A 57,671-nucleotide genomic window follows, 5' to 3' on the forward strand; every position below is an offset into this window, starting at 1 on the left:
CCGTGTTGATCGAAATGGACGAAAAATGGATATCGGGACGCAAATACCTGGATATGTCCGACTATTGGCAGTGGCGGAAAACGAAAGAGTTAGGCGTTCAAACGATGAATCAGGAAGTTTCGGCGATCAAGAAAGTGGGATAATTTCTTCGACGTGTCAAGGAGAACGTGAAATACCTCGGAAGCGAGGAGTTGCCGCGAAAGCGCCTTGACACACCTGTACTTTGACAACAATGATCATTAGTCCGGGAAGGCGACCGGCAGGGAGACTTGCCGGACTTACCTGCCATACGTCAGGTCATCAGGTCCATCTTTCTATCAAAGGGAAATTTACACAATAAAATGGACTTGACCCAACCGAATAAAATTTGACAAATGATAATTCTTCTTCGGTTATAAAGTTCGGTATCGGTTAACGAAAAGCAAACCACATAATATACTCGAAGATCGCTCTGACCTGAATCAATCGGCGAGTACGCTCTTTTCGTTCTTTTTCTTTCATTCGCCTTTCGATTTGCAGTTTTTTGGCTTTGGCTTGCTCGATTTTTTTCTCTAATTCTTGTAGTCTTTCTTCATCCGTTTTGCGTGCCATTTTGTCCTCATTTCTTTTCGTTGGGTTTTTATTTATTGTAATCAAATAAAGGGCAACTACCATTGACAAAATCGCAGATTGGCAATGGGTGCCGCTTTTTTCTTTTATGATGGAAGTAATCACAGAAGGCGGGCATTTTAGATTATAATTGGGAATAGATCAACCCATTTCTTTGCGGGATGAATCGCCCGGTTAAGCCGAACATGTCCGCCGTTTCGGGTTGAATCGTTTTTCGCATCTCATATTATTGTGAAAGTGAAAGGCTGGGGAAGCCATGCGGCATTTTGACACGAAAACCGTGCATTTTCCGAAACCATCCGGAATCGATACGTCGTCCAAGGTGACGCCGATCTATCAAACTTCTGCATTCACCAACAAAGATTTGGACGACATGGAGGCGTTTTACACCGGCGCCAAGCCCTATTTATATACGAGAAACGGCAATCCGAACACCGATGAATTAGGGATGGCCGTCGCCGCGCTGGAATCGGCGCCCGCAGGCATTGCGACTTCATCCGGGTTGTCCGCCATCCTCGTCGGCTTTCTTTCCGTGTTAAAAGCCGGAGATCATCTCGTCGCTTGCCAAGATCTGTACGGCGGAACCTATCAACTGATTACAGAGGAATTGCCGCAATATGGCATCGAAGCGACGATGGTCCCGTTTGAACATGAGGAAGAGATTCGCGCGGCGATCCGCCCGAATACGAAATTGCTCTATACCGAAACGATCACGAACCCGCTTCTCAGGGTGGAAAACATCGAGCGCGTCGTCGCCATCGCTAAGGCCAACGGTTTGGTCACCATGGTCGACAATACGTTTGCGACGCCTTATTTGCTCAGACCGTATGAAGCGGGCGTCGATCTCGTCGTACATAGCGCCACGAAATATATCGGCGGCCACAGCGACGTGACGGCCGGTGTCCTCGTCGGCAAGGAAGCGCTCATTCAAAAAGCGCGGGAAAAGGCGGTTCATCTCGGGACGAATCTCGGCCCGTTCGACGCGTGGCTGGCCTGCCGCGGTCTTAAAACCTTGAGCATACGCATGGAGCGGCAAGTCAACAATGCCCGGAGGTTGGCCGAAGACCTGAAAAAGCGGCCCGGCGTCAAACGCGTTTTTTATCCGCAAAACGTTTCGCCGAACGGCGACGGGGCGATGGTGACGATCGAGATGGACAAAGAAAGCGTCGATCTCAAGCGCTTCTTCCAATCCCTGGGCTGGGTCAAAATCGTGGCCACCTTGGCCGGAGTGGAAACGACGGTCAGCCATCCGTCTTCCACTTCGCACCGCGCCCTCCCGGCGGAATTGTGCAAGCGGTTGGGCATTCATGATCATCTCGTTCGCATTTCAGTCGGCATCGAAGATATCGACGATATTAAAGAAGCGTTCGCCCGGGCGCTTCATGCCGCCATGATCCATTAAACGGGACGGGTGTGGCTGTGCAGGAACGAAACAAACGATAGGGTCCGCGCATGAACCAAAGCCGCCCGCGAACATGAACCGTTTGTGTTTGGCGGGCAGAAATGGTTCAATAGTATAGGAATGATTGCGCCGCGCTTCGCCCCGTTTTTTAAACGGAGACAAGCCGGGGCGGGGACGGACAAGGCATAGATGACGTAAAGAGGGAACAGCATGTATGAAATCATCACGCATTCGGAAGCGGAAACCATCTCTTTCGGGGCCCGGCTCGCCGGCCTGTTAAAAGCGGGAGACGTTCTCGTTTTGGAGGGCGATTTGGGCGCCGGGAAAACGACGCTGACGAAAGGATTGGCCCAAGGGTTGGGCGTCACCCGGACGGTGAACAGTCCGACGTTCACCATCATTAAGGAATATCAAGGGCGCCTGCCCCTTTACCATATGGATGTGTATCGCATTGATGAAGACGAAGAGCTCGGTTTTGAGGAATATTTTCAAGGAGACGGCGTGACGGTGGTCGAATGGGGGAGCCGCATCGCCGCCCTTTTGCCCGAAGAGCGGCTGCGGATATCCATGGAAAGGCTCGGCGAGCGTGAACGCCGGATCCGCCTTGTTCCGGAAGGCGGGCGCTTCGTCGAATTGTGCAAGGAGTTGCGGAAATGAACGTTTTGGCCATCGATTCATCCAATTTGACGATGGGCGTCGCCGTGGCGAATGAGACGGCGGTGCTCGGCGAGTTCATCACCAATACGAAGAAAAACCATTCCGTCCGCCTCATGCCCGCCGTCGAGCGCTTGTTGAAAGACATTGAAATGGCGCCGGATGATTTGGACCGCGTTGCCGTCGCCCAAGGACCGGGTTCTTACACGGGCGTGCGCATCGGCGTCACCGTCGCCAAAACGCTGGCGTGGGCGCTTGGGATTGAGCTCGTCGGCGTGTCCAGCTTGGAAGTGCTCGCCCAAAACGGCCGCCATTTTCCCGGTTATGTCGTCCCCCTCTTCGATGCCCGCCGCGGCCAGGTGTATACCGGGCTATACCGGGCGCACCAAGACCGGGTTCTTTCCGTTGAGAACGATCGGATCGTCCCGATCGCCGATTGGGCTGATGCTCTCGCCAAATTGGATGCACCCGTGCTTTTTCTCGGGAGCGATGTCGACAAACATTGGGCGACCATTCAAGCCGCCATGGGCGAAAACGCCGTGAAATCGTCCGCAAACGATCATTATCCTAGACCTTCCGAGCTCGCGAAACTCGGCATCCGCCGTGACCCGGTTCCGGTTCACGAATTTACTCCCGAATATTTGCAGCTCGCAGAGGCTGAGGCCAAATGGCTGGCGCGGCAAGAGAGGAAATAGCCATGGAGGATCGCATTCATTTGCGCACGATGACGCTTGAAGACATCGATCAAGTTTTGCACGTCGAGCGCTCAAGTTTTTCCAATCCTTGGACGAGAGAAGCGTTTGAAAACGAATTGCGGCACAATCGCTTCGCCACCTATTTCGTGGCCGAAGACGGGGACCGCATCGTCGGTTATTGCGGGGTGTGGGTCATTCTGGATGAATCCCACATCACCAACATCGCCGTCCTGCCGGAATATCGGGGGCTTAAAATCGGCGAAACCCTGCTCAGAAAGGCGATGTTGTTCGCCAAACTCAAGCGGGCCAAACAGATGAGCTTGGAAGTGCGGGTGTCGAATCACATCGCGCAAAATCTGTACCGCAAACTCGGCTTTAAGGACGGCGGCATCAGAAAGGGTTATTACTCGGACAATCATGAAGATGCTCTGGTTATGTGGGTGGAAATATGACGGAGATTACGACGATCATCAAAACGGATTCGCCGCTGCGGCAAGACGCCGCTTCTGAAAGGAAGACGAGAATTCTCGGAATTGAGACGAGCTGCGATGAGACGGCGGCGGCGGTTGTCGAAGACGGAAGAAACATTTTATCCAATGTCGTCGCTTCGCAAATTCAAAGCCATAAGCGGTTCGGCGGGGTGGTCCCCGAAGTGGCGAGCCGCCATCACGTTGAACAAATCACGATCGTCTGCGAAGAGGCGATGAAACAAGCGGGCGTGACGTGGCGGGATTTGGACGCGATCGCGGTGACAGAGGCCCGGGCCTCGTCGGCGCCTTGCTCGTCGGCATCAGCGCGGCGAAAGCGTTGGCGTTGGCCAAAAATTTGCCCCTCGTCGGGGTCAATCACATCGCCGGGCACATTTACGCCAATCGCCTCGTTACCGAATTAAAGTTTCCGCTCATCGCTTTAATCGTCTCCGGCGGCCATACGGAGCTCGTCCACATGCCGGCTCACGGCGTCTATCGCGTGATCGGCGAAACGCGCGATGATGCGGCCGGAGAAGCTTTTGACAAGGTGGCACGCGTCCTCGGTTTGCTGTATCCGGGCGGCCCCGAGGTGGACCGCTTGGCCGCCCAAGCCGAAGCGCCGGTCGAATTCCCGCGCGCATGGCTCGAAGAAGATTCCTATGACTTCAGCTTCAGCGGGCTCAAGTCCGCCGTCATGAATTACGTGCACAACGCCGAACAGCGCGGCGAGATCGTCAACAAGGCCGACGTGGCCGCCGGTTTCCAAGAAAGCGTCATCGATGTCCTTACGGAAAAGGCGATGCGGGCGGTCGATGCGTTTGCGGCCAAGCAGCTCTTGGTAGCGGGCGGCGTCGCCGCGAACAAAGGGTTGCGGAAGCGCATGGAAGCCGCCGCCCGAGAAAGGGGCGTCGAGCTCGTCATCCCGCCGCTTTATCTCTGTACGGACAACGCGGCGATGATCGCCGCGGCCGGAACGATCGATTTTCTCATGGGCAAACGGGCGGATCTCTCCATGAACGCGCATCCCGGCCTGTCGTTATAAAAGGCGATGCCCGCTGCATGATGGGGTGCTCTGTGGTCCTTTGCGGCCGGGAAAAGACAGTCGTGGCAAGTTCGTTGAGAATGCCATGTAAAGGCTTATGAGGTTATCCCGGCAGCGCTCAAACGGGCCATTAAAAATTAGCTGATCGCGTGATTGTTGCTTTATAAAGCCTCCGATTCGGGAGGTTTTTTCTTTTGGTTTTTCGCGCAAATATCGTGATCGCTCTTTCCTGGGAAACGTTTCATAACGGCCCCTTCAAAGGTGTTCACCCCCGTTTGCCACGGTTTCCAGACGGTCTACGGATTGTGATTAACTTATCCACAGGATGGGGCGAATCGTGAATAACCACTGAAAACATGGATAGGAGAAACGTTCGGACTGTGCATAAAAATTGTGGATAAAAATAGGCGGATTTGTGGATGATGTGGACAACATCTGTGGAAAACAGGCGGCAAAGGGGATGGATTTGTGGATAAGTGTGTGGATAATGTGCTTATCTCCGTTAAGCCGGAGGGGGCTTTGATTCGGTTTTGGAATCACGCAGCGGCAGTGTCGCGGCAAGGCTGAAAAGCGGGAAGAAAAAGCCCCCGGTGCGCGCCGCGGCGCCGGGGGCAACGGTCAGGACTGCAAAAGCGTCCATTCATCGATCAAGGCGTCCAGTTGTTGTTTGCGTTCTTCCACTTCTTTCGTTATTTTTTGCGCTTCTTCATAATTGTTGAAGACCTCGGGAGCCAACAGCCGTTGTTCCAAACCGTGAATGTCTTTCTCCAACCGTTCGATTTCTTGTTCCAGTTCTTCGATGCGCCGCTTGCGGCGCCGTTCTTCTTGTTTTTTGCGCTTCGCCGCCTCATAGTCGTCCGGGTCGCCGCGGGAGGCGGTGCGCGCCTTTTTCTCCGCGCGGTCGTCCGCTTCCAGCCGTTCCAACTCTTCTTGCAGCGCCTTTTTCTCAACGTAATAATCGTAGTCGCCGAGGTAATCGGTCAGCCCGTCGTGGCTCAGCTCAATGATGCGCGTCGCGAGCCGGTTGATGAAATAACGGTCGTGGGAAACGAACAAGATCGTCCCGGGAAAATCCATCAATGCCGCTTCCAAGACTTCCTTGCTGTCCAGATCGAGGTGGTTGGTCGGTTCGTCCAAGATCAAAAAGTTGTCGCGGGCCAGCATCAATTTGGCGAGCGCCAGCCGCGCTTTTTCCCCGCCGCTCAAGGCGGCGACCGGCTTTAAGACGTCGTCGCCGGAAAATAAAAAGCTGCCCAGGACGGTGCGGACGTCCTTTTCATCCATGAGCGGATAGGCGTCCCACAGCTCGTTCAACACGGTTTTGTTCGGGTTCAGACCGCTCTGTTCCTGATCGAAATAACCGATGGTGACGTTCGCGCCCAATTGGATGTCGCCGGCGATTTTCGGCAGCAGACCGGCGATCGTCTTGAGCAGCGTCGTCTTTCCGATCCCGTTCGGTCCGACGAGTGCGACGCTCTCCCCGCGGTGCAAATCGAAGCTGACCGGGCCGCCGATCTTGCGGCCTTCGTATCCATACACGAGGCCCCTTGCGACCAAGACGTCGCGGCCGCTCGGCTTGGTGATGTCGAAATGGATGCGCGCGCGCCGTTCCTCGCCGGCGGGGCGTTCGAGTTTGTCCATTTTCTCCAAACGTTTGCGCCGGCTTTGCGCCCGCTTGGTCGTCGAAGCGCGCGCGATGTTGCGCTGGATAAAATCTTCCAATTTTTGGATTTCTTTTTGCTGTTTTTCATAAGCCTTCCAGGCCCGTTCCAAATCGGCCGCCTTTTGTTCCAAATAGGCGCTGTAATTGCCGTGATATTTTTTGGAAACGCCGCGCGAAATTTCATAGACTTTGTCGACGAGGCGATCGAGAAAATAACGGTCGTGCGAGACGACCAACAGCGCGCCCGGATAGTGCTTGAGATAGTTTTCCAACCACGTCAGCGTGGTGATGTCCAAATGGTTTGTCGGCTCGTCCAAGATTAAGAGATCGGGTTTGGCGAGCAGCAATTTCCCTAAAGCCAACCGCGTTTTTTGGCCGCCCGACAGCGCATCGACCGGCGTGTCCGGGTCGCGGTCGCCGAACCCTAAACCGTTTAAAACGCTTTGAATGTCGGCTTGATACGTGTAGCCGCCCGCGGCCGTGAACCGTTCCTGCAGCCGGTCATATTCCGCCAAAAGTTTTTCATAATCCTCGGGTTCGGCATTCGGGTCGGCCTCCGCCATGCGCCGCTCGATGTCGCGAAGCCGGCGTTCGATGTCCAGGAGATCGGCAAAAACGGATTCCAGCTCGCCGTAAATCGTATTGGTTGAACGAAACGTGCTGTTTTGCTCGAGATAACCGATGGAGACCTCCTTGGCGATCGCGATGTCGCCGCGATCCGGAACCAGCTCGCCGGCAAGGATTTTCAACAGCGTCGATTTCCCGGATCCGTTCCGCCCGACCAAAGCGACCCGTTCGCCGGAGTGTACTTCGATGTTTATATCCGCTAAAATAAGATCGGTTCCAAATGATTTCGAGATCTTGTGCGCTTCCAGCAAAATCATGGCGTTCACCTCAAATCCTCTAATCAGTTTAGCGTATCTTGCGGCATTGTGAAAAGAGCAAACGCGCGGACGGGCGGTCAAATTTTAAAAAAATTGTTCGTTTTGGCCGGAGCCGGATGCGGAGCCTGCCTTCGCTTTGTTGTATATTAGTTGTATATTAATAAATGGGAATGGACGAAAAATGGAAGCGCTCACGTCTTAATCGGTTTTGAAGGGGAGAATCATCGGATATCACGCGGAAAACCTTGCCGCAAGCTTCGGAGGGAAGATCATGCCGCAATCTCAACCGAAAATTCCGCTGGCAACGGCCAAGCGCTTGCCCTTGTATTATCGGATTTTGCAACACCTTGACGAATCGGGCAAACAACGGATTTCCTCGTCCGAATTAAGCGAGGTGGCCAAAATCGATTCCGCGACCATCCGCCGGGATTTATCGTATCTCGGCGCGCTCGGGAAAAAAGGTTATGGCTATCAGATTAAACCTTTGCTCGCTTTTTTGCGGGATAAGCTCGACCAAAACGAAGTGTCGAAAGCGATGCTCATCGGCGTCGGCAATTTGGGCACGGCGCTGTTGAAATACAATTTTGCCAAAAACAACAACACGCGCATCGTCGTCGCCTACGACAATAAAAAGGACAGGGTGGGGACGACCGTTGCGGGGGTGCCGATCCGGCACATCGACGACTTGCCCACCGATGATAACCGCGGCGTTTCCATTGCGATTTTGACGGTGCCGGCGGAAGTCGCGCAAGCCGTCACCGATAAGGTTGTCTCGAGCGGAATCAGTGGTATACTAAACTTTACACCCGTGCGTTTATCCGTGCCCAAGCATATCCGCTTGCACCATATCGACCTCGGCGTGGAACTGCAAACGTTGGTTTATTTCATGAAAAATTATCCGCTGCAACCGGAGCGGGGAGGTGAATGATATGGGGCTAGGCATCGGAAGCATCATTCTCATCGCGATTGTCGCGCTTCTCATCTTCGGCCCGAAGAAACTGCCGGAACTCGGCAAGGCTGTGGGCAGCTCGTTGCGGGAATTTAAAAACGCAACCAATGGGCTCGTCGATGACGGCGAGGAAAAGACTAAAAAACAGGATGGTCCGTAATGTCCGAGAAAAAAATGAGCGTAAGCGAACATCTCGAGGAACTCCGGCGGCGCCTTCTCATTATCGTCGTCGGTTTCGTCGCGACGTTTATCATCGGTTTTTTCCTGTCGAAACCGGTGATTCTCTTTTTACAGCGGTCGGAAACGGCGAGAGGCATTCATATGAACGCTTTTCGCATTACCGATCCGTTTCAGGTTTATTTGCAAACGGCCTTCGTCATCGGGCTCGTCTTGTTGGCGCCGCTGATTCTGTATCAAATCTGGGCGTTCATCAGCCCGGGTCTCTATGAGCATGAGCGGAGGGTGACGCTCGCTTACATCCCGCTGATCATCGCTTTGTTTTTGAGCGGCGTGGCTTTTTCCTATTTCGTTCTTTTTCCGTACGTCTTGCATTTCATGGCGAATTTGAGCGAGTCGCTCGGCATTCAAAACGTGATCGGCATCAATGAATATTTTCAGTTTTTGTTTCGGCTGACGTTGCCGTTCGGCTTTGTGTTCGAGCTGCCCGTTCTCATCATGTTTTTGACGCGGCTCGGCGTCTTGACGCCCGCGTTTTTGGCTAAGATAAGAAAATACGCGTATTTTGTCTTATTGATCATCGCCGGCATCATCACGCCGCCCGATGTCGTCTCGCAATTGATCGTGATGGTTCCCCTTGTCATCCTTTATGAATTGAGCCTCATGATCTCGCGGCGCGTCTATAAAAATAAGTTGAAACAAGAAGCGGAAAACGGCCACGACTTTTAATCGTGGTTTTTTTGTGCCGGATCTCAAAACGGGGCGTCCGAGGTGTCGCCTTCCTCAGACGGCGCGACCGCGCGCTTCCGAAAGGCCGCCGTGCGGGCCGAAAAGAGCGGGATTAAGCATGAACGAAGACGAAAAAGCTTTCATTTGGTATAGTTTAACGTACTTGCAGCGGTCCGGAGGGTGTCACCTTGAAGTAAACGGCATAGGTTAATGAATGATTAAGTTTGAAGGTGATGTTATGATCAAATTGAAATCGATGAATGAAATCAATAAGATGCGGAAAGCCGGCGAAATTCTCGCCCGCTGCCACAAAGAAATCGAAAAGATGATCCGTCCCGGCATCACGACGCATGAGATCGACCAATTTGTCGAGGAATTTCTCGCCGAACACGGGGCCACCCCTGAGCAAAAAGGGTATAAGGGCTATCGATATGCCACGTGCGCGTCGATCAACGACGAAATTTGCCACGGATTCCCGCGGAAGCAGCCGTTGCAAAACGGGGACATCGTCACGATCGACATGGTCGTCAATCTCAACGGCTGGCTCGCCGATTCGGCTTGGAGCTACCCGGTCGGAGACATTTCCGATGAGACGAAAAAACTGCTGGAAGTCACAAAAAAGGCGCTGTATCTCGGCATCCGCGAGGCCAGGGTCGGCAACCGCATCGGCGACATCGGCCACGCCATTCAAACGTACGCCGAAGGGGAAGGGTTCAGCGTCGTCCGCGATTTCGTCGGCCACGGCATCGGCCAATATATGCATGAAGACCCGCAGATCCCGCATTACGGCGTCAAGGGGAAAGGTTTGCGGCTTAAGGAAGGCATGGTCTTAACCATTGAGCCGATGATCAATGTCGGCGATTTTCGTTCCCGGCTTGATGACAACGGTTGGACGGCGCGGACCGTGGACGGCTCGCTTTCCGCCCAATACGAACACACGATAGCCATCACGAAAGAGGGGCCCCTCATTTTGACGACGCTTGAAGAACAGCCGCTTTGATCGGGATGTTTAACATTCCCGATCAAAGCGGCGGAAGCGTTAAACGGAGCACTTTAAAATTTTAATGGAACCGGCGCATTTGCCCGTTTTGAACGTTTGCCTGAACGTCCTCACAGCGCCTTTACTAGGCAGTGCAAAGGGTTCGTCCCGTCCGGCGCCGTCAGTGGTTGAACAGCCAAGTGATCAGCGAAAGATTTTGCCGCTCTTGTTCCTCGATCATTTTCTGAATCGCCGGCAAAAAGCGGATGACCACGAGCGCGTTCATCGCGGCGTGCGCCGTGATGGAGACGATGAGGCGCTTCGTTTTGCTGTACAAATAACACAACACAAGGCCGATCGAAGTGTAGATGATCAAATGGCCGTCGAAATGGGCGAAGGCGAACAAAAGCGAGCTGATCAAGGCGCCGATCCAAAAATTCGTCTTTTGCGCGATGGCGCCGAATATAATTTTGCGGAAGATGATCTCTTCCAAGATCGGTCCGACGAGAACGATGACGAACATGACGTAGGGCGTGGCGTTCGCCAGTTCCATGACTTGCTCCGTGTTTTCCGATTTTTCGGGCGCCCCGAACAGCGCCACGTCTATTATTGACGCGGCAATCTGGGTAAGATAGATGAGGGCGATGCCGTAAAACGACCATTTGACCGTTGAGGTGAAGCCCGTCCGCTTGACATGGCGATCACTGCCCCGTTCCGGAAGGAGCAGCATGAACGCCATGCTCAGCGTCAATAGAAAGCTGACGGTGATCCAAAAGCCCTGCCTTTGATCGGGAGGGAGAAAGGTCAAAAGCGGAATCGCGACGAATCCGGACAATTGACAAAGAATATAGCTGACAAGAATCCACCAATAACGTTTCGGCACGGCCGGGTCACCCTTTCGAAAAGTCCGAGAAAATGGTCATTGCCGCCCTCATTCTAACACATTTGTACGGCTGTATAAAAAATAACAAAAGACGCTTGCATTCCCCTGATGAATTGATTAATATTATTACTGGATTTAGCACTCGACAAACGAGAGTGCTAACAATGCCATGGGAACATTAAGGAGGGTTTTAAATGTTAGCGCCAATTGGTGATCGCATTGTCATTGAACCCGTTGAAAAAGAAGAAAAAACGGCCAGCGGCATCGTTTTGCCCGATACAGCCAAAGAAAAGCCGCAAGAAGGCCGGGTTGTCGCTGTCGGCACCGGTAAGCTTCTTGACAACGGCGAACGCGTCGCTTTGGAAGTCAAAGAAGGCGATCGCGTCATTTTCTCGAAGTATGCGGGTACCGAAGTCAAATATGACGGCAAAGAGTACCTCATCCTTCGTCAAGATGACATTTTGGCGATCGTTAAGTAAGCGACCAGAATCCACTACATACATGATATGAGGAGGGCATTGTCCAAATGGCTAAACAAATCAAATTTAGTGAAGATGCACGCCGCGCCATGCTTCGTGGCGTTGATGCTTTGGCCAATGCGGTAAAAGTCACGCTCGGTCCGAAAGGCCGCAACGTTGTCCTTGAGAAGAAGTTCGGATCTCCGTTGATCACGAACGACGGCGTGACCATTGCGAAAGAAATCGAACTTGAAGATAAATTTGAAAACATGGGCGCTCAGCTCGTCGCTGAAGTCGCGAGCAAAACGAACGACGTCGCCGGTGACGGCACGACGACCGCGACCGTTCTCGCCCAAGCCATGATCCAAGAAGGCTTGAAAAACGTCACCTCCGGCGCCAACCCGATGGGCATTCGCCGCGGTATCGAAAAAGCGGTCAAAGCGGCGGTTGAGGAACTGAAACGGATCTCCACGCCGATCAAAGGTAAAGAATCCATCGCCCAAGTCGCCGCGATTTCGGCCGCTGACGAAGAAGTCGGCCAATTGATCGCCGAAGCGATGGAACGCGTCGGCAACGACGGCGTCATCACGACCGAAGAATCCAAAGGCATCACGACGGAATTGGATGTCGTCGAAGGCATGCAATTCGACCGCGGCTATGTGTCCCACTACATGGTGACGGATTCCGATAAAATGGAAGCCGTGCTCGAAAATCCGTACATCTTGATCACCGACAAGAAAATCTCCAACATCCAAGACGTGCTGCCGCTCTTGGAACAAGTGGTGCAACAAGGCAAAGCGCTCTTGATCATCGCTGAAGACGTCGAAGGCGAAGCGCTGGCGACCTTGATCGTCAACAAACTGCGCGGCACCTTCAACGTTGTCGCCGTCAAAGCGCCTGGATTCGGCGATCGCCGCAAAGCGATGCTCGAAGATATTGCGATCCTCACGGGCGGCGAAGTCATCACCAACGATCTCGGCCTTGAATTGAAATCGGCGACCGTTGCCCAACTCGGTTCGGCGGACAAAGTCGTCGTGACGAAAGAAACGACGACGATTGTCGGCGGCAAAGGCCAAGCCGATAAAATCTCCGCGCGCATCAATCAAATCCGCGCTCAACTCGAAGAAACGACGTCCGAATTCGATAAAGAAAAACTGCAAGAACGCCTTGCGAAACTCGCCGGCGGCGTAGCCGTCATCAAAGTCGGCGCCGCGACGGAAACCGAACTGAAAGAACGGAAACTCCGCATCGAAGACGCGTTGAACGCGACGCGTGCGGCGGTTGAAGAAGGCATCGTTTCCGGCGGCGGTACGGCGCTTGTCAACGTCATCAAGGCCGTTGAAGCCGTCGAAGCGGAAGGAGACGAAGCGACCGGCGTCAAAATCGTCCTGCAAGCTCTCGAAGCGCCGATTCGCCAAATTGCTGAAAACGCCGGCCTCGAAGGTTCCGTCATCGTCGAACGCCTGAAACGTGAAGAAGTCGGCATCGGCTTCGACGCCGCTAAAGGCGAATGGGTCAACATGATCGAAGCTGGTATCGTCGACCCGACGAAAGTGACCCGCTCGGCTCTGCAAAACGCCGCTTCCGTCGCCAGCATGTTCCTGACCACGGAAGCCGTTGTCGCCGACAAACCGGAAGAAAACAAAAACAACAACGGCGGCGGCGACATGGGCATGGGCGGCATGATGTAATAAAGGTGTCAAAGCCTTATTACATCAAACAGACTAAAATTGGGGGACAAACGCTCGGCGCTTGTCCCCCTTTTTGTAAAAAGAAACGCGGGTGTCCTCAAAAGCTGGGCTTTTGGGACATCCGCGTTTTCGTCCATTTTTGCCGTTTTTCAGCGCTTAACGTTGCAGAGTCAAAAGGAGTAGAATGTTATCTTTCTCATGCTGTTTGTGCTTGATGATGGACAACAAATTCCCTTTTTCTAAATGGATGTTCCTTTCATTATTATCCGCCGTGAGATTATAGGTCGCGCTATTATGGTCCGCATGAATGGATGAGAATAAAGTAATTTCGACGCTTTCAGACTCGCTGAGTCCCTTCGCGACAATGCGGTAATCACCGGCCGGCAAATCTTTTCCGGCGATGTAATTCGCAGAATGCTTGATTGCATATTGATGATCGCTGATTTCATGCACCGGTCGAAAGGCGGCCGGAGAAAAGCGCAGCTTGCCGTGCCCTTCGATGGTTAACGTAGTGCCATCCATAACGGCGTAATTGATCCATTTGTCGCCACTGGACATGCGCATATCATCACCAAGGGAAACTTTTCCGGAAAGACACGTGATGTCGTAATACCCGGGTTTTAAATCATGACCGACCAGATAGTCGCCGGACTTCAAAGTGATCGCCTTCGCCGGGTTATCTCTAACATTACGGTTTTTCAGCGTCAGTTCCGTTTTGGAAAAGAACAATATGTAAACGGCGCAAAAAACTAAACCGAACATGACCAGCGCATATAAAAGGCGCTTATTCCTTGTCATTTTTCATGATCTTCCCATTATCCATGTAAATCATTTCATCCGTTAATATCGTCAAATCCTCTTTGTTGTGGCTGGCGATCACGATGACTGCCCCCCGTTGTTTCTCTTCAAGCAGCAAGTCTCTGACAAGGTTTACGCCTTTTTCATCAATCGCATTGGTCGGTTCATCCAATAAAAGGGTATCGGGTTTTTCAAACACGGCTTGGGCAATGCTTAATCGTTGCTTCATTCCGAGCGAAAATTTCCGAACCTTTAACTTGCTGTCCGGGTCCAGACCGACGCGCTCAATGGCGTGTCGAATGTCTTCATCCGTAGCCTTTTTTTGATTTTGGCTAAAATCTTTAGGTTCGTAAAAGCGTCGTATTGCGGCAATAAACTGGTATTCTCAATGATGACGCCGATGCTGGGCGGAAATGAGATATCCTTGTGAAGCACTTGCCCGTCGATGGCGACGGTGCCTTCCGTCTGATAAATCAGTCCCGATAGCGCCCTTAAGAGCATCGTTTTTCCCGAGCCGTTCCGCCCGAACAATCCGTAGGCTTTTCCGGACTGGAACGTATAATTGATATCTTTTAATACAAAGGTTTTCTTTATTTTTTTGCTGAGATGGGTCACGGTGATCGTTGTCATCCTATCCCTCCGAGCGCAGTTTAAAAAATATCTTTCGTTTTGATGCGTTGCATGGATAACCCGATGATGGCCGCTAAGAGGAGAGATAAAACGATAACGGCCATCGAATAGTGGATGATAAAATGCTGTTCATTGTGGATATCCGTTCGCAAACCATCATGAAATTCGGTATCAAAACATACAATAGCGGCTGCATGCGTTTAAATGTAAACAATACACCGGCAAACACTATGGAGAACACGACGTACATATTTACGAAAAGCAGAGCGTTCTGAGGGGTCACAAACAGTTCCAACATCATTTGCAGCAACAACAATACAAGCAACGTCAAATAATAAATAAACGATGCTTTGATCAGTTGTGAAACGTCTACCGGCCCACTGGTCTGAAGCCGCATGATGGTTGCGACAAGGTAGTAAACACCGGCTTGCAAGAAAAAGAACCCCACCAGTTTTACAGCAATTGCGATGTATTGATTCAAGATGAATTTTGTTTTGCTGAAATTACGAATCAGCATATATTTCCCAAAACCATGCAGATTTTCGGAGACGTTTCCCAAAAAGTAAAAACTCAGTGAGACAAAGACGACGTACCACATCAGAAGCACGATGTATATCGTCTCAGGTTCCACGCCCAACAAGAAAAAGAATGGAGCGGGCCAATGATGATAAACGGGTTGGAACATTTGAACGATGCTATAACTTTGGACAAGCACGGCGATCGTTAAAAGAAGAAACTTCCCTTTAATTTTCATGGCGGATGAAATCCTTTTCCAAAAAAATCACGTGTCCAATCAAGCAAAAGACGATGACGAGCCCCAATTGTCTCGCAAAGACAAGCATAATTTCCAGCGCATTCCATTCGGGAACGAGGATGCCTTCGTACATACGCATATCAGTAATGGGTAACCAAGGCACCATCTTTACGAAAAAATAGGTTAATGCGACCAAAATGAAGGTCGCCGACACCGCAATATTAAAAGAATGGATACGATCTTCCAGCGCTTTGCACAATAATCCGACCCAACCGTAAAAAAGAACCAATGCCATGCCGTTAAGCAACGTTGCTTTATAAAAATGATGATCCGCCATGGTTTCATGATCGACGGATAAATAGGTGAGACCAAGATTAACGGCCGATATGGTCAAAGCAAACCAACCGGCGGATTCTAAAATGCTTGCCGCCCGTATGAAAAATAAATGGGAACGGCTTTTGTGGGCGACAATGAATGGCGCCTCTTCCTTGATTAATCGCATGTTCATGAAGAGTAAATAAAAAAGCGCATAGTAGACAGCATAAGCCCTGATGGAATTGAATCCTTGGACGCTTCCGTTCATATCCACTAGAATATCATCCGATTTCGAACGAATATAAATACTATTTTGTACGTACCAGAAAAAAATGAGAAAAGCACAAAGTATGCCTACCAGTCCCATTGTTTTTTTATAGTTACAACTCATCCGTTTTCACCTTATAAATATATAGAGCAATGGGTATTATTGTAAGTATTGTGAAATTGGTTAAAAAAGCCGGGATCATAAAATCAATTCCATATTCGGTAAACGGTTGCATCAATATAAGGACGCTGCGCATCGGCAGGGCAAGTAGTATGAACCAGATGAAAAAGGCTAAAGGGTAAGTGTATTTCCTGTCAGGAAAAACGAATGAGATGCTCATCGCAAACATCCCAACCAAACCGGTGAAAAGGCAGACATTTAACATAAAGAGGATATCCACCAGTATAGGATGGGCTTGACTGAACAAAAACAAGGGATCATGCATCCCATCCATATCAAACAAACCGTTTGATTCCGTTCCGCCGGCATAAACGATAGAAACCGATAGCAGATTAAAAAGAAGAGAAAACAGCATAACGGCAAAAGGAACGAGAAAAGAAACCGCCAGTTTACTTCCGAAATACGCCCGTTTACCCATGGATGAAATCCATATCGTGTGACTCCCCGACTTCACATCCTGAATATAGCTTTCGGCGCACAGGATCAACAAATGAATCGGCAAAAACCAATATAACAGGATCTGCATCATATGGCCCTCGGATGTTCCAGCCAAAAAGAAGGCGATGGCCGGATGAAATTTGGCACGCCACTGCAACTTCAACGCGATGACATCTATGCAGGGCATAAGGATGATCAGCCAAACAATCGCCATGCTTTTTTTATCTTTAAATATACGTAACAAGTGACTTTTCACGATATCCTCCCGATTCCTTTCACAACATTAAGGTGTTGTCCTAATGGCGCCTTGGTTTATTTCGGTATGTTAGACCAATATGCGTTTCATGTGTTTATATTTTTATAATTCTATATAATTTATAATTCTATGTTTACTTTGTTTATCCTCTCAACCCGTCAAAAATAGTTCTTTAGTCCTACTACCAAAAGGCTGTTGGCGTTTTTTTCATGATGTCATCAACGTTCTTTCATTGAAGCGCCGGGGTTGCCCGGCCTTTCTCTTTTTTCACGGATGCGCCGGGCTGAAGCTGCCTAACGGTTTCCAACCTTTCCCTGATCTATTTTTTGTTTTTCCGCAGCGTCCATTTTTGAACGACCGGCCAAATCCGGTCACCGCTGCGGTTGAGACTCATCGCGACAACTCCGTTTTAATTTTGATATAATATTGAAGATTTATAAAGGCATAGATACAGGTGATGGAATTGCAGACCATAAAAACGACGAAACGCGCGCTCCGGCGTTTTCTGCTCGATGCTCAGCATTTGCTTCCCCCCTTGAAGGCGGGTGAACCGGCCTCTTTGCCGCAGCGGGTTTTAAAACTCATTCAGGATTTGGAATGCGTCCAAATCGACCCGGTTTCCGCCGTGCGCCCGAATCAACAGTTGGTATTGGCCGCCCGCCTCCCGGACTTCAAGCCGGACGTCCTCAATCAGTTGTTGAAAGAGAATCTGATCTTTGAATACTACGCCAATGCCGCCTCGATCATCCCAATGCAAGATTACCCGCTTTTTCAACCGGTCAGAGAGCGGTTGAAAAAGCATTTGCTGCCGGAGTTGAAAAAATTGGAGGATGTGGCCGGAGGCGTGCTCCGCAGATTGGAAGACGAAGGCCCGCTGCCGGCCAAAGCGTTCCGATCGGATCAGCGCGTCCACGGCTATTGGGATAATCAAAACGCTACAACGAAAGCGACGTCCCATGCTTTAAATTTGCTCATGGATATCGGAGAAATCCGGGTTGTTTACCGGGACGGGCAACACCGCCTGTTTGATTTGACCGTTCGCTCGGTCCCCCGGCCTTTGCTTGAGGAAGCGAAGCGGATCGATCCAGCTTCGGCGCGGGAAGCTCTGTTGGAGAAATACTTGCGCGCCTACCGCGTCTTTGAACCCGGCGATCCGCGCTTCGGCTGGCAGAAAATCAGCGCCAAAGAGCGCCGCGAAGCGATCGATCAGCGCGTGAAGGCGGGCAAAATACTGCCGGTTTGCATCGCCGGCCTCAAAACCGAGTATTATATTTTGGCCGAGGACAAGGAACGCCTTTTGGACATTGAGGCGGCCGTTCCTGCGGCCGATTTTGAAGAAGATGACCCGATCTTCTTTCTTCCGCCTTTGGACAATCTGTTATGGAGCCGGAAGCGACTGGCCGATCTCTTTGATTTTCACTATCGATGGAAGATCTATACGCCTCCGGCCAAACGGCAATACGGTTATTACGCCATGCCGATTCTGGCCGGTGACCGCTTGATCGGCCGGATCGATCCGCGCTTGGATAAAAAGAATCGCCGCCTGCACGTCCAATTGCTGCAAATCGAGCCCGGGGTGGAGCGCACCGACGTTTTGATGGCGAACATCCATCGGGCGCTCCGGGCGTTTGCGGAAAGGCATGGAGCGACGGCCGTTACGGTGACATCAGAAGGGCGTCTCATCGAAATCTAAACGCTGCTTTGATCCGCTTTTTCAAGCGCTCGTTCGACCCGGACGCTGAGAATTTGGGCGGCCGGAACGCCGGGCGTATTTTCTGAGCGGTTCAGCGGGTTTCCGGAGAGGGGACGGCGAAGGCGCAAATGCGGAGCGAAAAAGGAAAGAGGACTGCACACCCACGAGCCGCCGCTTCGGCGGCTCTCCTTTCATCATAGAGCCGGATTCTATTTTTTGTTATACTAGAAAAGAGCAACTGTTCTTGCAGAGGATAAAATTTGAATCTTTCAACCGAATGCAGGAGATTGGGGGATTGGCTATGGCGGTCGATTTCGAAGCGTTGCATCCGCCCGTTCAAAAGGTCGTCGACAATATTGAAAGGGTGATCATCGGCAAACGGCATACGATCATTCTCGCGCTGAGCGCGCTGTTCGCCGAAGGCCACGTTTTGCTCGAGGATGTCCCGGGCGTCGGGAAAACGATGCTCGTCCGCGCCATCGCGAAGTCGCTCGGCGCGGAGTTCAAGCGGATTCAATTTACTCCGGACTTATTGCCGTCCGATTTGACCGGAGTCTCCCTGTACAACCAAAGGGAGATGCGGTTTGAATTCCGACCTGGCCCATTGATGGCCAACATCGTATTGGCCGATGAAATCAACCGGACGTCTCCGAAGACGCAAGCCGCGTTGCTCGAGGGGATGGAAGAAGGCAGCGTGACGGTGGACGGGCAGACGCGAATGCTGCCGAAGCCGTTTTTCGTCATGGCCACTCAAAATCCCATCGAATACGAAGGAACGTTTCCGCTTCCTGAAGCCCAGCTCGACCGCTTTCTGTTAAAGCTACACATGGGGTATCCCAACCGCCTGGAAGAGTTGGAGGTGCTCAACCGCCTCGAATCCGGCCATCCGATCGACGAGATCGAGCCGGTCATGTCGGCCGAGGAAGTCCTTCTCCTTCAGGGAAAAGCGCGCGGCGTCTACGTCGAGGAAACCGTGAAGAAATATATGATCGAACTCGTCAACTATACACGCCATCACCATGACGTCTATCTCGGCGTCAGCCCCCGCGGTACGCTCGCCCTCTTAAAAACCGCGCAAGCGTATGCGATGATGCACGGACGCGAATACGTCGTGCCGGACGATGTCAAATATTTGGCGCCTTATGTGCTCAGCCACCGCATGATCCTGAAACCCGACGCCAAGTATGCCGGAGTCAAAGCCGAAGATGTGATCGCGGCGGCGCTGAACGGCGTGCGCGTGCCCGTGCTGAATGAGGGCGGCGTCCGATGATTCGCCGCCTTTTCGGATCGAGATCCACGCTCGGGCTCGCCTGGCTGTTCCTTCTTTTTGTTTCGGCCTTTGCTTATGCCATGTTCCAGGGCGGCTTCGTCAGTTGGTTTTTATTTTACAGCTATGTGCCGTTGTTTCTCTATTCGCTCGCCATCGCTTTTTATTCGCTTCGCGACTTTCACATCACGCGGCGGATTGAAAAGCATGAACTCAACGCCGGGGAGCCGCTCACTGTCACGATCGACATCGAGCGGCGTTTCCCGTTGCCCCTTTTTTACCTCGTCGTCGAAGACCACGCGCCGGAAAACATGCTGAAGCGCCACCGGACGCTGCGAAGGGAATCGACCAAGGCCTTGCTCGCCCTCGGATTCGGTCGCCGAGCGTCCGTGGCTTACACGATCGACGACATGCCCCGCGGGGAATATCGCTTAAATGCGGTGACGATCAAGACCGGCGATATTTTCGGGTTTGTTCAAAGAACGAAAACGTTTCAAATCGAGCAATCCGTCCTTGTCTATCCGAAAATCGATCCGATGATGTCGTGGCTGCCGCCCGATCACGCTTTCGGCGGGCGCCGGCGTTCCCACCAACTCCTTGAATATGATTTGACGGCGATCTCGAGCGTCCGTGAATACATTCCCGGCGATCGGTTAAGTTGGCTCGATTGGAAGGCGACGGCGCGGACGAATCAACTCGTCACGAAGCAGTTTGAAAACCCGGTCAATCAAGATATCATCATCGTTTTGGACCGCACCGCCGATCGCGAAGACGAAAGCGGAACGCGGTTCGAAATTGCGGTTGCGCTCTCCGCCTCGCTCGCCGACAAAGCGTTGCGCATCGGTTCGGCGGTCGGCTTCCTTTCGCTCGGCAGGGACGCGATCTGGATCGCCCTTCGCCATCAAGCGGAAGCGAGATGGGCGATCCTGCATCATTTGGCGAGTTGCGAGCCGGACGGCGGGGCCGACGGTTTTTACGGCTTTGATAAATATGCGAACCAGTTTTATTATCAGTCGACCGTCATTTTCGTGACGACGCGCGTCACCGAACGGATGGTGTTGATCATTTACGACCTCGCCAACCGGGGTTTGGCGATCGAACTTGTTCTCGTCGCGGACGTTTTGGATCAGAGCGTATTCGGACGTGTCAAACAACTGGAAGCGATGGGGGTTGTTGTGCACGTCGACCGCGGCGGCCGCTTGGAGACCCTCGATCGGGCGGGTGATTCGCTTGCTACAAGCTAAAACCGAACGGTTGTCTTTGCCTCTTTACATCCTGGCCTTCTTGCTTTTTTGGGAATGGCTCCGGCCGCTTCCCTTCATTTCGGATGTGCAGCATGTCCATTTTTTCATCGGCTTTGCGGCCTTTTCGTTCTTTTTATCTTATTTGCGCTTGCCGGCCTGGCTGACTTTTTCCGCCAAGCTGTTGGCGATGCTGGCCGCGCTTCACGCGTTGTTCGTTTTCCACGCCCCCCTCTTCCATCCGCTCTGGCTCGTTTATTTGATCGATGACGTCAAGGAAAACCTCGCCTTCGTCTTTTCTGGCGATTGGGTGAGCTTTACCGATTCGTTTCGCACCCTGTTGTTTTTCATCCTGCTTTGGATCACCAGCTTTCTCATGCACCATTGGTTGATTCGGATGCGCAAGCTATTCCTCTTCTTTTTCTTGACGGTCATCTATTTGGCGGTGCTCGACGCCTTTACCGCATATCGGGCCGAAGGAGCGATCGTGCGGACGGTCATCATCGGGCTCGTTCTGCTCGGGCTTTTGCGCGTATTGAACGTCCAAGAGCGGGAAAACGTGACGTTCGGCGCCAAGATTTTGCCCGCTTCCTGGATCGGAGCGCTCGCCGCCATGATCGCCTTTGCGACGACGGTCGGTTATGCGGCGCCCAAGGCGGGACCGCAGTGGCCCGATCCCGTTCCGTTCATCAAAAGTGCGACCTACGGCGGTGATGGCGGGACGAGCGCCAACCTCGGAGCGGGTGTGCAGTGGATCGGCTACGACGGTGACGACCGCCACCTCGGCGGCGCTTTTCGGATGGATCCCACCCCGGTTTTTGAAACGATGGGCGAACACAGCCATTATTGGCGGGTGGAAGCGAAAAGGGTGTATACCGGCAAAGGATGGACCGAAAGCGACAATGCGAAAAGCGTCCGAGTGGACGGCGCCCATCTCGCCGGCACGCCGATTTTGTCGCTTTATGAAAAAGGAACGCAAGTGGAACAATCGGTCGATCGCGTCCAAGTTTTGGGCGATGACTTTCCGCAAATCATTTACGGCGGAACGGTGACCAAGGTGGCGCGCGCGGACGATGTGAATCAATTCCGTTTGAACGAGGAGACGGGTAAACTCGAACCGTTGGCGAAAGGACATCCCGTCACGGTAAAGACGTACGCGGTGACGTATCAGTATCCCGTTTTTTCCATTCCGAAATTAAAAAGCGTGACCGGCGGCGATCCGAAAGACATCAAAGCGAAATATTTGCAGCTCCCGCCCCAACTCCCGAAACGCGTCCAACGGCTCGCCGAAGCCCTGACGGAAAATGCGAACAACCGTTACGATAAGGTGAATGCGATCGTCAATTTCCTCCATTCGGGCGATTTTGAGTACAATACCGTTGACGTGCCGAAACCGGGACGGAACGAAGACTATGTCGACCAATTCTTGTTCGAGACGAAACGGGGCTATTGCGACAATTTTTCGACGGCGATGGTCGTCTTGCTCCGGGCGGTCGGCATTCCGGCGCGCTGGGTCAAAGGGTTTACCCAAGGCGAATACGAGGAGACGGTGGCGGATAATGGGTATAAATTTATCGTGAGAAACTCGGATGCCCATTCCTGGCCGGAAGTTTATTTTCCGGGATCCGGATGGGTGCCGTTCGAGCCCACCAAAGGGTTTGACAATATCGCCCAGTTTACCTTTGCCGATTCTTCGGATCATCGAGCCTCGGCTCCCGCCGCGCCGAAGAAAACCGAAAAGAAAGCGCCGAAACAAGACAAAACGCAAAATGAGGTAAAGAAAAGCGGCGCCGGGTCACACCGTACGGCGCTCGACATTGGGTTCTTGCTGAAAATCGCGGGCGCTATCGCGCTGCTCGCCATCTTGGCGGCGGCTGTCCTGTTTCAAACGCGCCGGAAATGGTTGCCCGGTTATCTCTTGCGCCGCTTCCGCAAGCGTTCGGACGGCGCGGCCTTGGAGGATGCTTTTAAATGGCTGATGCGGCTGCTCGCCCTTCATGGCTTTCGGCGGAGGGACGGCCAGACGTTGCGCGAATTCGCCGCCGTGGTCGATCGCGCGCTGGGCGGCGGGGACTTGAGGGTTTTTGCGCTCATCTACGAGCGCAAGCGTTACTACCGGCCGTCGCCGGAGCTGTGGCAGCAGTCGAAACAATTTTGGGAAAATATCATCATTAACCTGCGCGGTTGAATTATGTCAAGCAGACTGATAAAATGGGGATCAATCAATCATTAAAATACGCTGCCGCGAATCGTTTTGAAAGGCATTTATAAAATTGAATCATCGGTTCCTTGCAACGCAACCTTCATTTAAGCCTGGGAATACGGCTCGGGCGTCTCTACAAGGTCACCGTAAATGGCCTTACAATGAAGGGCGGATGGTTTATGGTCCTTTTGTCGGCATTCCGCCTTTCATTGGCGGGGCCGGCAATTTTTTGTAAAAGGATTGGAGATGCCGGGGCGGCCACACGCGGCGGAACGGCAGGGTCCGGCCATCGCGGCGGTTGGGATTTCGATGCGATGGGGAACGGCCGGCTCGGGCAAAATAGAAGCGGACAACATCTGTAGGCTGAAAGGACGGAGGATATGGAGCAGGACAAAATCATCGTCATCGACTTCGGCGGCCAGTATAACCAGTTGATCGCCCGGCGCATCCGCGACATCGGGGTCTACAGCGAACTGAAATCGCATAAAATCACGGCGGAAGAAATCCGTCGGGAACAACCGAAGGGCATCGTTTTTTCCGGCGGCCCGAACAGCGTTTACGCGCCTGATGCGCCGAAATGCGATCCGGAGATTTTTGAACTCGGCATACCGATTCTCGGCATTTGTTATGGCATGCAGCTGATCGGCGCCCATTTCGGGGCGAAAGTCGACCGGGCGGCGCGCGCCGAATACGGCCGGGCGACGATCGATGTTGCACCGGACGCGGCGCTTTACCGAGGGCAGCCCGCTCGGCAAACCGTTTGGATGAGCCACGGCGATCTCGTCGTCGAACCGCCTGAAGGCTTTGTGACGACGGCGCAAAGCGCGTCTTGTCCGGTCGCGGCGATGGAAAATCGGGAAAAGCGCATCTTCGGCGTCCAATATCATCCGGAGGTTCGCCACAGCGAATACGGCAATGAATTGTTGAAGCGGTTCGTCTTCGATATTTGCCAAGCCCGCGCATCTTGGACGATGGAACATTTCATCGACGAGATGGTGAACGAGATCCGGGAAAAGGTCGGCGATCGCCGCGTGTTGTGCGCTCTGAGCGGCGGGGTCGATTCTTCGGTTGCCGCGGCTCTCGCCCATAAAGCGATCGGCGATCGGCTGACGTGCGTGTTCGTCGATCACGGCCTTTTGAGAAAAGGCGAAGCGGAAGGTGTCGTCCGCACGTTCCGCGATCATTTTCACATCCATTTGATCCATGTGGATGCCAAAGACCGGTTTTTGGAGAAATTAAAAGGCGTGACCGATCCCGAACAAAAGCGGAAGATCATCGGCAACGAGTTCGTGTACGTTTTCGAAGAAGAAGCCGGCAAGCTTTCGGACATATCGTTCTTGGTTCAGGGCACGCTTTACACCGACATCATTGAAAGCGGCACGGATACCGCGCATACGATCAAGTCGCACCACAATGTCGGCGGCCTGCCGGAAAACATGAACTTCGAACTCATTGAGCCGCTTAAAACACTTTTTAAAGATGAGGTCCGCCGGCTCGGCACCGAATTGGGGCTGCCCGACGACATCGTTTGGCGCCAGCCGTTCCCGGGTCCGGGTCTGGCCATCCGGGTGCTCGGTGAAGTGACGGAAGAGAAGCTGGAGATCGTCCGCGAATCCGACGCCATCCTGCGCGAAGAAATCAAAAAGGCGGGCCTTGACCGCGACATTTGGCAATACTTCACGGTGCTGCCGGGCATTCAAACCGTCGGGGTCATGGGCGATGCGCGGACGTACGACCATTGCATCGCGATCCGGGCGGTGACGTCGGTCGACGGCATGACGTCGGATTGGGCGAAAATTCCGTGGAACGTGCTCGGGACGATCTCGACGCGCATTGTCAACGAAGTCGACGGCGTCAACCGGGTCGTCTACGACATCACGTCCAAGCCGCCGGCCACGATCGAATGGGAGTAAACACGAACATTAATTTGTGTTTGATAAAAAAAGTTCGTTTATGACGTTGACCACAGCGATCAACGTTGGTATAATAAGCCTGAACAAAAACAGAATACGAATAAACGTATAATCCGCGGGAATATGGCCCGGGAGTCTCTACAAAACCACCGTAAATGGTTTTACTACGTTTATTGCTAGGCTCAAGCCGCGACCGTTGCTTCGGCAGTCGCGGCGGGGGTTCGTACACCTTTGTCGCTTTTTTGCGGCAGAGGCGGGCGGCTATTGCCTTCAATAAACTTAGAGGCTTCGGGGGATGCTCCGAAGCCTTTTGTTGTCGATCCGTCCGGTACAATGCGCGGATCAAGGGCCGAGACTGCGGGAGGAAAACCATTTTTTAGAAGGGGTTGGGGGTTGTGAACGCGATTGCTCGCTATTTTCGTTTTTCCGAACTGAACACATCCTTTACGCAAGAATCCATCGCGGGATTAACGACGTTTTTATCCATGGCTTATATTTTATTTGTCAACCCGGCGGTGCTCGGCCACGCGCATATGAATACCGGCGCGGTTTACACGGCGACCGCGATTTCGGCGGCCATCGGTTCGCTCATCATGGGCATCCTGGCGCGCTATCCCATCGCGATTGCGCCGGGAATGGGTTTGAACGCCTTTTTCACGTTCACCGTCGTGCTCAATTTCGGCATCCCGTGGCAAACGGCGCTCGCGGGCGTCTTGATTTCTGGTATCGTTTTTGTCATCATCACGGTTTTTAAAATCCGCGAAAAAATCATCAACGCCATTCCGGAAAACCTCAAGCACGCGACCGCGTGCGGCATCGGATTGTTCATTGCCTTTATCGGTTTGAAAGGCGCCGGCATCGTGGTGAACAGCGACGCCACGCTCGTCGCGCTCGGCGATGTCACGAACCCGAAAACGCTGCTCGCTTTGTTCGGTCTCGTCGTCACCATCATTTTGTTGGTGCGCAAGGTGAAGGCTGCGGTTTTTTACGGCATGATCATCACCGCCGTCGCCGGAATCGTGACGAAACAACTGCCGCTTCCCGATCACGTCGTCGCGAAAGTGCCGAGCTTGGCCCCGACGTTCGGCGTCGCGGTCGAACATGTGGCCGACATTCATACCGGTCAGTTGCTCATCGTCGTTTTGACGTTCCTGTTCGTCGGCTTTTTTGATACGGCCGGCACGCTGATGGCTGTCGCTAACCAGGCGGGTTTGTTAAAAGACAATAAATTGCCGCGCGCCGGCCGGGCGTTGTTCGCCGATTCTTCGTCGATCGTCATCGGCAGCATTCTCGGGACGTCGACGACGACCGCTTACGTCGAATCTTCATCGGGCGTCGCCGCGGGCGGCCGAACCGGGTTTGCTTCGGTCGTAACGGCCATCCTGTTTTTGCTCGCGCTGTTCTTCTCGCCGCTTTTGGTCGTCGTGACGGATCAAGTCACGGCCCCGGCGTTGATCATCGTCGGCGTCTTGATGGCGTCCTCGATCGGCAATATAGAATGGAAACGGTTGGAAATTGCCATTCCGGCTTTCTTAACCATCGTGGCGATGCCGCTGACCTATAGCATCTCGACCGGCATTGCACTCGGCTTCGTCGCCTATCCGCTCACGATGTTGGTCGCGGGACGCGCCAAAGAGCTGCATCCGATCATGTACGGCCTGTCCGTCGTCTTTATCCTCTTCCTGCCGTTTCTCTCTTGAGAAAAAAGGACCTCTCGGCATCGCCGAGGCAGGTCCTTTTCCACCATATGCGGGCTTCGGCATGGCTTGAACCGACGGCCGCAACGTCCCGGAGCGGAAAAACATAAATCCCCGTCTGACCGCGCATCCTGTAATTAAGCGCAAGTTTCTTCCTTAGCGTAGGAAGACAATCATTTAAGGGGGGATGGCCGTGACGGGGCCGATATGGGTTTCATTTGGATTTTGGGTGGTCGGTGTCATCGTCATCTTGAGCGGCGGTTATATGTCGGTTAAGTTGCAGAAAGCGGGCGAAGCATTTAAAGAACGCGCCGAGCGGACGGCGTTCCGCGATCCGTCCGCGGGCATCGCTTACCGGATGGGAAGCGGGCTGATTGATTTGGTCCCATGGTATTATCTCCGCGTTCTATTCTTGATCGTCGGCGCCGTCATCATCGCGATCGGATTTGTCCCTTTGGCGTTTATTGGCGTCTAAACGTGAACGCGCGCTCCATAAGCTTTGATGTTGAAACGCCTGAATAACGATTTCCCGTTCAGATGCTTACGGAAGCACGCCCGGTTTTTTGCGACCGGCGGCGGCTCCCGTCGGCGGTCCCGGAAAGCGATTCGCCCCGCATGCGCCATCGGATTTGGACGCATTGCAGGGAACACGCGATCGCAGATAGCTTTGAGCGGTTTTCCGTTCACTCCTCGTCCGCAATGACGATTTCGCTCACTTCGAAGTGCGGGATGCGGCGCAGAGTGAGGATGAGCATGCCCGTTTTGAACACGGCTTCCACCGGCTCGTTCTGAACGGGAGCGGGCAAATCGACATGGCGTTCGAACGGGCCTTCTTGAATTTCTTCATGGACCGCCCGGTAATCGGCGAAGGGACGGTGGAGATGGCCTTTGATTTCCAAGCTTGTATGGTTGATGGTGATGCGGACGTCATCCATGCTGCGAATGCCCGGGAGCGCGATCAAGCAGAGCACATGATCGTCGTTTTCATAAAGATTGACAAGCGGCCAATCTCTCGCAAAAAAACCTTGAAACTCGTTCCAAAAGTCTTTGCCAAGGAAACCGCTGACCGTCCTTTTCCAGTCGTTCAATTTTTTGTTTTTCTGTTCTTCCATGGGCGTCACCCTCCTATTGAAAATATATTGGCGGTGCGCGGAAAACGTGTACTCGTTGGTGATTTTGAATTAAAAACCGAACATTAATTTGATTTATAGAATGTAATATTCGAGTTTTATCTTGACAGTCCCGGCGCCCTTTGTTATGCTGGGCGTGTGACAAACGGATAGGACCAACCTTGAGCTTCCTCATATAATTTTGGGAATATGGCCCAAAAGTCTCTACCCGGCGACCGTAAATCGCCGGACTATGAGGGAGAGCGACGGCATTCTCTGCGGTGACGACAACCCCCTGAATGTTCGTTTTCTCTCATTGTGAGGAAGCGGATGTTTCAGGGGGTTTTTTGTTGGAAGCACAGCCGTCGGCCAACGTCGGCAAAGGGTGAGAAAGGGGAGGATGTGAGTGGAACCGGCAATCGGCATTGTTATGGGCAGCCTGTCGGACTGGGAGACGATGAAACACGCCTGCGACGTGTTGGACGAATTGGACATTCCTTATGAGAAAAAGGTGGTCTCTGCCCATCGCACCCCCGATCTCATGTTTCAATACGCCGAAACCGCCCGCAAGCGCGGGTTAAAAGCGATTATCGCCGGAGCAGGGGGAGCCGCGCATCTGCCGGGCATGATCGCGGCCAAGACGACGTTGCCCGTGATCGGCGTACCCGTCCAATCCAAAGCGTTGAACGGGCTGGATTCGCTGTTGTCGATCGTGCAAATGCCGGCCGGGGTTCCGGTCGCGACCGTCGCCATCGGTGCGGCGGGGGCAAAGAACGCCGGGCTTTTGGCGGCCGAACTGTTGTCGGCGTTCGATGAAAGCGTCGCCCGGCGGCTAGCCGACTTTCGCAAAAAAATGGAACAAGACGTGTTGGAAAGCGGGGAGCGCCTTTGAAACGCATACGCCCAGGGGAAACGATCGGCATCCTCGGCGGCGGCCAGCTCGGCCGGATGATGGCGATCGCCGCCAAACAAATGGGTTTCCGAACGGCGGTGTTGGATCCGACGGCAGGCTGCCCGGCCGCCCAAGTCTCGGACATCGAGATCACCGCTTCATACGATGACCTCGGAGCGGCTCAGGAACTGGCGGCAGCGAGCGCAGTCGTAACTTATGAATTTGAAAACGTCGATGGGGCGGTCGCCCGGTATTTGGAGGACCATGCGTATTTGCCGCAGGGGGCGGAGCTGCTGCAAATCACGCAAGACCGCGCGCTGGAGAAGGCCGCCGTCCGGAACGCCGGGGAAGCGGTCGTGCCGTACCGGGTCGTCGTCACGAAAGCGGATTTGGAAAGGGCGCTTGCGGAGATCGGCTTGCCGGCGATTTTAAAAACGGCGCGGGGTGGTTACGACGGCAAAGGCCAGTTCGTTTTAGAAGAGGACAAACATGTGCTGGATGCCTTCCGGATGCTCGACGGCCGGACGGTTTTCGTGCTGGAGAGGCGGATTTCGTTTGAGAAAGAGCTGTCGGTCATCGTGACGCGGGGGACGACCGGCGAAGCGCGCGCTTTTCCCGCCGCGGAAAACATTCATGTCCAAAATATTTTGCATCAGTCGATCGTTCCGGCCCGCATCGATCCATCAATCCGGGAACGGGCCACCCAGACGGCGCTGAAAGTGGCGGAAGCGCTCGGACTCATCGGGACGCTCGCCGTGGAAATGTTTTTGACCGCGGACGGACGCCTGCTCGTCAATGAACTCGCACCGCGCCCGCATAATTCCGGGCATTACACCATAGAGGCCTGCGAGACGTCGCAATTTGAACAGCACGTCCGCGCGATATGCGGCTGGCCGCTCGGCCCCGTCCATTTGCTGAAACCGGCGGTGATGGTGAACGTGCTCGGCCAACACGTCGATCGCGTCCTCGCCGCGATCCCGCGATTGAACAACGCGCATCTTCACCTTTACGGCAAAGCGGAGGCGAAACCGAACCGCAAGATGGGGCATGTGACGATTTTGGCGGACACCGTCGAAGCGGCCTTGGCCGAAGCGGAAGCCTTAAAAATTTGGAACGACTAAGAGTGGAGGAAATGCCATGATCGGACGTTACACAAGACCTGAGATGGGGGCGATTTGGACCGAGGAAAACAAATACCGCGCCTGGCTGGAAGTTGAAATTCTCGCCTGCGAGGCGTGGGCGGAACTCGGCGTCATCCCGAAGGAAGACGTGCAAAAAATTCGCGCCAACGCTTCTTTTACGGTCCAACGCATTCACGAAATTGAAGAGGAGACGCGGCACGATGTGATCGCCTTCACGAGAGCCGTTTCCGAATCGCTCGGTGAAGAGAAAAAATGGATCCATTACGGTTTGACGTCGACCGATGTCGTCGATACGGCGCAATCCTACCTTTTAAAACAGGCGAATGCCATCCTCTTAAAAGACATTGAAAGATTCATCGAAGTGTTGAGAAAGCGGGCCGTCGAACACAAATACACCGTCATGATGGGGCGGACCCACGGCGTGCACGCGGAACCGACGACGTTCGGCCTCAAGCTCGCCCTTTGGCATGAGGAGATGAAGAGAAATCTCGAGCGTTTTAAGCAAGCGGCCGCTGCGATCGAAGTCGGCAAATTGTCCGGCGCCGTCGGCACGTACGCCAACATCGATCCATTTGTCGAGCGCTACGTGTGCGAAAAGCTCGGTTTAAAACCGGCGCCGATCTCGACCCAGACGCTCCAACGCGATCGCCACGCTCATTACATCGCGACGCTCGCCTTGATCGCTACATCCATCGAAAAATTCGCCGTCGAAATCCGCGGCTTGCAAAAATCGGAAACGCGCGAGGTTGAGGAATTTTTCGCGAAAGGACAAAAGGGTTCGTCGGCGATGCCGCACAAGCGCAATCCGATCGGATCGGAAAACATGACGGGCATGGCCCGCGTCTTGCGCGGCTATATGCTCACCGCCTATGAAAACGTTCCGCTGTGGCACGAGCGCGACATTTCCCACTCGTCGGCGGAGCGCATCATCTTGCCGGATGCGACGATCGCGTTGAATTACATGCTCAACCGTTTCACGCGCCTCGTCGACACGCTCATCGTCTACCCAGAAAACATGAAGCGCAACATGGAAAAAACGTTCGGGCTTCCGTTTTCGCAACGGGTGCTGCTCGCTCTGATCGATAAAGGCTTGAGCCGGGAAGAAGCGTACGATCGCGTCCAACCCGTGGCCATGAAAGCTTGGGAGACGGAGACGCCGTTCCAGGAACTGTTGGAGCGCGATCCGAAGATCACCGAATATTTGCCGCCCGAGGAAATCGCGGCTTGCTTCGATCCCTCCTACCATTTGAAAAACGTCGATGCGATCTTTAAACGGCTCGGTCTCGACTGAACCGGGCCCCGGCGCCGTTTGCGGAAGGCGGAATCGCTGCCTTTGCAAAGAACGGCGGCCCTTTGTTGTCGGCTTGTCCCGATAGGCTAGCCAACGAGTTTCCGAGCTTTCGAGTTTTGCGATCCACAGGATGAGGAGAGAGGCGGATGAAAAAGGAACTGTTGTACGAAGGGAAAGCCAAGCGCGTTTATCGCACCGGCCGAGCCGGCGAACTGCTCGTGGAATACAAAGACGACGCGACCGCTTTTAACGCGCAGAAAAGGGCGGTGATCCGCGGAAAGGGACGCCTGAACAATGCGATCAGCGCGCTGCTCTTTCAAATGCTCTCCGACGCCGGGGTAGCCAACCATTTCATAAAAAAATTGTCGGACACCGAGCAGCTCGTCAAAGCCGTCGACATCATCCCGCTGGAAGTCGTCGTCCGCAACCTCGCTGCCGGCAGCATGGCGAAACGCCTCGGTTTGCCTGAAGGGCGGCCTTTGAAGGCGCCGCTCGTCGAATTTTACTACAAACGGGACGACCTCGGCGATCCGCTCATCACTCAAGACCACATTTATGAACTGGAACTCGCCGCCGTGGATGAGGTGGCGCTCATCCGCGAGACGGCGCTTCGCGTCAACGCCCTTCTGTCCGCCTATTTCGACCGCTGCGGCATCCGGCTCGTTGATTTTAAGCTGGAATTCGGGCGGGAAGCGACATCGGGCGAAGTGATTCTCGCCGACGAGGTGTCTCCGGATACGTGCCGGCTTTGGGATAAAAAGACCGGCGAAAAGCTGGACAAAGACGTGTTCCGCCGCGACCTCGGCGATCTGGAAACCGCGTATCAAAAGCTGCTCGAAAGGCTGGTGCCATGGTCGTGAAGAAGGTAAAGGTTTTTGTCACTTTAAAAGAAAGCGTGCTCGACCCTCAGGGCAAAGCGGTGGAAGCGGCGCTTCATCAACTCGGGTTCAGCGGGGTCAAAGACGTCCGCATCGGGAAATATATTGAATTTGTTGTTGCGGACGGTGCGGATGGGGAACGCGACATCCGGGCGATGTGCGAAAAGCTTCTGGCCAACACGGTCATCGAAGACTACCGCTATGAGGTCGAGGAGGTCGTTTCCTTGTGAAGACCGCGGTGATCGTTTTTCCCGGTTCCAATTGTGACGCGGATATGTATCACGCCATCCGCGATAATCTTGGCCAAGAAGCCGAATTCATCTGGCACGAGGAAAAGTCGCTCGACGGTTTTGACGCGGTCATGATCCCGGGGGGATTTTCCTACGGCGATTATTTGCGCACGGGGGCGATCGCCCGCTTTTCCCGGATCATGCCGGCGCTCGTCCAGGCGGCTGAGGCGGGCAAGCCGATTCTCGGCGTTTGCAACGGCTTTCAAATTCTTCTTGAAGCCGGCCTCCTGCCGGGCGCGATGCTCCGAAACCGCGGGCTGAAATTCATCTGCCGGCCGGTCGAACTCGAAGTCGTCAACAACCGAACCCTGTTTACCTCGCTTTATGAAACAGGCGAGACGATCACGATTCCGATCGCCCACGGGGAAGGCAATTACTATTGCGATGAAACGACGCTGTCGGCACTCAAAGCCGCTGGGCGCATCGTTTTCAAATACCGGGACAATCCGAATGGATCGGTGGGCGACATCGCCGGCATCGTGAACGAAAAAGGCAACGTCCTCGGCATGATGCCTCACCCGGAGCGAGCCGTCGACGCCCTGCTCGGTTCGGCCGACGGTTTGAGGCTCTTTCAATCGATTTTGAAGCATTGGAGGGAATCCCGTGCCGCGCTTGTCCGTTGAACCGACGCCGGAAGAGATTTTTCGAGATAAAAGATATCGCGAAATGGGGCTGTCCGATCAGGAATACGAGAGGATCACGGCCATCCTCGGCCGCAAGCCCAATTACACGGAAACCGGTTTGTTTAGCGTCATGTGGTCGGAACATTGCAGCTATAAAACGTCCAAACCCGTCCTCAAGCGCTTCCCGACGACCGGCCCCCACGTCCTGCAAGGTCCCGGAGAAGGCGCCGGCATCGTCGACATTGGGGATGGGCTCGCCGTCGTCTTTAAAATCGAAAGCCACAACCATCCGTCCGCCATCGAGCCGTATCAAGGAGCGGCGACCGGCGTCGGCGGGATTATCCGCGATGTCTTTTCGATGGGCGCGCGCCCGGTCGCCCTTTTAAATTCCTTGCGCTTCGGACCTTTGGCTTCCGAGCGCGTCCGTTATCTGTTGGAACAAGTCGTCGCCGGCATCGCGGGTTACGGGAATTGCGTCGGCATTCCCACGGTCGGAGGCGAGGTGGCCTTCGCCGACTGTTATGAAGGAAACCCGCTCGTCAACGCGATGTGCGTCGGACTGATTCGCCATGAAGACATTCAGGTCGGGCGGGCGAGCGGCATTGGGAATACGGTCATGTACGTTGGCGCGGCGACCGGCCGCGACGGCATCCACGGCGCCACCTTCGCTTCCGAAGAATTGACGGATGATTCCGAAGAAAAACGGCCCGCCGTTCAAGTCGGGGATCCGTTTATGGAAAAACTGCTCCTCGAAGCCTGCCTCGAACTCGTCCGCTGCGATGCGCTCGTCGGCATGCAGGATATGGGCGCGGCGGGCTTGACGTCCTCGGCGAGCGAAATGGCTTCCAAAGCCGGCGTCGGCATCGAGATGAACCTTGATCTCGTTCCCCAGCGGGAAGCGGGCATGACGCCCTATGAGATGATGTTGTCCGAATCGCAGGAACGCATGCTCCTCGTCGTGGAACGCGGGCGCGAAGCCGAAGTGCAAAACATCTTTAAAAAATGGGGATTGCACGCGGTCGCCGTCGGCACGGTCATTGAAGAAAAGGTGTTTCGCCTCTTTCACAAAGGGTGCATCGTCGCGGAAGTACCGGTTGATGCCCTCGCCTCCGATGCGCCCGTCTATCACATGCCTTCGAAGGAGCCGGAGGCGTATCGCAGCCACCAATCCCGGCCCTCGTGGCGACCGGACGATCTCGATCCCGCCCGAACGCTCTATCGTTTGCTCGGCGACCCGACGATCGCGAGCAAGGAATGGATATACGATCAATACGATTACATGGTGCAGACGAACACCGTCGTCGCGCCCGGATCGGATGCCGCCGTCATCCGCATCCGCGGGACGAAAAAGGCGCTCGCGCTGACGACCGACTGCAACGCCAACTATTTGCGGCTTGACCCGGAAGTCGGCGGGCAAATCGCCGTTGCCGAAGCGGCGCGCAACATCATCTGTTCGGGCGGTCGGCCGCTCGCTGTCACGGATTGCTTGAATTTTGGCAATCCCGAGAAACCCGAGGTGTTTTGGCAGCTCGAAAAAGCGGTCGACGGGATGAGCGCGGCCTGCCGTGCGCTCGAAACGCCGGTCGTCAGCGGCAATGTTTCCCTTTATAACGAAAGCGGCCGCCGGGCCATCGACCCCACGCCGGTCGTCGGCATGGTCGGCCTGATCGAGGCGCCGGATCATATCACGACCAGCCGGGTCAAAAAAGCGGGCGACGTCCTTTATGTCATCGGACGCGCCCGCGGGGAATTCGGAGGAAGCGCCTTGCAGCGCCTCCTGACCGGCGACGTTTTCGGCCGTCCGCCGCGATTGGATTTAGAGTTGGAGAAAAAGCGGCAGCAACAGCTTTTGGAGGAAATCCGGAACGGGCGGATTCAGAGCGCTCACGATCTCTCCGAAGGCGGTCTCGCCGTCGCCCTCTGTGAGAGCTTGTTCGGAACGGGACTCGGGGCGACCATACGGATTCAAGGGGATGCGATCGCCGAGTTATTCGATGAAACCCAGTCGCGTTTTCTCGTCTCCGTCAAACCCGAAGAGGCCGAACGGTTTGAGGCCCATGTCGCTGACGCCGTTCGTCTCGGTGAAGTGACCGCCGAACCGCGACTGATCGTTGCCGGCGAAACCGGCGCGTTCATTGATGAAGCCGTCGATCGTTTAGAAAAGGCGTGGAAAGGAGTCCTCCCATGCTATATGGATTCAAAGACCGCGAATTGAACGAAGAGTGCGGCGTCTTTGCGATTTGGGGACATGAAAACGCCGCCCACCTCGCCTATTACGGATTGCACAGCTTGCAGCACCGCGGTCAGGAAGGCGCCGGGATCGCCGTCACCGACGGCGAAACCCTTCGTTTTCACAAAAACACGGGACTCGTCAACGACGTGTTCACAAGGGCCGCGCTGGATGACCTTAAAGGCTATGCCGCGATCGGGCACGTGCGCTATTCCACGCAAGGCGAGAGCAATTACGCGAACGTCCAGCCGCTCGTCTTCCGCTCGCAGACCGATGCGCTGGCGATCGCGCATAACGGAAATCTCGTGAACGCGCATGCCTTGAGGACCCAATTGGAAAGCCAGGGCAGCATCTTTCAGACGACATCGGATACGGAAGTGCTGGCGCATCTGATCAAGCGCGGCCGCGGTTCCAATTTTATCGAGAAGGTAAAACGGGCCTTGCGCATGCTCAAGGGGGCCTATGCCTTTGTTCTTCTTACGGAAAACCGCTTGCTCGTCGCCCTTGATCCCCACGGCTTTCGGCCGCTCGCCCTCGGCCGACTCGGCGACGCTTATGTCGTCGCGTCGGAGACGTGCGCGTTCGATGTCATCGGGGCCACCTACGTTCGCGACGTTGCGCCGGGCGAGCTCATGGTGATCGACGGATCGGGGCTGTCGTCCGAGCGTTTCAGCCCCGTGAACGAGCGAGCGATCTGCAGCATGGAGTACATCTATTTTTCCCGTCCGGACAGCAATATCGACGGCATTAACGTTCACTCGGCAAGAAAGAGGCTCGGCATGGCGCTCGCCGACGAAGCGCCGGTCGAAGCCGACGTCGTCACCGGTGTGCCGGATTCGAGCATCTCGGCCGCCATCGGGTATGCGGAAGCCTCCGGCATCCCATATGAACTGGGCCTGATTAAAAACCGCTACGTCGGGCGTACGTTTATCCAGCCGTCCCAAGAGCTCCGGGAACGCGGGGTAAAGATGAAATTGTCGGCGGTGCGCGGCGTCGTGGCCGGAAAGCGCGTCGTCATGGTCGATGATTCCATTGTCCGCGGCACGACGAGCCGGCGCATCGTGCGTTTGCTGCGAGAGGCCGGGGCGCGGGAAGTCCACGTCCGCATCAGTTCGCCGCCGATCACGCATCCTTGTTTTTACGGCATCGATACGTCGTCATCGAGCGAGCTGATCGCTTCCAATCACACCGTCGAGGAAATCCGCCGGCTCATCGGCGCCGATTCCCTCGCCTACTTGAGCATCCCCGGCATGTTGAAAGCGATTGGCCGCGATCCCGGACAACATCCATGCGGGCAATGCCTCGCGTGTTTCACCGGGCGCTATCCGACGGAAATTGATGATACGGCGCTTCCCCACAAGAAGGAGCGGCTCCTATAAAGCCGGGTTAACCCTGTCCAGACGGCCGGCGCTGTCGGCATGGGCCTCTTCAGCGGCCGGCTCCATAGCAAAGGCGCCGCCGGCAGAACCGAGCGTTTCCGTTCAGACAAAAGTTTTCAGTCGGAAGAACACACATAAGGGGAGAGAACCGCATGAGTGAAGCCTATCAAAGAGCGGGCGTCAACATCGAGGCGGGGTACGAGGCCGTACAAAGGATCAAGGCGCATGCCGCCCGCACGCGGCGGCCGGAGGTGCTTGACGGCATTGGGGCGTTCGGCGCCGCGTTTGATTTGTCGCGCACGGGGATGAATGAGCCCGTTCTCGTCACCGGCACGGACGGGGTCGGAACGAAGTTGATGGTCGCCCAAGCCATGGACGACCATACGACCATCGGGATCGATGCCGTCGCGATGTGCGTCAACGACATCGTGACGCAAGGCGCCGAACCTTTGTTCTTTCTCGATTATATCGCGTGCGGGAAGCTGGAACCGAACACAATCGAACAAATCGTCAAAGGGATCGCCGACGGTTGCGAACGGGCCGGCTGCGCATTGATCGGCGGCGAGACCGCGGAAATGCCGGGCATGTACCCGCCCGATGAGTACGACATCGCCGGGTTCGCCGTCGGCGCGGTCGAAAAAACGAAACGCATCACGGGGAAAGCGATTGAGGCGGGCGACGCGCTGATCGGACTGGCTTCCGACGGCTTGCACAGCAACGGCTTTTCGCTCGTCCGCAAGATCGTGCGCGAGGCGGGCATTCGCTACGATGAGCCGTTTCCTCCGACCGGGCGCATGCTCGGCGCCGAGCTCCTGAGGCCGACGCGCCTTTACGTCCGGCCGTTGCTCGCCCTCATGCGGGACTGCGAAATCCGGGGCATGGCGCACATCACGGGCGGCGGGCTTTATGAAAACGTTCCGCGCATGTTGCCGAAAGGCCTCGGCGCTCTCGTCGATGCCCGCACCTGGCCGATTCCGGCGATCTTTTCTTTCCTTCGGGAAAAAGGGGGACTGACCGCCAATGATCTCTACGCCACTTTTAACATGGGCATCGGCATGGTCATCGCCGTGCGTGCGGAGGATGCCGATGCGGCCGTCCGCCACTTGATCGAACACGGCGAGAAGGCCTACCGGATCGGCGAAGTGATTACGGGCGGAGGCCTCCGGATTGAGGGAACGGGCTTATGAGAAGGATGGCCGTGTTCGCCTCGGGAACGGGCAGCAATTTCGAAGCGATCGTGCGCGCCGCGCACAGCGGGCAAATCCCGGCCGAAGTCGTTTTGCTCGTCTGCGACAGACCCGGCGCTCCGGTCGTCGCCAAGGCGCAAGCCGCGGGCATCCCGGTCTTTGTCGCCGCGCCGAAGACCTTTCCAGACAAGGCCGCCTATGAACGGGCGGTATTGGCCCGGCTTCACGAGAAGGACGTGACGTTCATCGCGCTTGCCGGCTATATGCGCCTCATCGGCCCCACGCTTTTAAACGCTTATCCGGAGCGCATCGTCAACATTCATCCGTCGCTTTTGCCCGCGTTTCCAGGGCGGAACGCGATCGCCCGCGCGCTTGAAGCGGGGGTGAAGGTGACCGGGGTGACGATCCATTATGTGGACAGTGGCATCGACAGCGGGCCGATTATCGCCCAGCGCGCGGTGGAAATTTTGGAGGGAGATACCGTCGAGACGCTGTCCGAACGCATCCATCGGGTGGAACACGTTTTGTATCCGGAGACGTTGGCCCGGTTGTTGAAGAAGGAAAACCCAATGGGGATCACTTATGCGAAGGAGCGGATGTTCTGATGGCCAAACGGGCTCTCATCAGTGTATCGGATAAAAGCGGATTAATCCCGTTCGCCCGAGCCCTTGTTGAGCTCGGCTTTGAAATCGTTTCGACCGGCGGCACGAAAACGGCCTTGGAAGCTGCCGGAGTGGCCGTCACTCCGGTGGCGGAAGTGACGGGTTTTCCGGAACTGCTCGACGGCCGGGTGAAAACCCTCCATCCGATGATTCACGGCGGCCTGCTCGCCGATTTGCGCAATCCCGGCCATGCCGAAGCCATCAAAGCGCAAGGCATTCAGCCGATCGATCTCGTCGTCGTCAATCTTTATCCATTTAAAGAAACCGTGGCCCATCCGAGCGTCGCATATGAAACGGCGATTGAAAACATTGACATCGGCGGGCCCGCGATGTTGCGATCGGCGGCAAAAAACCACGCCCGCGTCACCGTGGTGTGCGATCCGGCGGATTATGATGCCGTTCTTCGTGAATGGCGGGAAAATGGCGAGCCGTCTTATGAGCTGAGACAAAAGCTGGCGGCCAAGGCGTTTCGCCACACCGCCGCTTATGACGCTGTGATTGCGGACTATTTGACGAAACAAACCGGGGAACGCTTCCCGGAGACATTGACGCTCACCTTTGAAAGAAAACAAGCGCTTCGTTACGGCGAAAATCCGCACCAAGAGGCCGCTTTCTATAAAGAATTGTTTGCGGACGACCGGTCGATCGCCGCCGCCGTGCAACTGCACGGCAAAGCGCTATCCTATAACAATATCCGCGACGCCGATGCCGCCCTCCAGATCGTCCGCGAATTTGACCGCCCGGCCGTTGCCGCGGTCAAGCACATGAATCCGTGCGGCATCGGAATCGGAGAAACGATTGAAGAAGCTTACGCCAAAGCCTATGAAGCGGATCCCGTTTCGATCTTCGGCGGAATCATCGCCGCGAACCGTCCGATCGACGCGGCGACCGCTGCGGAAATGGCCAAGCTTTTCCTGGAAATCATCATCGCCCCGGCATTCACGCCCGAAGCTTTGGCGATCTTGACCAAGAAGAAAAACATCCGCCTCCTGACCGTGAACATGGCGGAAGCGGACAAAGATGATCGCGTGCTCACGTCCGTCAGCGGCGGTCTATTGATCCAGGATGCCGATCGATTGGGGCTGGACGACGCCCGCCTGAGTTATCCGACGAAGCGGCGGCCGACCGCCGAAGAGATGCGGAGCCTGGCCTTGGCATGGAAAGCGGTCAAACATGTGAAGTCGAACGCCATTGTGCTCGTTAAAGGCGACCGGACCGTCGGCGTGGGGGCGGGACAGATGAACCGCGTCGGAGCGGCGCGGATCGCCATCCAGCAAGCCGGCGCCGAGGCCAAAGGGGCCGTCATGGCTTCCGATGCGTTTTTCCCGATGCCCGATACGGTCGAAGAAGCGGCGAAGGCCGGCGTGACGGCGATCATCCAGCCCGGCGGATCGATTCGCGATCAAGACGCGATCGACAAGGCCGAGGAATACGGCATCGCCATGGTCTTCACCGGCATCCGCCATTTTAAACACTAAGAATGTTTTGCTGAGGATAAAGGAAGCGGAAGCCAAAGAGAAGAAAACAGTCGATGCTTTACCACGCGTGGCCGAAACGGCGACGCATGAAAAACGCGCTTGGGGGGATGGGCGTGAAAGTGTTGGTGATCGGGAGAGGCGGACGCGAGCACGCCATCGCTTGGAAACTTGCCCAAAGCGATAAAGTCGAAGAAATTTTCGCGGCTCCGGGCAATGACGGGATGGCGAATGTGGCCCGCCGCGTCCCCATCCATGAGAATGAATGGGATCGTTTGATCGAATTCGCGAAAAAAGAGGCGATCGCTTTGACCGTCGTCGGCCCCGAGCAGCCGTTGGTTGACGGGATCGCCGACCGCTTCCGGACGGAGGGCTTGGCGATTTTCGGTCCGTCAAAAGCCGCGGCGATGATCGAAGGAAGCAAATCCTTCGCGAAACGGCTGATGAAAGAATACGGCATTCCGACGGCGGATTACGCCTCGTTTCGAGATTATGAGGCGGCGGTCGACTATGTGAAAAGGCGGGGGGCGCCGATCGTCATCAAGGCGGACGGGCTGGCCGCGGGCAAAGGCGTCACCGTGGCGATGTCGGTGGACGAAGCGCTCGGCGCCCTCTCCGACATGATGGAAAACCAAGTGTTCGGCCACGCGGGCGCGGCGGTGGTCATTGAGGATTATCTCGAAGGGGAGGAGTTTTCTTTGATGGCCTTCGTCTCCGGGGAACGCGTGTATCCGATGGTCATCGCCCAAGACCATAAGCGCGTTTATGAAGGGGATCAAGGCCCGAATACCGGCGGGATGGGCGCTTATTCTCCCGTTCCGCAGCTTCCCGGCGACGCCGTCGCCGTGTCCGTCGAACGCATCTTGAAACCGGTCGCGCGCGCGTTGGTGAAAGAAGGCCGGCCGTACAGCGGGGTCTTGTATGCGGGGTTGATGTGGACGAACGAAGGCCCGAAAGTGATTGAATTCAATTGCCGTTTCGGCGATCCGGAGACGCAAGTGGTCTTGCCCCGTCTGGAATCGGATTTGTTTGACGCGCTGCTGGCGATCGCGCGGGGCGAAGAGCCGGAGCTGACATGGAGCGATCGGGCGGTGTGCGGCATCGTTCTCGCCTCCGAAGGCTATCCCGGAGACTATCAGAAAGGCGCGGTCATTAGAGGCTTAGATGCGTTGGAAAAAGAAACGCTCGTGTTCCATGCGGGGACAAAAAGGGCAGACGGACGCTGGATCGCCGACGGCGGCCGCGTCCTGCTCGTTGCGTGCAGGGATGCCGAGTTATGCAAAGCGACGGCAAAAGCGCGGTCCGAAGCCGAGAAACTGAAGCAGCCCGGCCTCTTTTTCCGCCGCGACATCGGCTGGCGCGCTTTAAAAACCAATGGGGGCTTTTCCGCAACGGTTCGGAACGGATGACGGCCAATAAGGTACAAGTTTTATAGAGAATCTCTAACATCGAGAAGTGAATGGTGGCGAGGGGGCTTTAGGCTCTCTCTTTTTTTTACTCAGAAAAAGCAAGGAAGGCCGTCGCGCACAGCCCCATCTCACACCCCCATCGCATCGTAAACCGTTGCGGCGCAAACGGATTCGGCCGCGGCGGCTCCATTTTTTAAGTGCATGTCACGGCGTTCGGCCGCATGCGGACATCCCGCTTCGGTTTTTTCACATCCAATTGATAAAGACATTCGTGCTTTACAGCATGAAAGTGTATAATGGGAAATGACGGAATGTTTGCAAACGGGGAAGTTCAGCGGACGCGAGTCATTAACAATTGGGGGGACTAAGATGGGTTTTTATTTTCCATGGGATCGCGAAGCGCTTCGGCGGCAGGCGGCGATCGTCGCCGGCAAAGCGGCGCCGACGTTGGTGCTGTCGGGCGCCGAATATCTCAACGCATCGCTCAAGGCGTGGGAGCGGGCGAACATTTGGATCGATCGCGACCGTATCGTCTATGTCGGCGAACGAATGCCGTTGGAATCGGCGGACACCGAAATCATCGATTGTTCCGGATATGTGCTCGTTCCCGGTTACATCGAGCCGCATGCCCACCCGTTCCAACTATATAATCCTTGGACGTTTGCCGCTTACGCCGCCGAAAGAGGGACGACGACGCTCATCGCCGACAATCTTGTCTTTTTCACGGAGCTGTCGGATGACGATGCGTTTTCGATCGTTGAACGGCTGGCGGACGGACCGACGACTTGGTTTTGGTGGTGCCGTTATGATGCCCAGACGTTGCTGCGCGATCAGCCGTTCAACAGTGAACGCATCCGCAAATGGCTCGAGCATCCGCTCGTCATCCAAGGCGGAGAACTGACGGGCTGGCCGAGCGTGCTGCAAGGAGACGACGATATCCTCGAGTGGATGATCGCGACGAAAAAGGCCGGCAAAACGATCGAAGGCCATTTGCCCGGCGCTTCGGAAAAAACGTTGACGCAGCTCGAACTCTTGGGCGTGGACTGCGACCACGAAGCGATGACCGGTGAAGAAGCTTGGCGCCGGCTCCGTCTCGGTCTGTCCACGTCGCTCCGCTACTCGTCGATCCGCCCCGATCTGCCGGACATCTTGAGAGATTTGCTCGCCCGCGGGGTGAAACATTTCGATCGCTTGTACATGACCACGGACGGCTCAACGCCGGCCTTTTACGAACAAGGCATCATGGATCGCACGGTGGAAATCGCCCTGGAACAAGGCGTGCCCGAAATCGAGGCTTATCTTATGGCGACGGCCAACCCCGCGCGCCATTACGGGATCCACCGCATGGTCGGAGAAATCGCGCCCGGCCGGTTGGCCCATATCAACATCCTTGAGGCGAAGGATAAGCCGACGCCGGTTTCGATATTGGCCAAAGGCCGTTGGGTGAAGCGGGACGCGCGCCGTGCTATCCGGAAACCGGCCTATCCGTGTGCGAGGCGCTCGGCGGGTTTTCCATCGATTGGGATTTGGATCCGGCCGAGCTCGAACCCGATACTCCTGTCGGCATCGACATGGTGAACGCGGTCATCACACAGCCGTTCACCGCGGAAGCGCCGGTTGGAGAAGAACCGCCTGAAGGCGTCCATTATCTCACGCTGTACGGCAGGGACGGCCGGTGGAAATTGAGCACATGGCTCAAAGGCTTCGGCGACCGGATCGCCGGATTTGCCAGCAGCTACTCCTCAACCGGGGATATTCTATTGATCGGGAAAAACAAGACCGACATGGTGACGGCGTTCCAACGAATGAAGGCGATCGGCGGCGGGATGGTGCTCGTGGAAGACGGCCGGGTGCTCGCGGAAATCCCTCTGGCGATCCGCGGGTGGGTGTCCGATAAACCGCTCCCTGAATTGATGGAGGAAGAGCGGGCGCTGACCGCGCTTTTGCGCGCGCGCGGATACCGCTTCGCCGATCCCGTCTATACGTTGCTGTTTTTGTCCGCCACCCATTTGCCTTATATCCGATTGACGCAGCGGGGATTGGTCGACGTCATGAAGCGGGAAGTCCTCGTTCCGGCGATCGAGCGATAAAAGCGGCCGATCCGATGATTGATTTTTGGATGTTTTGCAGTTTGTCATGACCTGAACACGCCGGATGGCGAATTTGAGACGAACCGGAGGGAGTTTAATGAATCAGCGTCGGCGCCGCATGGTCGGGGGGCTAATGATCGCCGTATTGCTGCTTTCCGCGTGTCGGGGCGAAACGCTTGACGGCCAAAAAAAGCGGATTACGAAGCCTTCTGAAAGGCCGAATGTGGCGGAGAAGACGGAAATCTATCCGCTGACGGGCCTGCCGGCGGACGAAGCAGGTCTTCATCGCCGCGCCGTCGGCGTCATGGTGAACAACCACAGCCAGGCACGGCCGCAGTCCGGCCTGTATAAAGCCGATATCGTTTATGAAGCGTTAACGGAGGGGCGCATCACCCGTTTTCTCGCGATTTTCCAAAGCCAAACGCCCGATGTCATCGGCCCGGTGCGCAGCGCCCGTCCCTACTTTATAGAATTGAACAACGGCTACGGCGCCATCTATGTCGCCCACGGTTGGAGTCCGGACGCCAAGAAAATGCTGGAGTCCGGCGGTACCGACTACATTCAAGGGCTGTATCATGACGGCACGTGGTTCAAACGGGTCGCGTTTCGAAAGGCGCCGCACAATTCCTACATCCCCTACAAAAATATTATAAAAGGCGCGGAAGAAAGCGGTTTTCCCCTGACGCAGACGTTCGCTGCGCTCCCGTTTTATAAGAGCGATGAAGAGAAAAACATCCCGGGTGAACCGGCGCAAAAAATGACGATCACCTATTCAAATGACTATGTCGTCGGCTACAATTACAATTCGGAAGACGGTTTGTACTACCGCGAAGTGAATGGGGAGCCGATGCGGGACCGGGAGACGAACACCCCCGTCACGGCGGCCAATGTGTTTGTCGTCAGCGCCGATCACCGTTTCATCGATGCGTACCGCCGCACCATCGATTTAAAGTCGGGCGGGCCTGCTTACTTGTTTCAAAAGGGAAAATGGCGCGCCGTCACTTGGAAAAACGTCGATGGACGCCTTCTGCCTTATGACGGTGACCGCCCGTTGAAATGGGTGCCCGGCCGGACCTGGATCCATATCGTCGAATCCGACCCAGGGCTGGCTCACGTCGTCAAGATTGACGGACAGAAAGGCTGAAAAGCGTGCGGCTTGCGGCGCCCCGCGCCGAGACGGATGGACAATGAACCACTTTTGCGAGAAACTCTTGTTTGGAGATCCGTGCTAAAACCGTTTGGCCTGCCCGGCCCGCCGCCGGGGCGTGGGCCGGGCCGCCTTTTATCTTGCCGGATGAAAGAAAATCCAAACATCCGATCGGCCGATGCGCGGCGGACGCGCCGACGCGGCCATTCCATACGATAAGTCTTTGATCTATCCGGGAACCACAAGGCCCAGCGTTTGCACCCGACTCATGATAAATTTCATCCAGACATCTGCGGAAGGAGGCATGGTCTTTCATGCAAATCGACAAACTGCGCGGACCGGCTTTAGATCAACTCTTTGAAGCGATCTTATCCCTTAAAGACATTGAAGAATGCTATCGGTTTTTCGATGATTTATGCACGATGGGCGAAATTCAATCGCTCGCCCAGCGCTATGACGTCGCGCGCATGCTCATCGACGGGTATACCTATCAAAAAATCGAAAAAGAAACCGGCGCGAGCGCCGCGACCATCTCGCGCGTCAAGCGCTGCATCAAGTTCGGCAATGACGGCTATCAAATGACGCTCTCGCGGATACGAAACAAAGAAGAGCATTCGCAACAATCAGGAATTCCGGAAAATGGGCCCGAGCAAGCGGGCTCCGACGGCGAAGAAGTGAAGGCCGCCGGCGAAGCGGCCGTGGAATCAAAAGGCGGACAAGACGTCTGACCGATTCGTATGCCGGTCGATCATGAGAACGGCTTGGCAGATAAGGGCTGTGCGTCGAGGCCGGGCGCAAAACCCCCGGCCGTTTGTTTAAAGAGACGCGCTTTTATATTTCCCGCCCCGCGTTTTCCCTCCCGTTCGGCCGCGGCTTTCGAACCGGGCGGCGGCCGCTCGCTTTTCGCCCCCATACCTTACTAACGTTTCGCGCGGCGCCGGCTCGCGCTTTTTTTTTGCCCGCGTCCCCTTGCGCCGTCATCTTTGCCTTCCCGGGGAGGCATCGAGAGGGCCGCTCCTTCAATGTATAACGGCATGCATTCGAGGAAAATGAAACAGAATGCAAACAGGACCAGGTTTTCCATAGGTCTTCCTTTTATTTAAAAAACGCATCCGCTTAAACCTTTCAACCTGCAAATGATCCTCGGGAAGCCGGATAAAAGAATGCCGGCCGCTTCCGGGATTTCCCGCTTCGGCATGGCGGAAAAGCACCCGGTTTTATGTTAAAATCCTTCTAGAGTGTCTTGGGAGGATGAACGATGAACCTGTATGAAGCATGGGAGCATGTGTTTAAACTGGATCCCAATAAAGATATAGATGATCAGGCCTTGGAAGCCCTGTGCGAATCGGGGACCGACGCGATCATCGTCGGCGGCACCGACGGGGTCACGCTCGACAACACGTTGGACCTATTGAGCCGCGTTCGCCGTTACAGCGTGGATTGCGCGCTCGAAATTTCGACGCTTGAAGCGGTGACCCCGGGATTCGACCATTATTTCATTCCCACCGTTCTGAACGCGGCGTCGGCCGATTGGATCGTCGGCCGCCACCATGAAGCGGTAAAAACGTTCCGCGATACGATCCATTGGAACGAGGTGACGGCCGAAGGGTATTGCGTCCTGAATCCCGATGCGAAAGTGGCGGAGCTGACGGGGGCGCGCACCGGCCTTGACGCGGACGACATCGTCGCCTATGCGATTCTCGCCGAGCGTTTGTTCCATTTGCCGATTTTCTATTTGGAATACAGCGGCGCTTACGGCGATGCGGCGGTCGTGGAACAGGTGAAAAAATTCTTGGCCCAAACCCGGCTTTTTTACGGCGGCGGCATCGACGGCCCGGACAAGGCCGCGGAAATGGCGCGCCATGCGGATACCGTGGTCGTCGGCAATCTGATTTATACCGATCTGAAGGCGGCGCTTGAGACGGTGGAGGCTGTCAAAAACGTCAAAGCCCGTGGGGCGAACCCTCTGCCGGACGGCGACAATGCTTGACATACCGCCAAATGAGCGAACGGCAAACGCCTGGAAAAAGAGGCGCCAAAGGCGTCTTGCTTACATAGGGAGGAAACGAACGTGCAAGATTTGGCGGACAATTTGTTAAACGGTTTGAACCCTGAACAACGGGAAGCGGTCAAACATACGGAGGGGCCGCTTTTGATCATGGCTGGCGCCGGGAGCGGCAAGACGCGGGTGCTCACTCACCGAATCGCTTATCTTTTGATTGAGAAAGAAGTCGCCCCGTGGAATATCCTCGCGATCACGTTTACCAATAAGGCGGCGAAGGAAATGCAGGACCGCCTCCGCCAGCTGACGGGGCCGCTCGCGGATGACCTTTGGGTGTCCACTTTCCATTCGATGTGCGTGCGCATCCTGCGCCGCGACGCCGACCGCATCGGCATCAACCGGAATTTTACGATCCTCGATTCGACCGACCAACAGTCGGTGATGAAGCAAATCCTGAACGATTTGAACATCGATTCAAAAAAATTCAATCCGCGCGCCATCCTCGGCACGATCAGCGCGGCGAAAAACGAGCTGAAAACCGCTGAAGACTTTGCGAAAACGGCGAAAGGGCCTTATGAAGAAATCGTCCGCGACGCCTACTTCGAATACGAAAAGCGGCTGTTGAAAAACCATTCGCTGGATTTTGACGATTTGATCATGACGACGATTCATCTGTTCCGGCGTGTGCCTGAAACGCTGGAGTACTATCGCCGCAAATTCCAATACATTCATGTTGACGAATATCAGGATACGAACCATGCCCAGTATACGTTGGTCAATCTCCTCGCCGGACGGTTCCGAAACCTCTGCGTCGTCGGCGACTCGGACCAATCGATTTACCGTTGGCGCGGCGCCGATATCCGCAACATCCTCGATTTCGAAAAAGATTACCCGGATGCCAAAGTGATTTTGCTCGAACAAAACTATCGCTCGACGAAAAAAATCTTGGAAGCGGCCAACGCGGTCATCGATCATAACGTGAACCGCAAGCCGAAAAGATTGTGGACGGAAAACGAGGACGGCCGGCCGATCGAATACTACCGCGCCGACAACGAACGGGATGAAGGCCGCTACATCGCGGGCAAAATCAAAGAACTGAGCAAAGAAGGCTTCAAATATCAAGACATCGCCGTCCTCTATCGGACGAACGCCCAATCGCGCGTCATTGAAGAAATGCTCATGGAAGCCAACATCCCCTATCGGATGGTCGGCGCCATCAAATTCTATGAACGCAAGGAAATCAAAGATTTGCTGGCGTACTTGCGCTTGATCGCCAATCCCGACGACGACATCAGCTTCGCCCGCATCGTCAACGTGCCGAAACGCGGCATCGGCGCTGCATCGCTTGATAAGTTGGCCGAGTACGCATTGGAAAACGACCTTTCGCTCATGGGCGCGATTCAGGAGATCGAGATGACCGGCGTCTCCAAGCGGGCGGCCGCCGCGCTGTCGGCGTTCGCCGAGCAAATTTTCAACTGGTCGCGCATGCAGGAATATTTGTCCGTCACAGAGCTCGTCGAAGAAGTGCTCGACAAAAGCGGTTACCGCCAAGCTTTAAAAGATGAGCGGACGCTGGAAGCGCAGAGCCGGCTGGAAAACCTCGACGAATTTTTGTCGGTCACGAAGGCGTTTGAAGCGGAGAACGATGACAAATCGCTCGTCGCCTTCCTGACGGAGCTCGCCTTGGACAGTGATTATGCAGCCGAAGAAGAAGCGGGTGGGGCGCCGAATGACGGCGTGACGCTTATGACGCTTCACGCCGCAAAAGGATTGGAGTTTCCCGTCGTCTTTTTGGCCGGCATGGAGGAAGGCGTCTTCCCCCACATCCGTTCTCTCAGCGAGGACGAAGAAATGGAAGAAGAACGCCGCCTCGCCTACGTCGGCATCACGAGGGCGGAAAAACGGCTGTATCTCACGAACGCCCGCTTGCGGACGTTGTTCGGCACCACCAACATGAATCCCGAATCGCGGTTTATCGAAGAAATTCCCGATCATTTGATCGAGAAGACCGAAGCGGACGGGTCCTCGGCATGGGGCGTCGGCTTTTTTGACCGGACGCCGGGCATGCCGAGGGCGGTTTCGCGCCCCGCAGCCTCCAAGAAAAACGTCAATCCGGAAACGGAATGGTCGGTCGGCGATCGCTTGCGCCACAAAAAATGGGGGGAAGGCACGGTGGTGTCGGTCAAAGGGGAAGGAAACGCCCTCGAGCTCGACATCGCTTTCCCGAAACCGACCGGCATCAAACGGGTGCTCGCCTCATTTGCGCCTATTGAAAAGGTAGATTAAGGAGGAAATCCGCTTGGATAAGAACATAACGGATCGCGTGCGGCGATTGCGAGAACTCCTTGATAAATACAACTATGAATACCATGTGCTCGACAATCCGAGCGTGCCGGACAGCGAATACGACCGGTTGATGCAAGAATTGATCGAACTGGAAACCCGTTATCCCGAACTCGTCACCCCCGATTCCCCGACCCAGCGCGTCGGGGGCGAGCCGCTGAAGGCGTTTAAGAAAGTGACGCACAAAACGCCGATGCTCAGCTTAAGCAATGCCTTTAATGAGGGGGACTTGCGCGATTTCGACCGCCGTGTCCGCCAAGCGGTCGGCGATGAGGTGTCGTATGTGTGCGAGTTAAAAATCGACGGGCTCGCCGTCTCGCTCACGTATGAGGAGGGACTCTTTGTATTGGGCGCGACGCGCGGGGACGGGACGACCGGTGAAGACATCACCCAAAATTTGAAGACGATCCGTTCGCTCCCGCTCCGATTGAAAGAACCCGTCGATTTGGAAGTGCGCGGGGAGGTGTACATGCCGAGGCGTTCCTTCGAGCGCCTCAATAAGAAACGTGAGGCCGAAGGCGAGACCCTTTTCGCCAACCCGCGCAACGCTGCGGCCGGCTCGCTCCGCCAGCTGGATCCGAAAATTGCTGCCGAACGCCAGCTCGACATTTTTCTCTATCAAATCGGCTCGGCCCCCGGCCGCGCGCTCAGAACGCACAGCGAAGGGCTGGAATGGCTGAAAGCGTTGGGGTTGAAAACCAATCCCGAGTGGCGGCGTTGTGCGACCATCGACGACGTCTTAGACTATATTGACTATTGGACGAAAAAGCGGCCCGAACTCGCCTATGACATCGACGGGATCGTCATCAAGGTCGATGACCTCGACCAGCAAAGACGGCTCGGGTTTACCGCCAAAAGCCCGCGCTGGGCGATCGCTTATAAGTTCCCGGCCGAAGAAGTCGTCACGACGTTGGAAGACATCGAACTCACCGTCGGCCGCACCGGCGTCATCACCCCGACCGCGGTGCTGAAGCCGGTTCAAGTCGCGGGGACGACGGTCAGCCGCGCCACCTTGCACAATGAAGATCTCATTCGCGAAAAGGACATCCGCATCGGAGACCACGTCATTGTCCATAAAGCCGGGGACATCATTCCCGAAGTCGTCGGAGTGCTTTTCGATCGCCGGACCGGAAACGAGGTGCCGTATCGGATGCCCGACCGCTGTCCGGAATGCGAAGGCGAACTCGTGCGTTTGGAAGGGGAAGTGGCCCTTCGGTGCATCAATCCAAAATGTCCGGCGCAGATCCGCGAAGGGCTGATCCATTTTGTCTCGCGCAATGCGATGAATATTGAAGGACTCGGGGAAAAGGTCATCACGCAATTGTTCGAGCGGGATTTGATTCACGATGTCGCCGATCTTTATGCCTTAAAATATGAGGATTTAATTAAAATGGAGCGAATGGGCGACAAATCCGCGAATAATTTATTGGCGGCGATCGCCGCATCGAAAGAAAATTCATTGGAGCGCCTCTTGTTCGGGCTCGGCATTCGTTACGTCGGCGAAAAGGCGGCCAAGACGCTCGCTCAAGCGTTCGGCCACATCGATCGCTTGATCGCCGCGACGAAAGAGGAATTGCTCGCCGTCGATGAAGTCGGGGAAAAAATGGCTGACTCCATTCGCACTTTCTTTGACAATCCGGACTGTCTGGCGCTTATCGATGAGTTGAAAGCCCACGGAGTGAATATGGCCTATAAAGGGCCGGCCCCGTCGGACGAAAGCGCCGCCGACTCGCCGTTTAACGGTAAAACCGTCGTCCTCACCGGCAAACTCGAAGCCATGTCGAGAGGCGAAGCGCAAAAAGAAATCGAGCGGCGCGGCGGCAAGGTCACCGGCAGCGTGAGCCGGAAGACCGATCTCGTCATCGCCGGTTCCGACGCGGGTTCGAAGCTTTCGAAAGCGCGCGAATTGGGCGTTGAAGTATGGGATGAAGCGCGTTTTTTGGAAGCCTTAAAATCGTGAGGAGTGGAACGTGTTGAAAGGAAAGATATTGGGAGTCGCAATCGCTTGCACCCTGTTGGCAATGACCGCCTGCTCGGCGCCCTGGTCTGCCCAAAAGGAAGGCCAAGTCCTTAAAGGTTCTTCCAAAGGCGGACAAAAAGTGACGGTCATTCCTCAAGAAAGCAGCCAAGATTACCGGACGATTCACGCCGACCAATCAAGCGATTTGCGCGGATACATTCAGTATGGCGTCGACAACCGCGTCGATATCGATGAAATGGAAGAAGGCTTAATGCGCCTGTCGAAAGACGCATTTAAGCCCGATGAATATTATTTTCAGCAGGGCAATTACATCAAACCGAACGTCATCGATGACATGCTCTCAAGAAAGGGCGACAAAGCCCATCCCGGTGGATTGAATCCGCCGCTCGGCAAAGGCAAGGACTTGGGGGAACAAGCCTCCGCTCACCCCAAGGTGCTCAGCTATGTGCTCGAGCAAGATTACTTGGTTAAGGCCGGCGATAATTCATACAAACTCGGCGGCGTTTCTTTGGCGGTATCCGTAAACTCCGTTTATACAGAAAGCCTTTATAATAAAAAAGACGGAAAGACGTACACGGCTGACGTCACGTTGGATAAGAGCAAGGCGATGGCCGAGGGCAAGACCTACGCGCAGAAGGTTTTGGAACGCGTTCGGAAGATTAAGGGGCTGGAGAATGTGCCGATTTTCATTGCCCTCTACATCGAAGCGCCGCCCGGTTCATACGTTCCCGGCCATTTTTACGCGAAAACGCTCGTCGGAAAAGGCCAGTCGGCCATCGGCAAATGGCAATCCGTCAATGAAGATTACGCCATGTTCCCGACGGCGGAAGCGGATGATAAATACAAAACGGACAGCGCCAAATTCGCCAAGTTTAAAGAGGATGTGGAAAAATATTTCCCGAATTCCATCGGCATCATCGGCAAAGGCTTCTATAAAGACGGCGAGCTCAGCGAGCTGACGGTGACGATCAACATTCGCTTTTACGACAAGACCGAAGTGATTTCGTTCGCCAATTACGTCTCCTCGCTTCTGCAAAGCCGGTTCCCATTTTCGCAACACCTGCCCGTTCAAATTTACATCAATTCCGTCGATCAGCCGGAGGCCATCATCGTCAAGCAGCCGGATATGGACAAACCGTTCGTGCACATCTATAAATTGTATCAATAGCGGGAGGTCCCAGCGGGACTTGTTCCCGCTTTTTTTATTTCAAAATGAAAAAGCGGCCGTCAGTCCATTAAACGAATGGAACATCGGCCCGAATAATACAATACCCATTTGCAAAACCATGGGGTGACCGTTCGGAGAAAATGGGAGAAAAAGCGCTTGTTTGGAGAAAAACGGGACCCAACGGCCGCCGCGGATCGCTAGGCGCGGGGCTGGATCCCACATCGCATGGTCGGCCTGCCATTATGTCGCGTCATCATCCTTCGGCTTTGCGACATACTCGTTCGGAAGGCCTTCACCGTGGACGTTGTGGTTTTTTAACGCGCTCAGACGCCCGTTTCGCGATTCACCGCCGTGCACCTTTATCCGGCTTTGCCCGTTGTTGTCGTTGCCGTCTCGAAAGTCTTTTCTCTTGCCATCGTCGGCCATTTTGCTTCCCCTTTCATCCGGATTGAACATACAAGTATATCCTTTGGAGGCGGATGCGGTTTTATGCCGACACACCAAATGGTAGAAATTTCCGCAAAATTGAATGCCCTTGAAAAGTACGATATAATAAATTTGTATGAAACAGAGATTGGGTACCGTCCCGTAAAATTTTTCCGGTGTGTTGAAACCGCTTTAAAAGGGAGGTTTTCAAAGTGATACCATATCGGCACGAACCGACGTATGACTTTTCTAAGGAAGAAAATAAAGCGGCCATTCAAGCGGCGCTTGATAAAGTGCAAGCCGAACTCGGCAAGCATTACGATCTCATCATCGGCGGGGAACGCATCACGACCGAAGAAAAAATCGTATCGATCAATCCGGCGAAGAAGGATGAGGTCATCGGCACCGTCTCGAAGGCCAACAAAGAGCTTGCGGAAAAAGCGATGCAAACCGCGCTCGAAGCGTTTGAATCTTGGAGAAAATGGGATCCGCGGGACCGCGCGGACATCCTCTTTAAAGCGGCCGCCATCGTTCGCCGCCGCAAACACGAATTTTCCGCCTGGATGGTGCTCGAGGCCGGCAAGCCCTGGGCGGAAGCCGACGGCGATACATCCGAAGCCATCGACTTCATGGAATATTACGCCCGGCAAATGCTGCGCTTGAGCCGCCCGCAGGAAATGCTCGCGGAAGCCGGCGAACACAATGAAATGTTTTATCAGCCGATGGGCGTCGGCGTCATCATTCCGCCGTGGAACTTCCCGCTTGCGATCATGTGCGGCATGACCGTCTCCGCCGTCGTCACCGGCAATACGGTGCTTTTGAAACCGGCGAGCAACACGCCCGTCGTCGCCGCTAAATTTGTTGAAGTGCTGGAAGAAGCGGGTCTGCCGGCCGGCGTCGTCAACTACATTCCGGGCAGCGGCGCGGAAGTCGGCGACTATCTCGTCGATCACCCGAAAACCCGTTTCGTCAGCTTTACCGGTTCCCGCGAAGTCGGCACGCGCATTTATGAACGCGCCGCGAAAGTTCAAAAAGGCCAAATTTGGCTCAAGCGCGTCGTTGCGGAAATGGGCGGCAAGGACACCATCGTCGTCGATCAAGATGCGGATCTCGATCTCGCGGCACAATCGATCGTTTATTCCGCGTTCGGCTATGCGGGCCAAAAATGTTCCGCCTGCTCGCGCGTCGTCGCCCATCAAGACGTCTACGACGACGTGCTGAAGAAGACGGTGGAACTCGCCAAGACGCTGACCGTCGGCGAACCGAAGGACGGCAACTATATGGGGCCGGTGATCGATAAAGCCGCGTTCGATAAAATCGCGGAATACATCGAAATCGGCAAACAAGAAGGCGAGCTCGTCCTCGGCGGCAAAGTCGATGATTCCAAAGGCTTCTTCATCGAACCGACGATTTTCGCCGGCCTGAAACCGACGGATCGCCTGATGCAGGAAGAGATTTTCGGCCCGGTCGTCGCCTTCTGCAAAGCCAAGGATTTCGACGAAGCGCTCGCCATTGCGAACAATACGGAATACGCCTTGACCGGTTCGCTGATTTCGAACAACCGCGAACATATCGCCCGCGCCCGCCGCGACTTCCAAGTCGGCAACCTGTACATCAACCGCGGGTGCACCGGCTCGATCGTCGGTTACCAACCGTTCGGCGGCTTCAAGATGTCCGGCACGGATGCGAAAGCCGGCGGCCCCGATTATCTCTTGAACTTCATGGAAGCGAAAACGTACACGGAAAAATTGTAAACGCCCCAAGATACAACCCTCTCTCGTTCCGGGAGAGGGTTTTGCTGTGAAGTTTCCCTCTCGGCTTGAACATGGCGGTTGCCCCTTTGCGGGTTATGAATAACTTGAAGAAAGACGACGTTCGACCGGTCCGCCGTTCGGGTCCGAACCGGCTTGCCGAGCCGATTGGTCGACTTCTACGTCTGTGATATAATCAATTTAATGAACATTTATATGAACACAAGAACACTCGGATCTACAGGGATGGAGTGTCGGTCGTGAGTCTGCAATTGAACTTGGCGTTTGTGGCCGCCGCTGACGATGAGACGGGCTTCTTTTTATGGCTTTCCCGTCCGGACGGATCGTTTGACCAACAAAACAATAAAAACTTAAAGCTCCAGTTATCCGTCATTCCGATATGGCGGCGACTTTTGTCCGGCTCGGAAGTCCGGCCGGCCTCGCTGACGATGGAAAAAGCGTCGGGCGACTTCGATGCGGAAGGGCTGATCGTGCCGATGGCGACGGCGTTTGACTTTCTTGTGGATCATGCCTTTGCCCGCCATCTCCCGCCTTGGATGGCCCCCGGTCCGACCTGGCATTTCTTTGCAGACATCGCCGACGCGATCGCTCTTCTCCTCGAAAACGACCGCTATCGCCCCCATCTGCTGACGGTGGATAAAGGCGGCATCGTCTATCTGGCCGCCCACTGGGTGTTGGATAAAGCGCCGCTGGAACGGGCGGGACTCCTCTCCGAGTGGCTGCACCGCATCCCCGAAGAGGCGCTTATGCCGAAGGCGATCGCCCAGCAACCGCTCCATCGCTGGCTTTCCGCTTTTCTGGACGGCTGGGGAGACAGCCTCATCCGCCGCACGCTTCAGCGCGCCTATGCCTCCCACCTAAAAGATTGGCCGGAATTCGAATATCATGGATCGGCCGCAAGCGCGTGGTTTTATCACCTCGTGTATGGCGGGGGCGGGTTTTATATGTCTTCCGCCGAGCCGGAAACGAAAGCGCTCATGCATGGCTTTAAGGAACGCATCCGGCGGTTTGTCGGCGCCGCGCCGGATCAAGCGGATGTCGCGGCGCTTGCGGCTTTTAAGTTTTCTTATTTCACCGAACGTTTGGCGCCGCAGTCGGTCGCCGTGCGCCTGGCGCCCGTTCATCGCGACGATCCGTTTCGCGCGGGTGGCGCGTGGGAAGCGGAATTGGCGGTGGAAGTCATGCGCAGCGACGGGGACGCCCCCGAGTGGCTCCCTCTCGCGGATGTGGCGGAGCGCGCGCCGGCATGGATCGATTGGCTTGACGCGCGCGTCCAGGATTTGATGCGGTTTAACGGCAGACTCCACTTTTTAGATGCCGATGGCCCGATCGCGTTGACGACGGAAGACGTCATCGATTTGGTCAATCATCGCGATGGCTTGCGGGAGCGGGACATCGCCATCCTTTTTCCCGATTGGATGAAAGTCCGCGATCGGCGCCGGTCACCGGTCGCCATGCGCCTCTCCGTGAGGGCGGACGGCCGCGCTTTTTCCTTTGATTCCATGGTTTCCTTTAATTGGCGGCTCTCGGTCGGCGACCTGGCTTTGACGGCGGAACAATTTGAAACCTTGGTCCGCGAACAGCGCCGCTTTATTCAGAACGGCGACGAGTGGGTGGAACTTCCGCTCGAAAAGCTGAACGCCATCTATGCCCGTCTGAAAGAAGCCGGAGGAAGCTTGAAAGCGTCCGGGCGGTTGTCCGAGGCCATGCGGCTGTCGCTCGCCCAAGGCGACGGGGAAGACGGCTTGTCGATCGAAATGTCGGAAGAGGTCGAACGCTTCCTCGAATCCGTCATGAAAAGGCCGGACCGCAATCTCCCCGTTCCGCCCGGTTTGAATGGCGCGCTTCGCCCCTACCAAAAGCGCGGATACACTTGGCTTGTCGCCATGCGGGAAAAGGGGGCCGGCGCCTGCCTTGCCGATGACATGGGGCTCGGCAAAACCGTGCAGACGATCGCTTATCTCTTGAATGGAAAAGAAGCGCATCCGGGCGAGCCGGCGCTGATCGTCTGCCCGACGTCGGTGCTCGGAAACTGGGAGCGGGAATTGCGGGCATTTTCCCCGTCTTTAAAGGTTTACGTCCATCACGGGGCCGAGCGGGCGGTGGGCGAAGTTTTTCTGAAGAAATTGCGTGAGGTGGACGTCGTCGTCACGAGCTACGCCCTCGTCGTCAAAGATGCTGATTGGCTGAACGCCGTTCCTTTTTCCTCGCTCATTCTCGACGAGGCGCAGGCGATCAAAAATCCGGCGGCGAAAAAAAAGCCGCGCACTTCGCCGGTTTCATGCCCGGCACCGCCTGGCGCTGACCGGGACGCCGATTGAAAACCGCCTGGAAGAATTGTGGTCGATCATGGACTTTTTAAATCCGGGCTATCTCGGGCCGCTCGCCGCGTTCCGCAAGGCGTTCATCCACCCGATCGAAAAAAAGGGAGATGAAAAACGCGCCGCCCTTTTAAAACGGTTAATCCGGCCCTTCCTTCTAAGGCGGGAAAAGACGGATAAAAGAATCATTCAAGATTTGCCCGATAAAAACGAGCGCAAGATTTACTGCCAACTAAACGAGGAGCAGGCGTCCCTTTATCAATCGGTTGTCGACGATCTGATGGAGAAAATGACGCAGTCGGCGGGCATCCGCCGCAAAGGCCTGATTTTGTCGGCGCTCTCGAAGCTCAAGCAAATTTGCGATCATCCGGCGCTCATTACGAAAAAAACGGCGCTCGCCACGCCCGGCAAACTGGCGGCGTTGACGGAACTCTTGACGCCGATTTTCGCGGCCGGACAGAGCGCGCTCGTCTTTACCCAATATGTGCGGATGGGCGAACTGCTCGTCCGCTTTGTGAAAGAAAAGGCTCCCGACTGCCCGGTATATTTTCTCCACGGCGCGTCCCGGTGAAAAAGCGGGAAGAAATGATCCGCGCCTTTCAATCGTTGGAAGGTTCCGGGATCTTCATTCTTTCCCTTCGTGCGGGCGGTTTCGGGCTCAATCTGACGAACGCCAACCACGTCATTCATTTTGACCGGTGGTGGAATCCGGCGGTCGAAGATCAGGCGACCGACCGAACGTACCGGATCGGCCAAGAGCAGGACGTCCACGTTTATAAATTGATCACGGAAGGCACGCTGGAGAAGAGGATCGACGACTTGATCGAAAAGAAAAAAGGCTTGGCCGATCAAATTTTGGGCGGCGGTGATGCCTGGGTGACCGAAATGAGCGATGAAGAAATCTACGATCTTGTCC

49 protein-coding genes, 4 pseudogenes and 3 riboswitches (1 of these 56 running past the window's edge) are annotated in these 57,671 nt (G+C 55.1%); of the genes and pseudogenes, 43 read left to right on the plus strand and 10 right to left on the minus strand.

Features of this window, described 5'->3' with window-relative positions; all coding sequences use genetic code 11:
• Nucleotides 1-143: pseudogene (locus CCB157_RS18430) on the plus strand (IS256 family transposase); the annotation flags it as partial.
• A 268-nt stretch (nucleotides 144-411) separates the two neighbouring features.
• Here CCB157_RS18430 and CCB157_RS17190 read toward each other — a convergent pair.
• A complete protein-coding gene (locus CCB157_RS17190) occupies nucleotides 412-714 on the minus strand; it encodes a hypothetical protein (protein ID WP_143286887.1) in 303 nt (100 codons plus the stop codon).
• 151 nt (nucleotides 715-865) lie between these two features.
• Between CCB157_RS17190 and CCB157_RS01920 the strand changes: the two genes are divergently transcribed.
• From CCB157_RS01920 to tsaD, 5 genes and pseudogenes are all read left to right on the plus strand, one after another.
• The gene (locus CCB157_RS01920) at nucleotides 866-2,011 is read left to right on the plus strand and encodes a trans-sulfuration enzyme family protein (protein WP_077614248.1); all 1,146 of its coding nucleotides are present in this window, start codon (nucleotides 866-868) and stop codon (nucleotides 2,009-2,011) included.
• A 210-nt stretch (nucleotides 2,012-2,221) separates the two neighbouring features.
• Nucleotides 2,222-2,668, plus strand: a complete 447-nt coding sequence (tsaE, locus tag CCB157_RS01925) for a tRNA (adenosine(37)-N6)-threonylcarbamoyltransferase complex ATPase subunit type 1 TsaE (protein WP_077614249.1) — start codon at nucleotides 2,222-2,224, stop codon at nucleotides 2,666-2,668.
• Nucleotides 2,665-3,360 (plus strand): tRNA (adenosine(37)-N6)-threonylcarbamoyltransferase complex dimerization subunit type 1 TsaB, encoded by a 696-nt coding sequence (gene tsaB / locus CCB157_RS01930; RefSeq protein ID WP_077614250.1) that lies wholly within the window; start codon nucleotides 2,665-2,667, stop codon nucleotides 3,358-3,360. Before tsaE ends, tsaB begins: the two co-directional genes overlap by 4 nt.
• Before the next feature lie 2 nt (nucleotides 3,361-3,362).
• Complete coding sequence (gene rimI / locus CCB157_RS01935; RefSeq protein WP_193432240.1) at nucleotides 3,363-3,812, plus strand: ribosomal protein S18-alanine N-acetyltransferase; 450 nt, start codon at nucleotides 3,363-3,365, stop codon at nucleotides 3,810-3,812.
• Nucleotides 3,809-4,872 (plus strand): annotated as a pseudogene (gene tsaD / locus CCB157_RS01940) (tRNA (adenosine(37)-N6)-threonylcarbamoyltransferase complex transferase subunit TsaD). The gene rimI and the pseudogene tsaD overlap by 4 nt, the downstream one beginning before the upstream one ends.
• A gap of 618 nt (nucleotides 4,873-5,490) precedes the next feature.
• On the opposite strand, the gene CCB157_RS01945 reads toward tsaD, so the two are convergent.
• Nucleotides 5,491-7,419, minus strand: a complete 1,929-nt coding sequence (locus tag CCB157_RS01945; protein ID WP_077614298.1) for an ABC transporter ATP-binding protein — start codon at nucleotides 7,417-7,419, stop codon at nucleotides 5,491-5,493.
• A 271-nt stretch (nucleotides 7,420-7,690) separates the two neighbouring features.
• Here CCB157_RS01945 and CCB157_RS01950 point away from each other — a divergent pair, with 271 nt between their 5' ends.
• From CCB157_RS01950 to map, 4 genes are all read left to right on the plus strand, one after another.
• Complete coding sequence (locus CCB157_RS01950) at nucleotides 7,691-8,347, plus strand: redox-sensing transcriptional repressor Rex (protein ID WP_077614252.1); 657 nt, start codon at nucleotides 7,691-7,693, stop codon at nucleotides 8,345-8,347.
• Nucleotide 8,348: 1 nt separating this feature from the next.
• Nucleotides 8,349-8,528, plus strand: a complete 180-nt coding sequence (gene tatAY / locus CCB157_RS01955; protein WP_077614253.1) for a sec-independent protein translocase protein TatAY — start codon at nucleotides 8,349-8,351, stop codon at nucleotides 8,526-8,528.
• Nucleotides 8,528-9,274, plus strand: a complete 747-nt coding sequence (tatC, locus tag CCB157_RS01960) for a twin-arginine translocase subunit TatC (protein ID WP_077614254.1) — start codon at nucleotides 8,528-8,530, stop codon at nucleotides 9,272-9,274. The genes tatAY and tatC overlap by 1 nt, the downstream gene beginning before the upstream one ends.
• A 238-nt stretch (nucleotides 9,275-9,512) precedes the next feature.
• Nucleotides 9,513-10,274, plus strand: coding sequence for a type I methionyl aminopeptidase (gene map, locus CCB157_RS01965; protein ID WP_077614255.1), 762 nt, complete (start codon nucleotides 9,513-9,515; stop codon nucleotides 10,272-10,274).
• A 160-nt stretch (nucleotides 10,275-10,434) separates the two neighbouring features.
• Here map and CCB157_RS01970 read toward each other — a convergent pair whose 3' ends face one another.
• Nucleotides 10,435-11,136, minus strand: coding sequence for a CPBP family intramembrane glutamic endopeptidase (locus CCB157_RS01970; protein ID WP_077614256.1), 702 nt, complete (start codon nucleotides 11,134-11,136; stop codon nucleotides 10,435-10,437).
• A gap of 194 nt (nucleotides 11,137-11,330) precedes the next feature.
• Between CCB157_RS01970 and groES the strand changes: the two genes are divergently transcribed.
• On the plus strand, nucleotides 11,331-11,615 hold the full coding sequence (gene groES, locus CCB157_RS01975; protein ID WP_077614257.1) for a co-chaperone GroES: 285 nt from the start codon (nucleotides 11,331-11,333) through the stop codon (nucleotides 11,613-11,615).
• A 47-nt stretch (nucleotides 11,616-11,662) separates the two neighbouring features.
• Entirely contained in the window at nucleotides 11,663-13,285 is a 1,623-nt protein-coding gene (gene groL / locus CCB157_RS01980; protein ID WP_077614258.1) for a chaperonin GroEL, read from the plus strand.
• A 156-nt stretch (nucleotides 13,286-13,441) separates the two neighbouring features.
• Here the strand turns inward: groL and CCB157_RS01985 are convergent, their stop codons facing one another.
• From CCB157_RS01985 to CCB157_RS02005, 5 genes and pseudogenes are all read right to left on the minus strand, one after another.
• The gene (locus CCB157_RS01985; RefSeq protein WP_077614259.1) at nucleotides 13,442-14,083 is read right to left on the minus strand and encodes a hypothetical protein; all 642 of its coding nucleotides are present in this window, start codon (nucleotides 14,081-14,083) and stop codon (nucleotides 13,442-13,444) included.
• Nucleotides 14,070-14,713 (minus strand): annotated as a pseudogene (locus CCB157_RS01990) (ATP-binding cassette domain-containing protein). Before CCB157_RS01990 ends, CCB157_RS01985 begins: the two are co-directional and overlap by 14 nt.
• Before the next feature lie 73 nt (nucleotides 14,714-14,786).
• Nucleotides 14,787-15,467 (minus strand): DUF2705 family protein, encoded by a 681-nt coding sequence (locus CCB157_RS01995; RefSeq protein WP_077614260.1) that lies wholly within the window; start codon nucleotides 15,465-15,467, stop codon nucleotides 14,787-14,789.
• Nucleotides 15,457-16,173, minus strand: a complete 717-nt coding sequence (locus CCB157_RS02000) for a WxPxxD family membrane protein (protein WP_158077169.1) — start codon at nucleotides 16,171-16,173, stop codon at nucleotides 15,457-15,459. Before CCB157_RS02000 ends, CCB157_RS01995 begins: the two co-directional genes overlap by 11 nt.
• Nucleotides 16,163-16,924 (minus strand): DUF2705 family protein, encoded by a 762-nt coding sequence (locus CCB157_RS02005; protein WP_077614262.1) that lies wholly within the window; start codon nucleotides 16,922-16,924, stop codon nucleotides 16,163-16,165. Before CCB157_RS02005 ends, CCB157_RS02000 begins: the two co-directional genes overlap by 11 nt.
• A gap of 463 nt (nucleotides 16,925-17,387) precedes the next feature.
• Here CCB157_RS02005 and CCB157_RS02010 point away from each other — a divergent pair, with 463 nt between their 5' ends.
• From CCB157_RS02010 to CCB157_RS02045, 7 genes are all read left to right on the plus strand, one after another.
• A complete protein-coding gene (locus CCB157_RS02010) occupies nucleotides 17,388-18,617 on the plus strand; it encodes a winged helix-turn-helix domain-containing protein (RefSeq protein ID WP_077614299.1) in 1,230 nt (409 codons plus the stop codon).
• Nucleotides 18,618-18,918: 301 nt separating this feature from the next.
• Nucleotides 18,919-19,887: an AAA family ATPase gene (locus CCB157_RS02015; protein ID WP_077614263.1), complete on the plus strand. Its 969-nt coding sequence runs from the start codon at nucleotides 18,919-18,921 to the stop codon at nucleotides 19,885-19,887.
• Nucleotides 19,884-21,128, plus strand: coding sequence for a DUF58 domain-containing protein (locus tag CCB157_RS02020; protein WP_077614264.1), 1,245 nt, complete (start codon nucleotides 19,884-19,886; stop codon nucleotides 21,126-21,128). The genes CCB157_RS02015 and CCB157_RS02020 overlap by 4 nt, the downstream gene beginning before the upstream one ends.
• Complete coding sequence (locus tag CCB157_RS02025; protein WP_077614265.1) at nucleotides 21,115-23,313, plus strand: DUF4129 domain-containing transglutaminase family protein; 2,199 nt, start codon at nucleotides 21,115-21,117, stop codon at nucleotides 23,311-23,313. Before CCB157_RS02020 ends, CCB157_RS02025 begins: the two co-directional genes overlap by 14 nt.
• A 95-nt stretch (nucleotides 23,314-23,408) precedes the next feature.
• Nucleotides 23,409-23,510: riboswitch (purine riboswitch) on the plus strand.
• 198 nt (nucleotides 23,511-23,708) lie between these two features.
• The gene (gene guaA / locus CCB157_RS02035) at nucleotides 23,709-25,241 is read left to right on the plus strand and encodes a glutamine-hydrolyzing GMP synthase (protein ID WP_077614267.1); all 1,533 of its coding nucleotides are present in this window, start codon (nucleotides 23,709-23,711) and stop codon (nucleotides 25,239-25,241) included.
• Nucleotides 25,242-25,325: 84 nt separating this feature from the next.
• A riboswitch (purine riboswitch) is annotated at nucleotides 25,326-25,428 on the plus strand.
• Between the two features lie 217 nt (nucleotides 25,429-25,645).
• Nucleotides 25,646-26,941: an NCS2 family permease gene (locus tag CCB157_RS02040; RefSeq protein WP_077614300.1), complete on the plus strand. Its 1,296-nt coding sequence runs from the start codon at nucleotides 25,646-25,648 to the stop codon at nucleotides 26,939-26,941.
• Nucleotides 26,942-27,131: 190 nt separating this feature from the next.
• The gene (locus CCB157_RS02045; protein ID WP_077614268.1) at nucleotides 27,132-27,413 is read left to right on the plus strand and encodes a hypothetical protein; all 282 of its coding nucleotides are present in this window, start codon (nucleotides 27,132-27,134) and stop codon (nucleotides 27,411-27,413) included.
• A 208-nt stretch (nucleotides 27,414-27,621) separates the two neighbouring features.
• On the opposite strand, the gene CCB157_RS02055 is transcribed toward CCB157_RS02045, so the two are convergent.
• Nucleotides 27,622-28,050, minus strand: a complete 429-nt coding sequence (locus CCB157_RS02055; protein WP_077614270.1) for an Hsp20/alpha crystallin family protein — start codon at nucleotides 28,048-28,050, stop codon at nucleotides 27,622-27,624.
• Nucleotides 28,051-28,219: 169 nt separating this feature from the next.
• Nucleotides 28,220-28,321: riboswitch (purine riboswitch) on the plus strand.
• A gap of 132 nt (nucleotides 28,322-28,453) precedes the next feature.
• Between CCB157_RS02055 and purE the strand changes: the two genes are divergently transcribed.
• The 20 genes and pseudogenes from purE to CCB157_RS02150 all read left to right on the plus strand — a co-directional run bounded on the left by purE (nucleotide 28,454) and on the right by CCB157_RS02150 (nucleotide 52,236).
• Nucleotides 28,454-28,939: a 5-(carboxyamino)imidazole ribonucleotide mutase gene (gene purE / locus CCB157_RS02060; RefSeq protein WP_077614271.1), complete on the plus strand. Its 486-nt coding sequence runs from the start codon at nucleotides 28,454-28,456 to the stop codon at nucleotides 28,937-28,939.
• Nucleotides 28,936-30,060, plus strand: a complete 1,125-nt coding sequence (gene purK, locus CCB157_RS02065) for a 5-(carboxyamino)imidazole ribonucleotide synthase (protein ID WP_077614272.1) — start codon at nucleotides 28,936-28,938, stop codon at nucleotides 30,058-30,060. Before purE ends, purK begins: the two co-directional genes overlap by 4 nt.
• 16 nt (nucleotides 30,061-30,076) lie before the next feature.
• Entirely contained in the window at nucleotides 30,077-31,372 is a 1,296-nt protein-coding gene (gene purB, locus CCB157_RS02070) for an adenylosuccinate lyase (protein ID WP_077614273.1), read from the plus strand.
• Nucleotides 31,373-31,518: 146 nt separating this feature from the next.
• Nucleotides 31,519-32,232: a phosphoribosylaminoimidazolesuccinocarboxamide synthase gene (purC, locus tag CCB157_RS02075; RefSeq protein ID WP_077614274.1), complete on the plus strand. Its 714-nt coding sequence runs from the start codon at nucleotides 31,519-31,521 to the stop codon at nucleotides 32,230-32,232.
• Nucleotides 32,229-32,480, plus strand: coding sequence for a phosphoribosylformylglycinamidine synthase subunit PurS (gene purS / locus CCB157_RS02080; RefSeq protein ID WP_077614301.1), 252 nt, complete (start codon nucleotides 32,229-32,231; stop codon nucleotides 32,478-32,480). The genes purC and purS overlap by 4 nt, the downstream gene beginning before the upstream one ends.
• On the plus strand, nucleotides 32,477-33,163 hold the full coding sequence (gene purQ / locus CCB157_RS02085; protein WP_077614275.1) for a phosphoribosylformylglycinamidine synthase subunit PurQ: 687 nt from the start codon (nucleotides 32,477-32,479) through the stop codon (nucleotides 33,161-33,163). The genes purS and purQ overlap by 4 nt, the downstream gene beginning before the upstream one ends.
• Complete coding sequence (gene purL, locus CCB157_RS02090; RefSeq protein WP_158077170.1) at nucleotides 33,144-35,378, plus strand: phosphoribosylformylglycinamidine synthase subunit PurL; 2,235 nt, start codon at nucleotides 33,144-33,146, stop codon at nucleotides 35,376-35,378. Before purQ ends, purL begins: the two co-directional genes overlap by 20 nt.
• Entirely contained in the window at nucleotides 35,348-36,772 is a 1,425-nt protein-coding gene (gene purF / locus CCB157_RS02095) for an amidophosphoribosyltransferase (protein ID WP_077614276.1), read from the plus strand. Before purL ends, purF begins: the two co-directional genes overlap by 31 nt.
• Before the next feature lie 152 nt (nucleotides 36,773-36,924).
• Complete coding sequence (gene purM, locus CCB157_RS02100) at nucleotides 36,925-37,959, plus strand: phosphoribosylformylglycinamidine cyclo-ligase (RefSeq protein ID WP_077614277.1); 1,035 nt, start codon at nucleotides 36,925-36,927, stop codon at nucleotides 37,957-37,959.
• Complete coding sequence (gene purN / locus CCB157_RS02105; RefSeq protein WP_077614278.1) at nucleotides 37,956-38,564, plus strand: phosphoribosylglycinamide formyltransferase; 609 nt, start codon at nucleotides 37,956-37,958, stop codon at nucleotides 38,562-38,564. Before purM ends, purN begins: the two co-directional genes overlap by 4 nt.
• Complete coding sequence (purH, locus tag CCB157_RS02110; protein WP_077614279.1) at nucleotides 38,564-40,099, plus strand: bifunctional phosphoribosylaminoimidazolecarboxamide formyltransferase/IMP cyclohydrolase; 1,536 nt, start codon at nucleotides 38,564-38,566, stop codon at nucleotides 40,097-40,099. The genes purN and purH overlap by 1 nt, the downstream gene beginning before the upstream one ends.
• A gap of 113 nt (nucleotides 40,100-40,212) precedes the next feature.
• Nucleotides 40,213-41,505: a phosphoribosylamine--glycine ligase gene (gene purD, locus CCB157_RS02115; RefSeq protein WP_077614303.1), complete on the plus strand. Its 1,293-nt coding sequence runs from the start codon at nucleotides 40,213-40,215 to the stop codon at nucleotides 41,503-41,505.
• Between the two features lie 369 nt (nucleotides 41,506-41,874).
• The gene (locus CCB157_RS02120) at nucleotides 41,875-43,083 is read left to right on the plus strand and encodes an amidohydrolase family protein (protein ID WP_369688649.1); all 1,209 of its coding nucleotides are present in this window, start codon (nucleotides 41,875-41,877) and stop codon (nucleotides 43,081-43,083) included.
• Nucleotides 42,993-43,595, plus strand: a complete 603-nt coding sequence (locus tag CCB157_RS18285; protein WP_369688650.1) for an adenine deaminase C-terminal domain-containing protein — start codon at nucleotides 42,993-42,995, stop codon at nucleotides 43,593-43,595. The genes CCB157_RS02120 and CCB157_RS18285 overlap by 91 nt, the downstream gene beginning before the upstream one ends.
• Before the next feature lie 97 nt (nucleotides 43,596-43,692).
• Nucleotides 43,693-44,739 carry a DUF3048 domain-containing protein gene (locus CCB157_RS02125; RefSeq protein ID WP_158077171.1) on the plus strand — a complete coding sequence of 349 codons (1,047 nt, stop codon included), beginning with the start codon at nucleotides 43,693-43,695 and terminating at the stop codon, nucleotides 44,737-44,739.
• A gap of 317 nt (nucleotides 44,740-45,056) precedes the next feature.
• Nucleotides 45,057-45,350, plus strand: a pseudogene (locus CCB157_RS02130) (YerC/YecD family TrpR-related protein); the annotation flags it as partial.
• A gap of 650 nt (nucleotides 45,351-46,000) precedes the next feature.
• Nucleotides 46,001-46,732, plus strand: coding sequence for a heptaprenylglyceryl phosphate synthase (pcrB, locus tag CCB157_RS02135; RefSeq protein ID WP_077614281.1), 732 nt, complete (start codon nucleotides 46,001-46,003; stop codon nucleotides 46,730-46,732).
• An 81-nt stretch (nucleotides 46,733-46,813) separates the two neighbouring features.
• Nucleotides 46,814-49,030, plus strand: coding sequence for a DNA helicase PcrA (gene pcrA / locus CCB157_RS02140; protein ID WP_077614282.1), 2,217 nt, complete (start codon nucleotides 46,814-46,816; stop codon nucleotides 49,028-49,030).
• A 13-nt stretch (nucleotides 49,031-49,043) separates the two neighbouring features.
• The gene (gene ligA, locus CCB157_RS02145) at nucleotides 49,044-51,047 is read left to right on the plus strand and encodes an NAD-dependent DNA ligase LigA (RefSeq protein WP_077614283.1); all 2,004 of its coding nucleotides are present in this window, start codon (nucleotides 49,044-49,046) and stop codon (nucleotides 51,045-51,047) included.
• 13 nt (nucleotides 51,048-51,060) lie between these two features.
• Entirely contained in the window at nucleotides 51,061-52,236 is a 1,176-nt protein-coding gene (locus CCB157_RS02150; RefSeq protein ID WP_077614284.1) for a CamS family sex pheromone protein, read from the plus strand.
• A gap of 240 nt (nucleotides 52,237-52,476) precedes the next feature.
• On the opposite strand, the gene CCB157_RS02155 is transcribed toward CCB157_RS02150, so the two are convergent.
• Nucleotides 52,477-52,692: a hypothetical protein gene (locus CCB157_RS02155; RefSeq protein WP_077614285.1), complete on the minus strand. Its 216-nt coding sequence runs from the start codon at nucleotides 52,690-52,692 to the stop codon at nucleotides 52,477-52,479.
• A gap of 182 nt (nucleotides 52,693-52,874) precedes the next feature.
• Between CCB157_RS02155 and pruA the strand changes: the two genes are divergently transcribed.
• The 4 genes from pruA to CCB157_RS02175 all read left to right on the plus strand — a co-directional run.
• The gene (gene pruA, locus CCB157_RS02160) at nucleotides 52,875-54,416 is read left to right on the plus strand and encodes an L-glutamate gamma-semialdehyde dehydrogenase (RefSeq protein WP_077614286.1); all 1,542 of its coding nucleotides are present in this window, start codon (nucleotides 52,875-52,877) and stop codon (nucleotides 54,414-54,416) included.
• Between the two features lie 257 nt (nucleotides 54,417-54,673).
• On the plus strand, nucleotides 54,674-56,755 hold the full coding sequence (locus tag CCB157_RS18185; RefSeq protein WP_077614287.1) for a DEAD/DEAH box helicase: 2,082 nt from the start codon (nucleotides 54,674-54,676) through the stop codon (nucleotides 56,753-56,755).
• Nucleotides 56,736-57,326, plus strand: coding sequence for a DEAD/DEAH box helicase (locus tag CCB157_RS18190; protein ID WP_274519609.1), 591 nt, complete (start codon nucleotides 56,736-56,738; stop codon nucleotides 57,324-57,326). The genes CCB157_RS18185 and CCB157_RS18190 overlap by 20 nt, the downstream gene beginning before the upstream one ends.
• Nucleotides 57,323-57,671: the 5' portion of a helicase-related protein gene (locus tag CCB157_RS02175; RefSeq protein WP_077614289.1), read on the plus strand. Its footprint extends 26 nt past the window's final position; 349 of the gene's 375 nt are visible here — the first part of the coding sequence; the start codon lies at nucleotides 57,323-57,325; its stop codon lies off the right edge, out of view. Before CCB157_RS18190 ends, CCB157_RS02175 begins: the two co-directional genes overlap by 4 nt.

The sequence above is a fragment of the Caenibacillus caldisaponilyticus genome (assembly GCF_002003465.1).
GTDB classification, from domain to species: Bacteria; Bacillota; Bacilli; order Bacillales; family Sporolactobacillaceae; genus Caenibacillus; species Caenibacillus caldisaponilyticus.

Coding starts and splice junctions, on each gene's coding strand:
- CCB157_RS01920 (WP_077614248.1), top strand. CDS start 866: ATGCGGCATTTTGACACGAAAACCGTGCATTTTCCGAAACCATCCGGA.
- tsaE (WP_077614249.1), top strand. CDS start 2,222: ATGTATGAAATCATCACGCATTCGGAAGCGGAAACCATCTCTTTCGGG.
- tsaB (WP_077614250.1), top strand. CDS start 2,665: ATGAACGTTTTGGCCATCGATTCATCCAATTTGACGATGGGCGTCGCC.
- rimI (WP_193432240.1), top strand. CDS start 3,363: ATGGAGGATCGCATTCATTTGCGCACGATGACGCTTGAAGACATCGAT.
- CCB157_RS01945 (WP_077614298.1), bottom strand. CDS start 7,419: ATGATTTTGCTGGAAGCGCACAAGATCTCGAAATCATTTGGAACCGAT.
- CCB157_RS01950 (WP_077614252.1), top strand. CDS start 7,691: ATGCCGCAATCTCAACCGAAAATTCCGCTGGCAACGGCCAAGCGCTTG.
- tatAY (WP_077614253.1), top strand. CDS start 8,349: ATGGGGCTAGGCATCGGAAGCATCATTCTCATCGCGATTGTCGCGCTT.
- tatC (WP_077614254.1), top strand. CDS start 8,528: ATGTCCGAGAAAAAAATGAGCGTAAGCGAACATCTCGAGGAACTCCGG.
- map (WP_077614255.1), top strand. CDS start 9,513: ATGATCAAATTGAAATCGATGAATGAAATCAATAAGATGCGGAAAGCC.
- groES (WP_077614257.1), top strand. CDS start 11,331: ATGTTAGCGCCAATTGGTGATCGCATTGTCATTGAACCCGTTGAAAAA.
- groL (WP_077614258.1), top strand. CDS start 11,663: ATGGCTAAACAAATCAAATTTAGTGAAGATGCACGCCGCGCCATGCTT.
- CCB157_RS01985 (WP_077614259.1), bottom strand. CDS start 14,083: ATGACAAGGAATAAGCGCCTTTTATATGCGCTGGTCATGTTCGGTTTA.
- CCB157_RS01995 (WP_077614260.1), bottom strand. CDS start 15,467: ATGAAAATTAAAGGGAAGTTTCTTCTTTTAACGATCGCCGTGCTTGTC.
- CCB157_RS02000 (WP_158077169.1), bottom strand. CDS start 16,173: ATGAGTTGTAACTATAAAAAAACAATGGGACTGGTAGGCATACTTTGT.
- CCB157_RS02015 (WP_077614263.1), top strand. CDS start 18,919: ATGGCGGTCGATTTCGAAGCGTTGCATCCGCCCGTTCAAAAGGTCGTC.
- CCB157_RS02020 (WP_077614264.1), top strand. CDS start 19,884: ATGATTCGCCGCCTTTTCGGATCGAGATCCACGCTCGGGCTCGCCTGG.
- guaA (WP_077614267.1), top strand. CDS start 23,709: ATGGAGCAGGACAAAATCATCGTCATCGACTTCGGCGGCCAGTATAAC.
- CCB157_RS02055 (WP_077614270.1), bottom strand. CDS start 28,050: ATGGAAGAACAGAAAAACAAAAAATTGAACGACTGGAAAAGGACGGTC.
- purB (WP_077614273.1), top strand. CDS start 30,077: ATGATCGGACGTTACACAAGACCTGAGATGGGGGCGATTTGGACCGAG.
- purC (WP_077614274.1), top strand. CDS start 31,519: ATGAAAAAGGAACTGTTGTACGAAGGGAAAGCCAAGCGCGTTTATCGC.
- purF (WP_077614276.1), top strand. CDS start 35,348: ATGCTATATGGATTCAAAGACCGCGAATTGAACGAAGAGTGCGGCGTC.
- purM (WP_077614277.1), top strand. CDS start 36,925: ATGAGTGAAGCCTATCAAAGAGCGGGCGTCAACATCGAGGCGGGGTAC.
- purN (WP_077614278.1), top strand. CDS start 37,956: ATGAGAAGGATGGCCGTGTTCGCCTCGGGAACGGGCAGCAATTTCGAA.
- purH (WP_077614279.1), top strand. CDS start 38,564: ATGGCCAAACGGGCTCTCATCAGTGTATCGGATAAAAGCGGATTAATC.
- CCB157_RS02120 (WP_369688649.1), top strand. CDS start 41,875: ATGGGTTTTTATTTTCCATGGGATCGCGAAGCGCTTCGGCGGCAGGCG.
- CCB157_RS02125 (WP_158077171.1), top strand. CDS start 43,693: ATGAATCAGCGTCGGCGCCGCATGGTCGGGGGGCTAATGATCGCCGTA.
- pcrB (WP_077614281.1), top strand. CDS start 46,001: ATGAACCTGTATGAAGCATGGGAGCATGTGTTTAAACTGGATCCCAAT.
- CCB157_RS02155 (WP_077614285.1), bottom strand. CDS start 52,692: ATGTTCAATCCGGATGAAAGGGGAAGCAAAATGGCCGACGATGGCAAG.